This is a genomic window from Prescottella soli (genome assembly GCF_040024445.1).
Lineage (GTDB): Bacteria > Actinomycetota > Actinomycetes > Mycobacteriales > Mycobacteriaceae > Prescottella > Prescottella soli.
This window is the reverse complement of sequence record NZ_CP157276.1, coordinates 169,583-227,253: the sequence shown is the minus strand read 5'-3', so window position 1 is coordinate 227,253 and position 57,671 is coordinate 169,583. Positions and strand designations below refer to the sequence as shown.

General features: G+C 68.3%; 50 protein-coding genes and 1 tRNA gene (2 of these 51 running past the window's edge). 22 read left to right on the top strand and 29 right to left on the bottom strand.

Features of this window, described 5'->3' with window-relative positions; translation table 11 throughout:
• Positions 1–566 carry the 5' portion of an N-acetyl-gamma-glutamyl-phosphate reductase gene (argC, locus tag ABI214_RS01175; protein ID WP_348605393.1) on the bottom strand. Its footprint begins 517 nt before the window's first position, so the window shows 566 of its 1,083 coding nt (coding positions 1–566); the start codon lies at positions 564–566; its stop codon lies beyond the left edge, outside the window.
• A gap of 55 nt (positions 567–621) precedes the next feature.
• Positions 622–2,160, bottom strand: a complete 1,539-nt coding sequence (locus ABI214_RS01170) for a class I adenylate-forming enzyme family protein (protein ID WP_408587464.1) — start codon at positions 2,158–2,160, stop codon at positions 622–624.
• Positions 2,161–2,276: 116 nt separating this feature from the next.
• Here ABI214_RS01170 and ABI214_RS01165 point away from each other — a divergent pair, with 116 nt between their 5' ends.
• The 3 genes from ABI214_RS01165 to ABI214_RS01155 all read left to right on the top strand — a co-directional run bounded on the left by ABI214_RS01165 (position 2,277) and on the right by ABI214_RS01155 (position 5,436).
• Complete coding sequence (locus ABI214_RS01165) at positions 2,277–3,947, top strand: acyl-CoA dehydrogenase family protein (protein WP_348605391.1); 1,671 nt, start codon at positions 2,277–2,279, stop codon at positions 3,945–3,947.
• A 519-nt stretch (positions 3,948–4,466) separates the two neighbouring features.
• Positions 4,467–4,877: an ester cyclase gene (locus ABI214_RS01160; RefSeq protein WP_348605389.1), complete on the top strand. Its 411-nt coding sequence runs from the start codon at positions 4,467–4,469 to the stop codon at positions 4,875–4,877.
• 163 nt (positions 4,878–5,040) lie between these two features.
• Complete coding sequence (locus ABI214_RS01155) at positions 5,041–5,436, top strand: hypothetical protein (RefSeq protein WP_348605388.1); 396 nt, start codon at positions 5,041–5,043, stop codon at positions 5,434–5,436.
• Positions 5,437–5,516: 80 nt separating this feature from the next.
• Here ABI214_RS01155 and ABI214_RS01150 read toward each other — a convergent pair whose 3' ends face one another.
• The 8 genes from ABI214_RS01150 to infC all read right to left on the bottom strand — a co-directional run bounded on the left by ABI214_RS01150 (position 5,517) and on the right by infC (position 12,716).
• Positions 5,517–6,188 carry a DUF6891 domain-containing protein gene (locus ABI214_RS01150; RefSeq protein WP_348605387.1) on the bottom strand — a complete coding sequence of 224 codons (672 nt, stop codon included), beginning with the start codon at positions 6,186–6,188 and terminating at the stop codon, positions 5,517–5,519.
• A gap of 144 nt (positions 6,189–6,332) precedes the next feature.
• On the bottom strand, positions 6,333–6,785 hold the full coding sequence (locus tag ABI214_RS01145; protein ID WP_348605386.1) for a PspA/IM30 family protein: 453 nt from the start codon (positions 6,783–6,785) through the stop codon (positions 6,333–6,335).
• A 67-nt stretch (positions 6,786–6,852) separates the two neighbouring features.
• Entirely contained in the window at positions 6,853–9,342 is a 2,490-nt protein-coding gene (gene pheT / locus ABI214_RS01140; protein ID WP_348605385.1) for a phenylalanine--tRNA ligase subunit beta, read from the bottom strand.
• A gap of 31 nt (positions 9,343–9,373) precedes the next feature.
• Positions 9,374–10,444 (bottom strand): phenylalanine--tRNA ligase subunit alpha, encoded by a 1,071-nt coding sequence (pheS, locus tag ABI214_RS01135; protein WP_348605384.1) that lies wholly within the window; start codon positions 10,442–10,444, stop codon positions 9,374–9,376.
• A gap of 105 nt (positions 10,445–10,549) precedes the next feature.
• Positions 10,550–11,350: a TrmH family RNA methyltransferase gene (locus ABI214_RS01130; RefSeq protein ID WP_348605383.1), complete on the bottom strand. Its 801-nt coding sequence runs from the start codon at positions 11,348–11,350 to the stop codon at positions 10,550–10,552.
• A gap of 23 nt (positions 11,351–11,373) precedes the next feature.
• The gene (gene rplT, locus ABI214_RS01125) at positions 11,374–11,763 is read right to left on the bottom strand and encodes a 50S ribosomal protein L20 (RefSeq protein WP_031938929.1); all 390 of its coding nucleotides are present in this window, start codon (positions 11,761–11,763) and stop codon (positions 11,374–11,376) included.
• Positions 11,764–11,823: 60 nt separating this feature from the next.
• Complete coding sequence (gene rpmI / locus ABI214_RS01120) at positions 11,824–12,018, bottom strand: 50S ribosomal protein L35 (RefSeq protein ID WP_127916630.1); 195 nt, start codon at positions 12,016–12,018, stop codon at positions 11,824–11,826.
• A 53-nt stretch (positions 12,019–12,071) separates the two neighbouring features.
• Entirely contained in the window at positions 12,072–12,716 is a 645-nt protein-coding gene (infC, locus tag ABI214_RS01115; RefSeq protein ID WP_206612372.1) for a translation initiation factor IF-3, read from the bottom strand.
• Between the two features lie 360 nt (positions 12,717–13,076).
• On the opposite strand from infC, the gene ABI214_RS01110 reads away from it, so the two are divergent.
• From ABI214_RS01110 to ABI214_RS01100, 3 genes are all read left to right on the top strand, one after another.
• Positions 13,077–13,454: a DUF1844 domain-containing protein gene (locus ABI214_RS01110; protein ID WP_348605382.1), complete on the top strand. Its 378-nt coding sequence runs from the start codon at positions 13,077–13,079 to the stop codon at positions 13,452–13,454.
• 214 nt (positions 13,455–13,668) lie between these two features.
• Complete coding sequence (locus ABI214_RS01105; protein WP_348605381.1) at positions 13,669–13,794, top strand: hypothetical protein; 126 nt, start codon at positions 13,669–13,671, stop codon at positions 13,792–13,794.
• Between the two features lie 185 nt (positions 13,795–13,979).
• Positions 13,980–14,105, top strand: coding sequence for a hypothetical protein (locus tag ABI214_RS01100; protein WP_348605380.1), 126 nt, complete (start codon positions 13,980–13,982; stop codon positions 14,103–14,105).
• Positions 14,106–15,461: 1,356 nt separating this feature from the next.
• Here ABI214_RS01100 and uvrA read toward each other — a convergent pair.
• A complete protein-coding gene (gene uvrA / locus ABI214_RS01095) occupies positions 15,462–18,419 on the bottom strand; it encodes an excinuclease ABC subunit UvrA (RefSeq protein WP_348605378.1) in 2,958 nt (985 codons plus the stop codon).
• 154 nt (positions 18,420–18,573) lie between these two features.
• Between uvrA and ABI214_RS01090 the strand changes: the two genes are divergently transcribed.
• Positions 18,574–19,266, top strand: coding sequence for an MBL fold metallo-hydrolase (locus ABI214_RS01090; protein WP_348605377.1), 693 nt, complete (start codon positions 18,574–18,576; stop codon positions 19,264–19,266).
• A gap of 36 nt (positions 19,267–19,302) precedes the next feature.
• Here ABI214_RS01090 and ABI214_RS01085 read toward each other — a convergent pair whose 3' ends face one another.
• Positions 19,303–20,670, bottom strand: coding sequence for a wax ester/triacylglycerol synthase domain-containing protein (locus tag ABI214_RS01085; protein ID WP_348612079.1), 1,368 nt, complete (start codon positions 20,668–20,670; stop codon positions 19,303–19,305).
• Between the two features lie 209 nt (positions 20,671–20,879).
• On the opposite strand from ABI214_RS01085, the gene ABI214_RS01080 reads away from it, so the two are divergent.
• The 3 genes from ABI214_RS01080 (at position 20,880) to ABI214_RS01070 (ending at position 24,655) form a co-directional block, all read left to right on the top strand.
• The gene (locus ABI214_RS01080; protein ID WP_348605376.1) at positions 20,880–21,725 is read left to right on the top strand and encodes a DoxX family protein; all 846 of its coding nucleotides are present in this window, start codon (positions 20,880–20,882) and stop codon (positions 21,723–21,725) included.
• Between the two features lie 109 nt (positions 21,726–21,834).
• Positions 21,835–24,123 (top strand): HelD family protein, encoded by a 2,289-nt coding sequence (locus tag ABI214_RS01075; RefSeq protein WP_348605375.1) that lies wholly within the window; start codon positions 21,835–21,837, stop codon positions 24,121–24,123.
• A gap of 109 nt (positions 24,124–24,232) precedes the next feature.
• Positions 24,233–24,655, top strand: coding sequence for a DUF732 domain-containing protein (locus ABI214_RS01070; protein WP_348605374.1), 423 nt, complete (start codon positions 24,233–24,235; stop codon positions 24,653–24,655).
• A 9-nt stretch (positions 24,656–24,664) separates the two neighbouring features.
• Here the strand turns inward: ABI214_RS01070 and ABI214_RS01065 are convergent, their stop codons facing one another.
• The 3 genes from ABI214_RS01065 to uvrB form a co-directional block, all read right to left on the bottom strand.
• Entirely contained in the window at positions 24,665–25,117 is a 453-nt protein-coding gene (locus tag ABI214_RS01065; RefSeq protein ID WP_280759392.1) for a universal stress protein, read from the bottom strand.
• Between the two features lie 223 nt (positions 25,118–25,340).
• Positions 25,341–26,210: an SCO6745 family protein gene (locus ABI214_RS01060; RefSeq protein ID WP_348605373.1), complete on the bottom strand. Its 870-nt coding sequence runs from the start codon at positions 26,208–26,210 to the stop codon at positions 25,341–25,343.
• 22 nt (positions 26,211–26,232) lie between these two features.
• Positions 26,233–28,389 carry an excinuclease ABC subunit UvrB gene (gene uvrB, locus ABI214_RS01055; RefSeq protein WP_348605372.1) on the bottom strand — a complete coding sequence of 719 codons (2,157 nt, stop codon included), beginning with the start codon at positions 28,387–28,389 and terminating at the stop codon, positions 26,233–26,235.
• Between the two features lie 103 nt (positions 28,390–28,492).
• Between uvrB and ABI214_RS01050 the strand changes: the two genes are divergently transcribed.
• Entirely contained in the window at positions 28,493–29,077 is a 585-nt protein-coding gene (locus ABI214_RS01050; protein ID WP_348605371.1) for a DUF402 domain-containing protein, read from the top strand.
• A 10-nt stretch (positions 29,078–29,087) separates the two neighbouring features.
• Here the strand turns inward: ABI214_RS01050 and coaE are convergent, their stop codons facing one another.
• The gene (gene coaE / locus ABI214_RS01045) at positions 29,088–30,311 is read right to left on the bottom strand and encodes a dephospho-CoA kinase (RefSeq protein ID WP_348605370.1); all 1,224 of its coding nucleotides are present in this window, start codon (positions 30,309–30,311) and stop codon (positions 29,088–29,090) included.
• A 130-nt stretch (positions 30,312–30,441) separates the two neighbouring features.
• On the opposite strand from coaE, the gene ABI214_RS01040 reads away from it, so the two are divergent.
• Positions 30,442–30,654 carry a hypothetical protein gene (locus ABI214_RS01040; RefSeq protein ID WP_127916614.1) on the top strand — a complete coding sequence of 71 codons (213 nt, stop codon included), beginning with the start codon at positions 30,442–30,444 and terminating at the stop codon, positions 30,652–30,654.
• 168 nt (positions 30,655–30,822) lie between these two features.
• Here ABI214_RS01040 and rpsA read toward each other — a convergent pair whose 3' ends face one another.
• A complete protein-coding gene (rpsA, locus tag ABI214_RS01035; RefSeq protein ID WP_280759387.1) occupies positions 30,823–32,295 on the bottom strand; it encodes a 30S ribosomal protein S1 in 1,473 nt (490 codons plus the stop codon).
• 321 nt (positions 32,296–32,616) lie between these two features.
• On the opposite strand from rpsA, the gene ABI214_RS01030 reads away from it, so the two are divergent.
• The gene (locus tag ABI214_RS01030) at positions 32,617–33,465 is read left to right on the top strand and encodes a class I SAM-dependent methyltransferase (RefSeq protein WP_348605369.1); all 849 of its coding nucleotides are present in this window, start codon (positions 32,617–32,619) and stop codon (positions 33,463–33,465) included.
• 18 nt (positions 33,466–33,483) lie between these two features.
• On the opposite strand, the gene ABI214_RS01025 is transcribed toward ABI214_RS01030, so the two are convergent.
• The 4 genes from ABI214_RS01025 to ABI214_RS01010 all read right to left on the bottom strand — a co-directional run bounded on the left by ABI214_RS01025 (position 33,484) and on the right by ABI214_RS01010 (position 37,326).
• The gene (locus tag ABI214_RS01025; protein ID WP_348612076.1) at positions 33,484–34,236 is read right to left on the bottom strand and encodes an amino acid ABC transporter ATP-binding protein; all 753 of its coding nucleotides are present in this window, start codon (positions 34,234–34,236) and stop codon (positions 33,484–33,486) included.
• Between the two features lie 8 nt (positions 34,237–34,244).
• Entirely contained in the window at positions 34,245–35,183 is a 939-nt protein-coding gene (locus ABI214_RS01020) for an amino acid ABC transporter permease (RefSeq protein ID WP_348605368.1), read from the bottom strand.
• A gap of 20 nt (positions 35,184–35,203) precedes the next feature.
• Positions 35,204–36,130, bottom strand: coding sequence for an ABC transporter substrate-binding protein (locus ABI214_RS01015; protein WP_348605367.1), 927 nt, complete (start codon positions 36,128–36,130; stop codon positions 35,204–35,206).
• 98 nt (positions 36,131–36,228) lie between these two features.
• On the bottom strand, positions 36,229–37,326 hold the full coding sequence (locus ABI214_RS01010) for an isocitrate/isopropylmalate dehydrogenase family protein (RefSeq protein WP_348605366.1): 1,098 nt from the start codon (positions 37,324–37,326) through the stop codon (positions 36,229–36,231).
• A 20-nt stretch (positions 37,327–37,346) separates the two neighbouring features.
• Between ABI214_RS01010 and ABI214_RS01005 the strand changes: the two genes are divergently transcribed.
• Entirely contained in the window at positions 37,347–37,874 is a 528-nt protein-coding gene (locus ABI214_RS01005; protein WP_348605365.1) for a 2'-5' RNA ligase family protein, read from the top strand.
• Between the two features lie 113 nt (positions 37,875–37,987).
• On the top strand, positions 37,988–38,359 hold the full coding sequence (trxA, locus tag ABI214_RS01000; protein WP_348605364.1) for a thioredoxin: 372 nt from the start codon (positions 37,988–37,990) through the stop codon (positions 38,357–38,359).
• Between the two features lie 56 nt (positions 38,360–38,415).
• On the opposite strand, the gene polA is transcribed toward trxA, so the two are convergent.
• Complete coding sequence (gene polA / locus ABI214_RS00995; RefSeq protein ID WP_348605363.1) at positions 38,416–41,154, bottom strand: DNA polymerase I; 2,739 nt, start codon at positions 41,152–41,154, stop codon at positions 38,416–38,418.
• An 81-nt stretch (positions 41,155–41,235) separates the two neighbouring features.
• Positions 41,236–41,856, bottom strand: a complete 621-nt coding sequence (locus tag ABI214_RS00990; protein WP_348605362.1) for an ANTAR domain-containing response regulator — start codon at positions 41,854–41,856, stop codon at positions 41,236–41,238.
• Between the two features lie 104 nt (positions 41,857–41,960).
• Between ABI214_RS00990 and ABI214_RS00985 the strand changes: the two genes are divergently transcribed.
• From ABI214_RS00985 to ABI214_RS00975, 3 genes are all read left to right on the top strand, one after another.
• Positions 41,961–42,037: transfer RNA gene (locus ABI214_RS00985), tRNA-Leu, on the top strand.
• 595 nt (positions 42,038–42,632) lie between these two features.
• Complete coding sequence (locus ABI214_RS00980; protein WP_348605361.1) at positions 42,633–43,868, top strand: DUF2252 domain-containing protein; 1,236 nt, start codon at positions 42,633–42,635, stop codon at positions 43,866–43,868.
• Positions 43,869–43,991: 123 nt separating this feature from the next.
• Entirely contained in the window at positions 43,992–45,692 is a 1,701-nt protein-coding gene (locus ABI214_RS00975; protein ID WP_348605359.1) for an alpha/beta hydrolase, read from the top strand.
• Positions 45,693–45,819: 127 nt separating this feature from the next.
• Here ABI214_RS00975 and ABI214_RS00970 read toward each other — a convergent pair whose 3' ends face one another.
• Positions 45,820–46,635 (bottom strand): alpha/beta fold hydrolase, encoded by an 816-nt coding sequence (locus tag ABI214_RS00970; RefSeq protein WP_348605358.1) that lies wholly within the window; start codon positions 46,633–46,635, stop codon positions 45,820–45,822.
• Between the two features lie 425 nt (positions 46,636–47,060).
• Between ABI214_RS00970 and ABI214_RS00965 the strand changes: the two genes are divergently transcribed.
• The 4 genes from ABI214_RS00965 to ABI214_RS00950 all read left to right on the top strand — a co-directional run bounded on the left by ABI214_RS00965 (position 47,061) and on the right by ABI214_RS00950 (position 50,236).
• Complete coding sequence (locus ABI214_RS00965; RefSeq protein ID WP_348605357.1) at positions 47,061–47,513, top strand: Zn-ribbon domain-containing OB-fold protein; 453 nt, start codon at positions 47,061–47,063, stop codon at positions 47,511–47,513.
• Positions 47,510–48,706: a lipid-transfer protein gene (locus ABI214_RS00960; protein WP_348605356.1), complete on the top strand. Its 1,197-nt coding sequence runs from the start codon at positions 47,510–47,512 to the stop codon at positions 48,704–48,706. Before ABI214_RS00965 ends, ABI214_RS00960 begins: the two co-directional genes overlap by 4 nt.
• Before the next feature lie 99 nt (positions 48,707–48,805).
• Positions 48,806–49,462, top strand: coding sequence for a cysteine hydrolase family protein (locus tag ABI214_RS00955; RefSeq protein WP_348605355.1), 657 nt, complete (start codon positions 48,806–48,808; stop codon positions 49,460–49,462).
• A gap of 444 nt (positions 49,463–49,906) precedes the next feature.
• Positions 49,907–50,236, top strand: coding sequence for a transglycosylase family protein (locus ABI214_RS00950; RefSeq protein WP_348605354.1), 330 nt, complete (start codon positions 49,907–49,909; stop codon positions 50,234–50,236).
• 73 nt (positions 50,237–50,309) lie between these two features.
• Here ABI214_RS00950 and ABI214_RS00945 read toward each other — a convergent pair whose 3' ends face one another.
• The 5 genes from ABI214_RS00945 to gltB form a co-directional block, all read right to left on the bottom strand.
• Entirely contained in the window at positions 50,310–52,163 is a 1,854-nt protein-coding gene (locus ABI214_RS00945) for an ABC transporter ATP-binding protein/permease (RefSeq protein WP_348605353.1), read from the bottom strand.
• Positions 52,164–52,257: 94 nt separating this feature from the next.
• Entirely contained in the window at positions 52,258–53,154 is an 897-nt protein-coding gene (locus ABI214_RS00940) for an acyl-CoA thioesterase (protein ID WP_348605352.1), read from the bottom strand.
• Positions 53,155–53,167: 13 nt separating this feature from the next.
• Entirely contained in the window at positions 53,168–54,586 is a 1,419-nt protein-coding gene (gene pyk / locus ABI214_RS00935) for a pyruvate kinase (RefSeq protein WP_348605350.1), read from the bottom strand.
• A 72-nt stretch (positions 54,587–54,658) separates the two neighbouring features.
• Positions 54,659–56,164, bottom strand: a complete 1,506-nt coding sequence (locus ABI214_RS00930; RefSeq protein ID WP_348605349.1) for a glutamate synthase subunit beta — start codon at positions 56,162–56,164, stop codon at positions 54,659–54,661.
• Positions 56,157–57,671 carry the 3' portion of a glutamate synthase large subunit gene (gene gltB, locus ABI214_RS00925; RefSeq protein WP_348605348.1) on the bottom strand. Its footprint extends 3,069 nt past the window's final position, so only the last 1,515 of its 4,584 coding nucleotides appear in the window; the start codon falls outside the window, past its right edge; its stop codon occupies positions 56,157–56,159. Before gltB ends, ABI214_RS00930 begins: the two co-directional genes overlap by 8 nt.

Sequence of the window (57,671 nt, the reverse complement as noted above, 5' to 3'; positions counted from 1 at the left end):
TTCACCCGCGGCTCGACGACACCCGCGGCGACGGCCGGGGCCAGCGCGAGCGAGGACACCGTCGGGTAGCAGCCGGGCACGGCGATCCTGGTGGCACCGACGAGTTTGTCCCGGCCACCCGGAAGCTCGGGCAGACCGTACGGCCAGCTACCGGCGTGCGGGCTGCCGTAGTACTTCTCCCACGCGGCGGCGTCGGTGAGCCGGAAGTCGGCGCCACAGTCGATGATGACGGTGGACTCGGGCAGCTGTTCGGCGATCTCCGCGGACTTGCCGTGCGGCAGTCCCAGGAACACGACGTCGTGACCGGACAGGGTCTCGATGTCGGTGGGGCCGAGCACCCGGTCGGCCAGCGGCAGCAGGTGCGGATGGTGCGAGCCGAGCGTGGTCCCGGCGTTGCCGCCCGCGGTGAGCGCGCCGATCACGAGCGAACCGTCGCGGTAGGCGGGGTGCCCGAGCAGCAGGCGCAGGATCTCGCCGCCCGCGTACCCGCTGGCCCCCGCGATCGCGACCTTGATCGGCGACCGGTCACCGGCCGTCGAAGCTCCAGAGTCTCCAGAAGTACCCATACGGATGATTATGCACCATCATGCAAACTCATTCATAGCGGGTTTCCGGTCGCGCTCACTCCGAGAGCACCGCGCCCCGCAGCACGTGCTTCGTGAGCTTGCCCGACGGGTTGCGCGGCAGCGCGTCGACCAACACGAGCTCCCGCGGCACCTTGTACCGGGCGAGCTTGTCCGACAGGTACGAGCGCAGGTCGTCGAGCTCGATTGTCCTCCCCTCGGCCGGCACGACGACGGCGACCACCGTCTCGCCCCACTCCGGGTGGGGCCGGCCGATGACCGCGACGTCGACGACATCCTCGTGCGGGCGGATCGCCTCCTCCACCTCCTGCGAGTAGACGTTCTCGCCGCCGGTGATGATGACGTCCTTGAGGCGGTCGACGATGAACAGGTAGCCGTCGGCGTCGACGCGCGCGATGTCCCCGGTGCGGTACCAGCGCCCGTCGAAGACGTCGGCGGTGGCCTCGTCGTTGTCGAGGTATCCGCGCATCCGGGTGTCGGCGCTGAGCCAGATCTCGCCGGTCTCACCCGGAGCCGCGTCGACGCCGGCCGCGCGCACGACGCGCAGGTCCACGCCGGGCATGCCGCCGCGCCCGATCGAACCGGCCTTGGCGATCTGCTCGTGCGGGTAGAGCGCGGTCCCGACCGGGCCCATCTCGCTCATCCCGTACACCTGGTAGAAGTCGTCGGACCGGTAGACCCTGGCGAGCAGTTCCGCGGTCTCGGCGCCGATCGGCGCCCCGCCGTAGATCCACCGGCGCATCGAGCTCAGGTCGTATGCGGCGAGGTCGATGCCCTGCGCCTTCGCGATCTGCACCGGCGCGAGGTAGGCGATGGGAGCACCGAAGAACGCCGTGACCTTCTCCCGCTGGACCGTCTCGAGGAACTCGATGGGGTGGTACTCGCGCTGCAGGATCACCGTGCCGCCCAGGAAGAGCGTCGTCAGGGTCCAGTTGTTGAGCGGCGACGCGTGCCAGATCGGCATCGCGATGAGGAACCTGTCGTCGCGGGTCAACCCCATCGTCGCGACGATCAGGGGCGGCACCGACGCGATCGTGCGATGCGTGTGCACGCAGCCCTTGGGCGCGCTCGTGGTTCCGGAGGTGTAGAGGATCTGCGCGACGTCGTCCTCGGTGCCGTCGACGCCGTCCCATTCGGGGGCGGATGCGACGGCGGCGTCGAAGTCGTCGGCCGCCTCGACGTCGCCACCGTGGGTGGCGGCCTCGGTGAGCAGCCACCGCACCTGCGGCGCTCCACCGCGTGCTGCCGACACCAGATCGGCGGACACGACACCGACCCGGGCGCCGCTGTGGGCGATCGTGTACTCGACCTCGGGCGCGGTGAGCTTGTGGTTCACCGGCACCAACACCCCGCCCGCCCGCCAGATGCCGAACGCGGCAATCAGGAATCCGGGCGAGTTGTAGGTCATCACCGCGACGCGGTCACCCCGACGGATCCCTTCGCGGCGGAACACCTCCGCGGCCCGCCGTGACGCCGCCTCGAGCTCGCGGTAGCTCGTGCGCTGCGCCCCGTAGACCAGGGCGTCCTTCTCGGGGGACTTCCTGCATGCGCTTTCCAGCAACACGTTCAGATGCACCGGGGGTCTCCTTCACTGGGCGGCGGTGGGGGTCCGTTGCCCGTCGCGCGAATCCGTTCTACAGTCACTCGACAAGAAGTGAATCACGATTCATTGCTTTGCGGAAGGGCTCCAAGATGACGACAACCGACGACTTGACGAACGCGGCGCCGCGGGGCCACCGCACGCACGAGGTGTTCAACCAGGCACCACCGCGGGTGGACGTCAACGAGTTCACGAGCAACGCCCCGCTCGTCGAGGGCGTGGCCCGGTACGACGCCGAGTGGGCCGGCGCGCACCTCACCGAGGTGGGTGCGCTGGTCGGCACCGCCGAGTTCCAGCACGCCGCCGAACTCGCGAACACCGAGATCCCGCGCCTGCACTCGCACGACCGTTACGGAAACCGCATCGACGAGGTCGAGTACCACCCCGCCTACCACCGGGTGATCTCCGCGGCCGTCGAGCACGGCGCGCACACGGCGGCGTGGGCGGAGCCTCGCGTCGGCGCGAACGTCGCGCGAGCGGCGACGTTCATGCTGTTCGCGCAGATCGAGCCGGGGCACGCCTGCCCGATCTCGATGACGCACTCCGCGGTGCCCTCGCTCATGCTGGCCCCGGACCTGGCCGAGCGCTGGCTCCCCCGGCTCTACTCGCGCGGCTACGACGGCGCACTCGTAGCGCCCGGCGACAAGCCCGGCGTGCTGTTCGGCATGGCGATGACCGAGAAGCAGGGCGGCTCCGACGTCCGCGCGAACACCACGACGGCGCAGCCGCTTTCGGACGGCATGTACACGCTGACCGGGCACAAGTGGTTTTGCTCGGCGCCGATGTCGGACGCGTTCCTGGTGCTGGCGAACGCGCCGGAGGGCCTGTCCTGCTTCCTGGTCCCCCGCGTGCTCGAGGACGGCACCCGCAACGTCTTCCGGATCCAGCGGCTCAAGGACAAGCTCGGCAACAAGTCGAACGCGTCGTCGGAGATCGAGCTCGACGGGACGATCGGCCACATCGTCGGGGAACCGGGTCGCGGCGTGCGCACGATCATCGAGATGGTCGCGCGCACCCGCCTCGACTGCGTGTACGGCTCGACCGCCGGCATGCGGCAGTCGGTCGCCGAGGCCCTGTGGCACGTGCGGCACCGCTCCGCGTTCGGCGCGACGCTCGTCGACCAGCCGGCAATGACCGCGGTGGCCGCCGACCTGGCGCTCGAGTCGGAGGCCGCGACGGCCACCGCGCTGCGCCTGGCCCGCGCCCACGACGACGACGCATCGGAGTCCGAGAAGGCGTTCCGGCGCTTGGCCACGGCGGTCAGCAAGTACTGGATCTGCAAGCGCGGACCGCACCACGCCTACGAGTCGCTCGAGTGCCTCGGCGGCAACGGCTACACCGAGGCGTTCCCGCTGGCCCGCCGGTTCCGGGAGCAGCCGGTGATGGCGGTGTGGGAGGGATCGGGCAACGTCATCGCGCTCGACGTCCTGCGCGCCATGACCCGTGAACCCGAGTCGGTGCAGGCGTTCGACGCCGAGCTCAACCTCGCGCGCGGGGCGTCCACGCTGTTCGACGCGCACCTCGACCGGGTGCGCACGATGCTCGCCGAGCTCGCGACGCTCGATCCCGCGACCGCGCAGTTCCGGGCACGCCCGGTGGCCGCGGCGATGGCACTCGGGCTGCAGGGCTCGCTGCTGCTGCGCACCGCCCCTACCGCGGTCGCGGAGGCGTTCATCGGCGCACGGCTGGGCGCCGACCGCGACCTCGAGTACGGGTCTCTGGCCGCCGGAACCGATTTCGCGGCGATCCTCGAGCGCCACTGAGGTCGCTGTGGCCAGTTCACCGCGACCGCCCATCAGTGGCCCCCGGTGATCCTCGAGCCCAGCGCCGCACCGTCGCGCGCCCCAGTCACACCCCGCCGCTCCAGCCCGGGATCACCGCGGCTGGGGCGGCGGCGCGGCGCTGTGCCGGCGAAGGTAGAGGCGTGCATCGAGAGTGACTACATCGTCGGGTCCCGTTGTCGGTCGCCCTGCCGCAGGGTGCGCTCGAACCTTCCGATCCAGCCCGCAAGTGATCGGGCACGTTCCGCTCGAACTGTCGTCATGCTGGGTGGCACGGGTTCTGCGAGTCGGAAGTGGTGGTTGCCCAGTGTTGGAGCAGGAGTTCCGCACAGCACGGATCATGTCCGCCGGTGACTGGAAACGGCGGCTCGAGCTCTTGTGACTCGTCGGCCGGTTCGCTCCTAGGTACCTAGACTGATCTGCAGGGCGGTTGGAACCAGAGCTACTTGTGATACTGCAGTGTCCTGAGCGGTGAATCGAGTCGAGGATGTGAGAGATCCGGTGGCTACCACGCGCGACGAAAACCAATCTCTCTATCAGGCTTACCTCGAGGCCTGCAATGCACACGATGTTGATCGAATGGCGTCGTTCTATGCGCCGACGATCAAGGTCAATGATGTCCCGATGGATCCTGTGTCCACGGCGGCGCAATTCCCGGTCCTTTTCGCCGCCTTCCCCGACTGGCACTGGGAGATGAGGAATCTTCTGATCGACGGCGACTACGTCGCGGTGCACTTCACGGTCACCGGTACTCACAGGGGTGCCTTCAATGCGATCGAGGCGACCGGTCGCCGGGTCTCGAGCGCGGAAATCACTCTGTATCACGTAGAGGGCGGGAAGTTCTCCGAAGTCTGGGATTTCGGCGGCATGGAGGCAGTTGAGAGCCAAATTCGTGAAGCAGAAGCACCGTGATGTTGCAGCCGCGGACCAGGCGGCGACTCGGGCTGCAGATCCAGGCGATGGCCTGTCCAGCATTCGGTCTGACTCCGCCAGCCCTGCGATCCCGCCGACGTTTCGACGAGGGACCTTGTCGCCGGCACCGGCAAGAACGGCACGACCGGTATCATCTCCGCGCGTGAGCTACGACATCGTCGCCTTCGACCCCGGCGCCACGACGGACAGCGGTTTCCTCGACTGGTACAACACGCAGACCGAATGGGCCGAGGACCACGACTACTGCGACGTCACCGTGACCACGCCCGAGCTTCGCGCGTTCTACACCGCGATTACCGAGGTCTTCCCACCTCTCAACGGCCCCGACGCTCCCGACGACGAGCAACTCGCCGCAGACTCGAGCCTCGACGGACGTCTCACCGACTACAGCATCGGAACGACGATCATCTACGCCAGCTTCGGCTGGTCGCAGGCAGAGCGCGCCACGGAGACGTTCCGCGAACTCGCCGCCGAGCACAAGGTCGCGGTCGCGCTGGTCAGCCACGACTCACCGGTCCCGATCATCCGCCCGCAGTAGCAGATTCACGCCGCGACCGCCGGCTGGCAAGCCGGGCCCGCCGGCCCGGCTCGGTCGGTCGAGACGACCGGCAGATCGTGCTACGCCTCGATCGGGGCGTACCAGTCGGCGTTCTTGAGCAGCACCCGCGTGCCCAGGTCCCGATTCCATTCCGGCTCGATGCCGTGCCGCCGCAGGACGGGAAACACCACGTCGTCGAGCAGGGACGTCACGTCCGCGGTGTAGAGGTCTTCCTTCGCCTCTTCGCTGAGCGCGTCGTATGCGGCCTGGTCGAATGCTTCGGGCGGAAACGCGCCGTAGCCGATGTAGGTGGACCCGTCCTCGACGAGACGGTCGGTGTCCTGCTGGTGGAAGTACACGTAACCCTTCCAGTGGCGGCTGTCGTCGCGCTCTTCCCAGATCTCGCCGGACGCGCAGGTGCCGCAGCAGGAGAAGTCCGCGCGGGCCACCACTCCGCTCGCATTGAGCTCCTCGAACGCGGCGATCGTGCGGGAGGTGTAGGCACCGATCTCCGCCTGCTGGCGCAGCCGGGCGGCGCGGAGCGCGCCGAACGCCACCCCGAGCTGCTCGTCCGTGAGGTCGTATTCCTCGCCGTAGATGTCGATGAAATCGTCGACGTCGTCCCGGCCGGTGATCAGCTGGTCCCAGATCTGCCGGGTCAGCTCGCCGCGGCCGTCCTCGTCGAGGGGCAGGTCGGGCAGGACGGCGTAGGCCGGGATCGCGTTCGGGTTCGGGTTCGACAACGCGCTCACGGCGCCACCTCCAGATTACGAGCGGAACCAGGCAATTCACCCGGCAGCGACGATGCTAGCTTCACCGACCGACAGATCGGTATGGCGCCACCTATGGGCGACGATTCGACGAAAGGGACCGACACCCGGGCGACCCCGCCTGCGCTACTCGTTCTTCATGGACCGGCGGATCTCGTCGAGCCTGTCGTGGGCGGCCTTCTCCCGCGCCTGCCACTGCTCTTCGAGGTCCTGCCCGGCCTGGCTGCCGCGCTCGAGTTCCTCCGAGCCGAGCGCGGTCCCGAAGCGTTCCTCGATCTTGTCGCGGACGCGGCCGAACGTCGGGACTCCGGCATCGGTGTAATCGGGGCCGGGCACCGCTCCGCCGGCCATCGTCAACGGCGGTGGAACCTCCGCCGGCGCCGTTGGCCGGGACGGGTCCGGCGGGATGTCCGAGGTGTGGCCGTCGCCCGCGGTCAGCATGGACGCGGCCGCGTGCACCGGGGCGAGCGCCGGGCGTCCGGCCGTCGCAGCGAGCACGACCGCCAGCAATTCGGCGTCGTCGAGACCGTGCAGTCGCGCGAGCACGACATCCAATCCGCCACTGTCCGTATCAACCATGAGGGGCTCCTCTCGCCAGCGCCTTCCAGGCTAGCGAGAGGAGCCCCTCATCGGTCGAACTCGGGTGTCAGCCGCGCAGAACGGCCCCGACGGCGTCCGCCGCGGCCGCGACAGCAGCATCGCGTGCAGCGCTGGCCTCGTCCTCGGTCAGCGTGCGGTCGGTCCCGCGGAATCGCAGCGCGAACGCCAACGACTTGCGGCCCTCGCCCACCTGCGCGCCCTCGAAGACATCGAACAGGCGGATGTCCTCGAGCAGTTCACCGCCGCCCGTGCGCAGCGCCGACTCGACCGCAGCCGCCGGAACCGAGGCGTCGACGACAACCGCGACGTCCTGCAGGACGGCCGGGAACGGCGAGATCCGAGGAGCCGGAAGAACTTCGGCGACGGGCAGCGCGGCCAGGTCGACCTCGACCGCGCACGTGCGCGCCGGCAGCCCGGCCCGCTCGAGCACCGCCGGGTGCAGCTCACCGGCGTGTCCGACGACCGTGCCGTCGAACACCACCTCCGCGCAGCGGCCCGGGTGCCACGGCAGGTACTGCGCGGCCCGCAGTTCGACCGTGACGCCGGCAGCGTTCGCGATCGTCTGCACCGCGGCGAACGCGTCCGCCGCCTCGGCCGGACGGCCGGCACCCCACGGCCCGGACGGCTCACGCAGACCCGACAGCACGGCCGCGACGTGCACCGGCTGCGCGGGCAACGACTTCAGTAGCTCGTCGATCTGCTCGTCGGTGGGACGGCGGTCCACCGGCAGCGCACCGACCGGCTTGGTGTCCGGGCCCGGCCGCACCACCTGCGCGATGCCGTACAGCGACAGGTCGCGCTGACCACGAGAAACGTTGCGTGCCAGCACCTCCAGCATGCCCGGCAGCAGCGTGGTGCCGAGTTCGGGGCGATCCGACTCCAGCGGATTGAGCACCTTCGTGGTGTTGCGGCGCGGGTCGTCGGCGTCCAGACCCCACGTGTCGAACACGGCGTGCGGCAGGAACACCGGCGGCAGGATCTCCACGAAACCCGACGCCGCCAGCATCTTGCCGACGGTGCGGCGGCGACGCTGCTCCGGGGTCAGGCCCCGTCCGGCGGGAGCATGCGGGAGCACCGACGGGATCTGCTCGAGACCCTCGAGGCGCAGCACCTCCTCGACCAGGTCGGCCGGCTGCACCAGGTCCGGACGCCACGACGGCGGCGTCACGACGAGCTGACCGTGCCCGGTCTCGCTCACGCCGACCTCGACGGCGCAGCCGATCTGCGTCAGGCGGCGGGCGGCCGTCCCGTTCGGGTAGGCGACACCGGCGACACGATCGGGCAGGTCGATGTCCATGCGGATCTGGCCGGCGGCCGCGACGCCGCCGACGTCGGTCAGCACGGGTTCGACGGTGCCGCCCGCGATCTCGACGAGCAGCGCCGCGGCGCGGTCGAGTGCCGGGAGCGCGACCTCGGGGTCGACGACGCGCTCGTACCGCTTACTGGCCTCGCTGATCAGCTTGTGCCGGCGCGACGTCTTGAACACCGCGAGTGGATCCCACGTGGCCGACTCGAGCAGGATGTCGGTGGTGCCGTCGTGGACCTCGGTGGTGGCGCCGCCCATGACGCCGGCGAGCGAGACCGCACCGGAATCGTCCGCGATCACGACGTCCTCGGGATCGAGGGTCCGCTCCACACCGTCGAGGGTGGTCAGCTTCTCCCCCGCCTCGGCGCGCCGCACCACGAGGCCGCCCTGGACCTTCGCCGCGTCGAACGCGTGCAGCGGCTGGCCCAGCTCGAGCAGCACGTAGTTGGTGACGTCGACCGCCGGCGAGATCGGGCGCACACCCGACATCAGCAGCCGGCGCTGCAGCCACCACGGGCTGACGGCCTTGGGGTCGATACCGGCGATCCGGCGGGCCGTGAAGCGGGTGGCCTTCGACTCCGGCTCGAGCTGGATCGACCACGCCTCGCCGCCGTCGGACGGCAGTGCCGGCACCGCGGCCGGGTCCGCGAAGTCGAGATCGAAACCGCAGGCGAGCTCGCGGGTGAGGCCGCGGACCGAGAAGCAGTAGCCGCGGTCGGGCGTGATGTTCAGCTCGATGATCGTGTCGTCGAGACCCAACAGCTCGTTGGCGTCGGTTCCCGGCTCGGCGGTCCCCGGCTCGAGGACGAGGATGCCCGAGTGGTCCTTGCCGATGCCCAGCTCGGAGGCCGAGCACATCATGCCGTTGGACACCTTGCCGTACGTCTTGCGGGACGCGATCGCGAAACCGCCCGGCAGCACCGCGCCCGGCAGTGCGGCGACGACGAGGTCACCCTCGGCGAAGTTGCGGGCGCCGCACACGATCTCCTGCGGTTCGGCGGCTCCGACGTCGACCTTGCAGAAGCGGATCGGCTTCTTGAACTCGGTGAGCTCTTCGATCTCCAGGACCCGGCCCACGACCAGCGGACCGGTCACCGGCTCGAGCGGATCGACCTCCTCGACCTCGAGGCCGACGCGGACGAACCCGGCGTCCAGCTCGTCGGCGGTCACCTGCCAGTCCGGCGTCGCCCGCTGCAGGATCTCGGTCAGCCACGATTGCGCTACTCGCACGTCTACTCAGCTCTCTCGCTCGTGAGGGGTCTCAGGCCTGGACACCGAAGGGCAGCGTGAATCGCGCGTCGCCCTCGACGATGTCGCGCATGTCGGGGATGCCGTTGCGGAACTGCAGCGTCCGCTCCAGACCCATGCCGAATGCGAAGCCGGAGTATTCCTCGGGGTCGATTCCGCACGCGCGCAGCACGTTCGGGTTCACCATGCCGCAGCCGCCCCACTCGACCCAGCCGGCGCCGCCCTTCTTGTTCGGGAACCACACGTCCACCTCGGCCGACGGCTCGGTGAACGGGAAGTAGTTGGGGCGCATGCGGGTTCGCGTCTCCGGCCCGAACAGTGCGCGCGCGAAGGCGTCGAGCGTGCCACGCAGGTGCGCCATGGTCAGGCCCTTGTCCACCGCCAGACCCTCGATCTGGGAGAAGACCGGCGTGTGGGTCGCGTCGAGTTCGTCGGTGCGGAACGTCCGCCCGGGGCACACGACGTAGATCGGGATCTCGCGGGAGAGCATGGTGCGCACCTGCACCGGCGAGGTGTGGGTGCGCAGCACCTGACGCGAGCCCTCGGGCGCGATGTGGAAGGTGTCCTGCATCGTGCGCGCCGGGTGGTCGGGCAGGAAGTTGAGCGCGTCGAAATTGAAGTGCTCGGTCTCGACCTCGGGGCCCTCGGCGATCTCCCAGCCCATGCCGACGAACACGTCGGCGATCTGCTCGGAGATGATCGTGATCGGGTGCCGCGCACCGGCGGGCCGACGATCGGACGGCAGCGTCACGTCGATCGACTCGGCGACCAGCACGGCCGCGTCACGCTCGGCGAGCAGCACCTCGCGGCGCGCGTCGAACGCGGTGGTGACCCGGGTGCGGGCCACGTTCACCCGCTTGCCGGCCTCGGACCGTTCCTCCTTGGGCAGCGCGCCCAGACCGCGCTTCGCGAGCGCGATCGGTGCCTTGTCACCCAGGTGATCGATCTTGGTATTGGCGAGTTCGTCGAGATCCGCGGCTGCCGCGAACGCCTCCTCGGCGGCGATTGCCGCGGCACCGAGCGCTTCCTCGGTCAGCGCGTTCGCATCGACAGTCGGCGGGGCACCGCCCTCATTCTTAGCCACGACCGGTGCAACTCCTTGTCTATCGATGGATATCAGCGCGCGCGGGCACAACACTCGAATCCTAGGCGATCGGCCCAGGACGGTTCGAACGAGTTCGGCGGACCGTCACGTGCCCCGATGCTGGACGCGCGCGCTCGCGTACAGGCAGATGGACGCCGCGGTCGCCAGGTTGAGACTCTCGGCACGGCCCCGGATCGGGATCCGCAGCCGATGGTCGGCGCGGGCCGCGACCGCGGGATCGAGTCCGTGGGCCTCGTTGCCGAACAGCCACGCGGTGGGACGGGCCAGCAGGTCGTCGGCCTCGTCGAGGTTCACCTCGCCGTCCGCGGCCGTCGCGAGGATCTGGATACCCGCGGCCGTGAGCGCGTCGAGGACGGCGTCGGTGTCGCGTTCCCGCACGATCGGGAGGTGGAACAGGCTTCCGGCGGAGGACCGCACGCACTTGCCGTTGTGCGGGTCGACGCTGTCGCCGGCGAGGATCGCGGCGTCGGCCCCGACCGCGTCGGCCACCCGGATCACCGTGCCGGCGTTGCCCGGCTCGGCGATCGCGACGGGCACGGCCAGCAGGCGGGTGTCGGCCGTCACCGCGCTGGCGAGCGGAACGTCCAGCAGATCGCAGACCGCAATCACGCCGGGCGGCGTGACGGTGTCGCTCATCGCCCGGATCGCCCGATCGGTGACGAGTGATGTCCGGATCCCGGCGCCGTGCGCGGTCTCGATCAGGTCGGGGTACCGCTCACCGGCGTGTTCGGTGAAGAACAGCTCGTGCACGGTGGTGCAGGCCAGCGCCTCGGTGACGGAGTTCTCGCCCTCCGCGAGGAACCGCCCCGTCTTCCTGCGCTCTGCGCCGCGCAGGAGCTTGACAGCAGAAACGACCCGTGGAGTCCGTTCGGTGAACGGGTCCACGGGTCGATTCCGGAACTGCTGACTCAGGCCGCTTCTCCGGCCGGAGCGTTGACGTCGGCCGGCAGGGCGGCCTTCGCGACGGCCACCAGGCCGGCGAACGCAGCGGCGTCGGAGACGGCCAGCTCGGCGAGGATCTTGCGGTCGACCTCGACACCCGCAGCCTTCAGGCCCTGGATGAAGCGGTTGTAGGTGATGTCGTTGGCGCGAGCCGCAGCGTTGATACGAGCGATCCACAGCTTCCGGAAGTCGCCCTTGCGCGCGCGACGGTCACGGTAGGCGTAGGTCATCGAGTGGAGCTGCTGCTCCTTGGCCTTGCGGTACAGGCGCGAACGCTGTCCGCGGTAGCCGCTCGAGGCCTCGAGAATCGAACGACGCTTCTTCTGGGCGTTGACTGCCCTCTTTACGCGTGCCACTGCAAAATCCTGTCAATCTTCGGGGCGCTGCCGCCCCGGGTGGTCAAGTAGGGGAAGTGCTCAGATGCCGAGCAGACGCTTGATGCGGGGCGCATCCTGGTCGGCGACGACGGCAACGCCGTCGAGGCGACGGGTCACGCGCGAGCTCTTGTGCTCGAGCAGGTGGCGACGTCCGGCCTTCTGGCGCAGGATCTTTCCGCTACCGGACACCTTGAATCGCTTCGCGGTGCCACTGTGGGTCTTCGACTTGGGCATGGAGTCCTCAGTTCTTGTGTTTCTGTACTTCGGTCTTGCGTGACGGGGTCTGGCTAGGCGCTCGGCGCCGGCGCAGCGCCACCGTCACCCGCGGCCGGCTTCGGCTGCGCAGGCTGCGCGGCCTGTGCACCCTCCTGAGCCTTCGCGCGCGTCTTCGCGCCCTTGTGCGGGGCGAGCACCATCGTCATGTTGCGGCCGTCCTGCTTCGCGGAGGTCTCCACGAATCCGAGGTCCGCCACATCGGCGCCGAGACGCTGCAGCAAACGGAACCCGAGCTCGGGCCGGGACTGCTCGCGACCACGGAACATGATCGTGACCTTGACCTTCGAACCGGCCTCGAGGAAGCGGATGACGTTCCGCTTCTTGGTCTCGTAGTCGTGATCGTCGATCTTGGGACGGAGCTTCTGCTCCTTGATGACGGTCTGCTGCTGGTTCTTCCGCGACTCGCGCGCCTTCTGCGCCGTCTCGTACTTGAACTTGCCGTAGTCCATGATCTTGCAGACCGGTGGACGGGCATCGGGAGCCACCTCTACCAGATCGAGGTCGGCCTCGAGTGCTACGCGAAGCGCATCCTCGACACGCACGATCCCAACCTGCTCACCACCGGGTCCGATGAGGCGAACCTCGGGAACTCGGATGCGCTCGTTGATGCGGGTCTCAGTGCTGATGGGGCCTCCTAGGTAGTGCGGTGCAGTCAAGTGACCGCGCCGCAGCCCGTGCGCCCGCTACCCCAACAAGAAAGCCCCGCGTCGGCGAGTTGCTCGCCGTGCGGGGCCCGATGTCGACCGGTGCGACACCAGTTCCGAGACGTCGGACCTGATATCCCTTCGTATGACCGAAGGAGCCGCCAGGGGAAGTACCCTGGCGGCGACCGGACCACTGAACTGCACCGATCGGTGCCGCGCAGAGGTGGGAGTCGGACTCCACTTTGCTGCCCTGGCCGGAGCCGAGGGCGGTCGTGACGCACAGCCTAACATCAAACGAGCCGCGCATCGAATCGCGGCGGCCGCCGCGACCCGGACGAATCCGCGACCGTCCACGATGGAATCCTGACAAGCATGACGCAGAACCCCGACCCTGCCGAAGCCGTCCAGCACGCCGAGGACGACCTCGACGACGTGCGCGAGCTCGCCGACGTTCCCGCCATCGAGGTGATCAGCCGCGCCGCCGTCATGCTCATGAGCTCGGCCGCCGAGAAGCTGGGGCTGTCGGACCCCGACCCGGAGAACAGCCCGCACCTCGACCTCGACGAGGCCCGACGGGTGATCACGGCCCTCGCCGGCCTCGTCACCGCGTCCGTCGAGTACCTCGGCCCTCACGCCGGCCCGATCCGCGAGGGACTGCAGGCGCTGCAGCGCGCGTTCCGCGAGACGTCCGCGCATCCGGACGAGCCCGGCAAGGGCCCCGGCGAGAAGTACACCGGCCCGGTCTACTGAGCCGCCCCTTCCCCGCCACGTCATACGAAGCCCGCCCCCGGACATGCCGGGTGCGGGCTTCGTGCGCTGAGGCGGTCGAATGCGGCGGAACTGCGGATTGCGTCAAACCGCACCGCGCGTTCCCATCGGTTGATACCGTCCCCGACGGCATGACGGAGATCACTTCTCCCCCAACAGGCCCGGCTCGAGCCGGGCAGAGACCTAGGAGACACGAATGGGATCGCTCCTCTCGATCGCCAAACTTCTCGGCTTCGACCCCAAGGAAGCCCTCCCGGGGATTCTCGACCAGTTGCTCGCGGCGTCCGTCGCCGCGAATCAGCCGCCTACCACCGCTGCGTAGGTCTCCGGCCCGGGCGGACAGGTCCGCTCTGTGGGCTGACCGGCAAAAACACCCGAAACGGACATGGAACAGTCGGTCCGCAAAACCGCCTCCGCTACGGCTTCGTGTTGACTACCGTGCTCCTCGCGTGACACCGGTCGCGCTCCACCACACAGGGGTTCAAACCCGTACCGAAGGAGCTTTGGATGGGATCGCTCTACGCCATTCTCGACGCCCTGCAGCCCCAGATCCACGTACTTCTCGGCTCGCTCGACCCCCTGCCCAGCATCCTCCTGAGCAGCGTCGACCTCAGTAGCCTGGGCGACCTGTGATCGGGGCCTTGCAATAGGTCCCAGTCCAGCAATCCAGGCCCACGATCCACCGAAGCGGTGGGGGATGCTTGAACCCCCACCGCTTTCGTGTGTCTACCCCCGCTTGACGGCCGTCCCTCCCATGCGCCCCGGTCCGCGCAACACCGTGCATCGAATCGACTTCGACCAGCCGACGACAGCTGCACTCCTAGCCGCCATACGCGCGTATACCTACCTCGGCAATCCGCCTCGCGGGCAAGGACGCGGAGCGCGTGCGACACATCAAACGTTAGACACATGCCCACTTTCGCGCTGACCGGCGGAAACAACCGGAACGGGCACGGAGACATCGGCACGGCGAAACCGCCTCCGTTACGACCTCGCATTGATACCGTGCCCTTCGCGTGACACCGGTCACGCACGACAACCACACAGGGTTCCCCCGTCAGGAGAACCCACACCGAAGGAGTCACACATCATGCTTGGTGAACTCGAGCTGCCCGGCGGGGAAGTTTCCCCCCTTGATTGGTTCCTACATCTCGGCTCGACGGCACTGAGCTTCGGCTCGGCAGCACTGGGCTTCGGCTCCTAGGAGGTCCCGGCCCAGCAAGTCGGGACTACCGATCCACCGCAGCGGTGGGGGACGCTCGACCCCCACCGCTTTCGCGTGCCATCCTCGCCGCCGCCCGCCCCATGCGCCCGGGTCGGCGCCGCATCGCACAACGAATCGACTGCGCCTAAGCCGACCGCGGCCGGCTTCCGGACCCGCTTGCGCGGCGTCGAGGTGGCCTTCCGCTCGATCCCTATGACGGTGTTGCCGTTGTCGACGAGTCGGTTCACGACCCTCGGGCGCTTGCGGATGTCCTCGACACCGTCCGACCGCCGAGACCGCCTCGGCGACAGCGATCCACACGCTGCCGTCGGGCCAGGATCTGCGCGGACAACCCGACACCCGGCCTCGCCGACCACGGGGCGACGCGCATGCAACAACACATCAAACGTTAGACACATGTCCATTTTCGCGCTGACCGGCGGAAACACCCGAAATGAGCGCGGAGAGACCGACTCGGCGAAACCGGCACCGTTACGGCCGCGAGTTGATAGCGTGCCCTGCGCGTGACACCGGTCACGCACCACCACCGCACAGGCGTCCCCCGCCAGGAGAACCCACACCGAAGGAGTCACACATCATGCTTGCTTCACCCGAGATGCCCGAACATTCCGCCTTTGAATGGTTCCTGACTTACGGCTCGATGACACTGCAGTTCGGCTCGGCGGCACTGGGCTTCGGCTCCTAGGAGGTCCCGGTCCAGCCAGTCAGGACCACCGATCCACCGCAGCGGTGGGGGACGCTCGGTCCCCCACCGCTTTCGCGTGTTAACCGACCGCGGCCGGCTTCCGGACCCGCTTGCGCGGCGTCGACGCGGCCTTCCGGGTCGTCGCCTTGCCGGTGGCGGCCCCGTCGCCGGCCACCGCGGGTGCCGCGAGGACCTCCTTCAGGAACCGACCGGTGTAGCTCTCCGGAACCGCCGCGACAGCCTCGGGGGTTCCCTCGACGACGACGGTGCCGCCGCCGGATCCGCCCTCGGGACCCATGTCGACGATCCAGTCCGACGTCTTGATGACGTCGAGGTTGTGCTCGATCACGATGACGGTGTTGCCCTTGTCGACGAGCCCGTTCACGACCTTGAGCAGCTTGCGGATGTCCTCGAAGTGCAGGCCCGTCGTGGGCTCGTCGAGCACGTAGACGGTCCGGCCCGTCGAGCGCTTCTGCAGTTCGGCGGCGAGCTTGACGCGCTGCGCCTCACCACCCGACAGCGTCGGAGCCGGCTGACCGAGTCGGACGTAGCCGAGCCCGACCTCGACGAGGGTCTTGAGGTACCGGTGGATCGACGTGACCGGTTCGAAGAATTCCGCGGCCTCGTCGATCGGCATGTCGAGGACCTCGGCGATGGTCTTGGCCTTGTAGTGCACCTCGAGCGTCTCGCGGTTGTACCGCGCCCCGTGGCACACCTCGCACGGCACGTAGACGTCCGGCAGGAAGTTCATCTCGATCTTCAGGGTGCCGTCGCCCGAGCACGCCTCGCAGCGGCCGCCCTTGACATTGAACGAGAAACGCCCCGGCTGGTACCCGCGCACCTTGGCCTCGGTGGTCGCGGCGAACAGGGTGCGGATCTTGTCGAACACGCCCGTGTAGGTCGCGGGGTTCGAGCGCGGTGTCCGACCGATCGGCGACTGGTCCACCTGGACCAGCTTGTCGAGTTGGTCGAGGCCGTTGATCCGCGTGTGCCGACCGGGCACCTGGCGGGCGCCGTTGAGCTTGTTCGCCATCACCGTCGCGAGGATGTCGTTCACGAGCGTCGACTTGCCCGACCCGGACACCCCGGTGACCGACGTCAACACACCCAGCGGGAAGCTCACGTCGATGCCCTTGAGATTGTTCTCGCGGGCGCCGACGACGGTGACCTGCCGCTTCCGGTCGATGGCGCGACGCTCGGCCGGGACGTCGATGGTGCTGCGCCCGGACAGGTACGCACCGGTGAGCGACTCGGCGTTCGTCAGGAGCTCCTCGTACGACCCGCTGTGGACCACGCGGCCGCCGTGCTCGCCGGCGAGCGGGCCGATGTCGACCACCCAGTCCGAGGTCCGGATGGTGTCCTCGTCGTGCTCGACGACGATCAGGGTGTTCCCGAGGTCCCTTAGGCGCGTGAGGGTTTCGATGAGACGGCGATTGTCGCGCTGATGCAGGCCGATGGACGGCTCGTCGAGCACGTACAGCACGCCGACCAGACCCGAGCCGATCTGCGTCGCCAGTCGGATGCGCTGCGCCTCGCCACCCGACAGGGTGCCGGCAGCGCGGGCCAGCGACAGGTAGTCGAGGCCGACGTCCAGCAGGAACCCGAGCCGCGCCTGGACCTCCTTCAGGACCTGTCCCGCGATCGCCTCCTCACGGGCGCCGAGGGTGAGGCTGTTCAGGAACGCCGAGCAGTCGGCGATCGACAGCTCACACACCTGGGCAATCGACTTCTGGCCGTACGTCTCCGACGTGATCGACACCGACAGGATCTCGGGGCGCAGGCGCGCGCCGTTGCACGCGGGACACGGAATGTCGCGCATGTACCCGTCGTAGCGTTCCTTCATCTGCTCCGACTCGGTCTGCTCGAGCCGCCGGTGCAGGAACGGCATGACGCCCTCGAACTCGGCGTAGTACGACCGGGTCCGCCCGTAGCGGTTCTTGTACTTGACGTGGACCTGCTCGGTGCTGCCCTCGAGGATCGCCTTGCGGGCCTTGGCCGGCAGCTTGTTCCACGGCGTCTGCATGTCGAAGCCCAGGATGTCGCCGAGGCCGGACAGCAGGCGGCCGAAGTACTCGGCGCTCTGCCCCATCGACCACGGCGCGATCGCTCCGTCGTCGAGCGACAGTTCGGGATCCGGGACGACGAGGTCGGGGTCGACTTCCTTGCGGATGCCGAGGCCCGTGCACTCGGGGCAGGCGCCGTACGGCGAGTTGAACGAGAACGAGCGCGGCTCGAGGTCGTCGATCGACAGCGGGTGGGCGTTGGGGCACGCGAGCTTCTCGGAGAACCGGCGTTCGCGGTCGGGGGCATCCTCGTCGCGGTCGACGAAATCGAGCACCACGATGCCCTCGGCCAGACGCAGGGCAGTTTCGACAGAGTCGGTGAGGCGCTGCTTCGCGCTCGCCTTCACGGTGAGGCGGTCGACGACCACCTCGATGTCGTGCTTCTCCTGCTTCTTCAGCTTCGGCGGATCGGTGAGCGGATGCACCACACCGTCGACGCGGACACGGGAGTAGCCCTGGGTGTTGAGCTGCTCGAACAGGTCGACGAACTCGCCCTTGCGGGTGCGGACCACGGGGGCGAGGACCTGGAACTTGGTCCCTTCCTCCATCTCGAGCACTTGGTCGACGATCTGCTGCGGCGTCTGCCGCGCGATCGGCTCACCGCACACCGGACAGTGCGCGCTGCCGGCGCGGGCGTACAGCAGACGCAGGTAGTCGTACACCTCGGTGATCGTGCCGACGGTCGACCGCGGGTTGCGGTTGGTCGACTTCTGGTCGATCGACACCGCGGGCGAGAGCCCCTCGATGAAGTCGACGTCGGGCTTGTCCATCTGTCCGAGGAACTGCCGCGCGTAGGCCGACAGCGACTCGACGTAACGGCGCTGTCCCTCCGCGAAGATCGTGTCGAACGCGAGACTGGACTTTCCGGAGCCCGACAGTCCGGTGAAGACGATCAGGCTGTCCCGGGGCAGATCGAGATTGATCCCTCGCAGATTGTGCTCACGTGCGCCTTGCACGATCAGGCGATCCGCCACACGAATTCCCTTCTCGGTTCGACCGTCGCACGGACACTCGTCCGGGCGCAGCCCATGGTAGGCGCGGGCACCGACAAACTCGCCGACCAGCGGGTTTCGCGATGATCGGCGGCTGTGGGCGGCAACACCGCGATTCGACGGTAACCTCCCGATCATGGAGCAGCAGCGCATCACCATCGACGACGACTACACCGGCGATCTGTCCGGCAGCTCGGCCGCGCAGCGCCGGACCGTCCCGGGCGCCACGATCATCAAGATGTCCGTCGGCCCCATGGACAACAACACCTACCTGGTGACGTGTTCCGCAACCGGGAAGTCGCTGCTCATCGACGCCGCGAACGACGCCGAACGGATCCTGCAGCTGATCGACGAGCAGGCCCCGCAGCTCGAACTGATCGTCACGACGCACCAGCACCACGACCACTGGTTCGCGCTGTCCGAGGTCGCCGCCGAGACCGGCCTGCCCACCGCCGCGCACCCCCTGGACTCGGAGATCCTGTCGGTCACACCGTCGCGCAGCCTCGAGGACGGTGACACGGTGTGCGCGGGCGATCTCACGCTCGAGGTGATCCACCTGAGCGGGCACACGCCGGGTGGCATCACGCTCGCGCTGACGGAGAAGGGCGAGGGTGGTCGCGTCCACCTTTTCACCGGTGACTCGCTCTTCCCCGGGGGCGTCGGCAAGACCCCCGACGCCGAGCGGTTCACCTCGCTCATCAACGACGTCGAGACCAAGCTGTTCGCCCGGTTCCCCGACGACGCCGTCTTCTACCCGGGCCACGGCAAGGATTCCACGCTCGGCGCTGAACGCCCGCACCTCGGCGAATGGCGCACGCGGGGCTGGTGACGGTCTCCCCTAGGCACCCGTCCCGGGCGTTCGGCCCTAGGACGGCGTCAGGTCCGGCGCGGCGGAGGCGAGAACCGCGCGGAAGCCGTCCTCGAGGCACTCGGTCATGACCGGCAGATCCGGCACCGAGGCCGAGTCGGCGGTGATGCCCACGCAGCAGGTTCCGGCGTGTGACATCAGGGTGGCATCGAGGGCGGTGCCGAGCGTCGGACCGAAGACGTAGTACCGCTCGATCTCGGCGCCGGCAAGGAACATCGGGATCGGTGAGCCCGGGACGTTCGATGCCAGGACGTCGACGTGCTCGAAAACCGACGCCAGGTAGCCGGTCGGGAGCAGGTTCAGCGCGCCGGCGATGGCATTCGACAGCGGAACCGCTGGATCGCGGCGCGATGTCTCGACGATGCCGCCGATCCGACGCATCAGTTCCACCGGATCATCGGCCGGGTTCACGGGCAACGCGAGCCTGACCAGCGTGATGCGATTGCCGCCCAAGCGGTCCGACTCGGTGCGCAGGCTGACGGGCACGGTCACGCGGAGTCGTTCGACGCTCGCGCGGTGCCGTTCGTGGTACTTCCGCATCCCCAGCATCAGCGCGGCGAGAAATGCGGCGTTGACAGAAACGCCGGCGTGTCTCGATGCCGTGTGGAGGTCCTCCAACGGCACGTCGATCGCGGCTAGGCGCCGGCGGAGACCGCGTGCGGTCATGATCGGCGACAGCGTGTTCGGAACCGGACGGGCGAAGCGAACCACGGCGGCACAGGTTGTCCCAGCATCCAGCACGGTCCGGAGGGGACTTCCGAACGCGCGACGCAAGGCCGATGCGAGCGTGCGTGTCCCCTTCCGGGCCAGGTCGGCGGCCGTCTCCGCGACCCATTCCGCGGTGTCCGAGAGGGCGCTGACCTCCGTCGGCCGGGGCGCATCGGGCAGGGGCCCCCGATCTGTTCCACCGCGGGCGAAATCGACGATCTCGCCCGCGATCTCGACGCCACCGAGGCCATCCGTCAGCGAGTGGTGAACCTTGAGTACCAGGGCGGCCCGGCCGTCCCCGAGACCGCTCAGCAGCGTGAAATGCCACAACGGATGTTTCGTGTCGAAGGCTTCCATTGCGCTCCGTCGCGCCACGTCGAGAACTGCGTCGAGGTCGGCCGGCGCGGGAAGCGCCAGACGCCGCACATGCCACGACAGGTCGAAGTCCGGGTCGACCACCCAGTGCGGCGGAGCGATCCCCCACCGCGCCCGGACGGGCCTGTGCCGGAAATTCGGTACCACGTGCGTCGCGCGATCCATCATCGTGACGAACCGTTCCCAGTCCGGTGTGGTGTCGAGAACGACGACGGCGACGATGGTCGATCGAAGAATCGGATCCTGTTCCATATTCCAGGCAAAGAACTCCGACTGGGTCATGTGCGTGTCACGCGTGCCCGTCACGATGGATCACCCTCGCGTGCTCCGTGATTGCCGTTCAACCTCGAAACTACTGGTCCCCAAGTGTCGCGGATAGAGCCGTTCGTCGGGGTGCACGCACTCAGCTGGTCTTCCCATTCCGCTCGTTCCCTGCCGGATGCCCCCGGCGTCGATACGGTGGTACGGGAACCAAGGTTGGGAGGCCACCCATGATCGTTCGCCGCATCGCACGCCCATTGCTCTCTACCGTGTTCATCGCCGGGGGCATCGATTCGCTGCGCAGCCCAGCACTCAAGGCTCGAGCCGCCGCGCCCTACCTGGAGAAGAGTGTCGCGTCACTGCCGGGGAGTGTCGCCGACAAGCTTCCCTCGGACCCTGAATCTCTCGTGAAGATCAACGCTGCGATCCAGGTAGGTGCCGGCGCCCTCCTGGCGCTCGGCAAGGCGCCCCGGGCGGCGTCGCTGGTGCTCGCCGGAACGCTTGTGCCGACGACGATCGCCGGCCATGACTTCTGGAACGTCGACGACCCACGACAGCGTGCGATGCAGCGTATGCAGTTCTGCAAGAACATGACGATGCTCGGCGGACTGCTGATCGCGGCAGTGGACACCGAGGGCAAGCCCTCCCTCGGGTGGCGCGGTCGCCGCGCCGCACGGAAGGCCCAGGAGTCGATAGCAGAAGCGCTGTCGAACGGCGGCGCGGGCGATTCCGACCGGCTACAGCAGGTGTCCGAGCGTGCCCGGACGGCGGCCGAGCACGCCGGCGAACGCGGCACCGAACTGCTCGACGTCGCACGCCAGCGCGGACTGGCAATCGCTCAGCTCGCCAAGGAGCGCGGCGTCGACCTCGGTGAGGTGGCTCGCGAGCGGGGGCCGGTTCTCGCCGAACGTGCCCGCGAGCGCGGTACGGAGTTCGCCCATCTCGCCCGCGAGCGCGGCAGCGAATGGGCCGCGACAGCGGGCGAGCAGGGTGAGGTTCTGAGTCGGCAGGCCCGCAGGCGTGCCGAGCGCGCGCTGGCGACAGCACGTGCGAAGGCGGCCGAACTGCAGGATTGATCAGGACGCCAGGCCGCGGATCGCGTCCGTCACCAGGCACTCTGCATTGGAAGGCTCGGCGCACTAGACTGCTTGGGCGCTTTTCTGCCGTTCCAACCTAGGAGACCTCTTGCCCGACGAGGCCCGTGTGCACCCCGATATCGAACACGAGCAGGGTTACGTGTCGACGCTGTACGAGCGTCTCGACGAACTACGCGCCTACGCGCAGAAGCGGCTGAGCCAGGTCCTCCTGCAGACCGGTGGCACGCCGCAGGCACGCAGCGAGCGCGAGTCGTTCACGCAGATGTACACCGAGGACCTCGCGCGGTACGACGCCGCCGAGAACGGCCTGTGCTTCGGCCGGATCGACGTCGACGACGACGGCGAGCCGCGCTACATCGGACGCATCGGCATCCTCGACGAGGCGAACGACTACGAGACCCTGCTCCTCGACTGGCGCGCGCCGCTCGCCCGACCGTTCTACCTGGCGACGCCGGCTGCGCCCGACGGTGTGACTCGGCGCCGGCACATCCGCACGCGCAGCCGCGCGGTGACCGCCGTCAACGACGAGTACCTGGACCTGGCTGCGGCCGAGGAGAGCGGTGGCGGCGGCGGCGCCGGTGGCGTGGCAGGTGAGAGCGCGCTGCTCGCGGCTCTGAACGCCGCCCGCACCGGGCAGATGCACGACATCGTCGAGACGATCCAAGGCGAGCAGGACACGATCATCCGCTCGAACCACAAGAGCGTGCTCGTCGTGCAGGGCGGGCCCGGCACCGGAAAGACCGCGGTCGCGTTGCACCGCGCCGCCTACCTGCTCTACACGTACCGCCAGCAGCTGGAGAAGTCCGGCGTCCTCATCATCGGCCCCAACGAGACGTTCCTCGACTACATCAGCCAGGTCCTGCCGTCGCTCGGCGAGACCGGCGTGCTGCTGTCGACCATCGGCGACCTGTACCCAGGGGTCCGGGCGACCCGTGAGGACACGCTCGCGGCGGGCGAAGTGAAGGGTTCGCTCGCGATGATCGACGTCCTCAAGAAGGCGGTGCGCGACCGGCAGGAGGTGCCGAAGCAGCCGATCGAACTGCGATTCGACACCTACCCGATCACTCTCGACCGCAAGGTCGTCACGCGGGCACGCGGCCGGGCACGGTCGTCGAGGCGGCCGCACAACCTGGCGCGCCCGATCTTCGTGTCCGCGGCGATCGAGGCCCTCGCCGATCAGCTGGCGGCGACGCTTGGCGCGAACCTCGTCGACGGCGGCAACCTGCTCAGCCGCGACGACATCGCCGACATGCGCGACGAGATGCGCGAGGACCCGTCGATCATGGCGGCCCTCGACTCGCTGTGGCCGGACCTGACGCCGCAGCAGGTGCTGACCGACCTGCTGCGCTCCCCCGAGCGGCTCGCGTCGGCGGCCCCCGACCTCGGCGACGAGGAGCTCGCGACACTGTTGCGCACCTCCGGGGTCGGCTTCAGTGCCGCCGACGCCCCCCTGCTCGACGAGCTGGCCGAGCTGCTCGGCGTCGACGACGCCGCGGAACGCGAACGCGCGCAGCGCCGCTGGCGATCGCAGATCGCCGACGCCCAGGGTGCGCTCGACATCCTCACCGGGTCGGCGCCGCAGGATCTCGAGGACGACCTCGACCCCGAGATCCTCATGGCCTACGACCTGATCGACGCCAGCCAGTTGGCGGAACGCCAGGAGATGGGCCGCCACGGCACGACGGCCGAACGTGCGGCGGCCGACCGCACGTGGACCTACGGGCACGTCATCGTCGACGAGGCGCAGGAGCTGTCGGAGATGGCGTGGCGAATGCTCATGCGGCGCATCCCGAATCGGTGGATGACGCTGGTCGGCGACACGGCCCAGACCGGCGACCCGGCAGGCAGCTCGTCGTGGCAGGACGTGCTGGGGCCGTACGTGGCGCAGCGCTGGAAGCTGACCGAACTGACCGTGAACTACCGGACACCGGCCGAGATCATGGAGTTCGCGCATCGGGTGCTCGAGGAGATCGACCCGGATCAGACTGTCCCCCGGTCGGTTCGGGAATCGGGCTTCGCGCCGTGGGCACAGCACGTGGACGAGTCGGAAATCCTCGACGAGGTGCGGCGCCGGGTCGCCGACGAGGCCGGACCCGGTCTCACCGCCGTCCTTGCGGGACACGACCACGTCGAGCAGCTGTCCGACCTGCGTTCGGAGTCGGTGAGCGTGCTGACCGTCAAGGACGCCAAGGGGCTCGAATTCGACTCGGTGATCATCGTCGAGCCGCAGGACGTTCTGGACGACTCGCCGCGCGGGATCAACGACCTGTACGTGGCGTTGACTCGTGCCACCCAACGTCTCGGGATCGTGCATGCCCGCCCCCTGCCGACCGCACTCCGATCGCTCGACGCGTCGGTCGTGCCGTCGGGACGCTGATCGGCGAACCGACATCGTGGCTCCGGCCGAAGCGGTACCGTGCCAGGGGTCCTCGGGCCGATCCGCCCTCACCCCACACCATCACACACCGAGACGGGACGAGAAGACCATGCCGACGACATCGACCGCTTCCCGCCTGGCGCTGCGCTCGGCGACGATGGGTGTCGTCGGCGTGGTTGCGTCGATAGTGGTGGCCGGCTGCACGTCGGCGACCGCTACCGACGACGCTCCGCAGGCCGCCACACCCGTCGCCACCGACCCCGTGTCCGCGACAACAACCACCGATGCCCGCGTCACGCGCTACGCGGACGCCCTCGCGGCAGACGGGTTCCCCGAAGTGGTTCCGCACTCGACGCTGTTCGCGCTGGCCGACGGGGTGTGCCGGCAATCGGCCGCCGGCACACCCGACTCGACGATCCTCGACAACCTGCGGTCCGTCGGCGCCTACGGCGCGAGCCTGTCGGGCGGCACCCTCACCCCCGACGCGGCCACTCAGTTGCTGCTGGATCGAGCCCGCGCAGACTTCTGCTGACCGCCGAACTCAGCGGACGGTGTGCACGATCAGCACGTCCGACGTGGACTTGCGCGCCGCGTCCGACGGGACCGATCCGAGAAGACGCCCCGTCAGCGTGCTGAGCCCGCGGTTGCCGACCACCAGCAGGTCGGCCTCGACCTCGTCGACGAGGGCGAGCAGCGAGTCGACGGGGGCACCGACGATCGCGCGCTCGACGATGTTCTTGGCACCGGCCGCGGTGGCCCGCTCGCGCGCCGTCCGCAGGATCTCGAAGGTGGGCGCCGATCCGGTGACCTGGTATGCGTCCTCACCGAGGGTGTCCTGCGCCACTTCGGTGTCCTTGGGGTCGGCCGGGTAGTACGCGCACGCGATCACGAGCTTGGCCTCGGCGTCGCCGGCCAGTGCGGCGGCCTTGTCCACCGCGCGATACGACGAGTCCGATCCATCGGTTCCGACGACGACGGTCCGGTAGGCGCTCATTCATTCCTCCATGTGTGCGTTGATCGAGGACGGTGGCCGTGGTGCCCTGGTCGACCGAGATCCCCAACTGCTGCGCTGACATTAGCGTCATCGGCGCACAGCCTGGTGGAATTGCGGCACAACATGCTTCATCCCCCGGTGGATTGCTCCACCCCAGTGTCGCGGTGGATGGCTCCACCCCTGCCGCACCATTTCACCACGGCGACGGAGCGGAGCCGAGTCGTCAGCGCGATTCGCCGTACCGCGGGCCGAACAGCGACGCCGGGAACAGTCCCGACTCGCGGACCGACTTCCGCCACGGCTCGACGAGTTCCGTGAGTCGCGCGGCCCCGTCCTCGCCCAGTCCGGTCCACGGCGCCGCGGCCAGTTCGTCGGTGAGATCCTCGACCACGTCACGCAATTCGCGGCCGTCGGCGGTCAACTCACCGCGTTCGTCGAGAAGTTCGCGATCACGCAGCCCGGCGACGGCCGCGTCCCATGTGGCCGGTGACCACCCTCGCCGGCTCTGCGCGAACTTCTTCTGGAATCCGATTCCGGCGGCGGTGTGGGTGATCAACGCCTCGAGGCCGCTGAGCCCGGCGGTCTGCAGTGCCGCGACATGACCGTCTCCGCGGTACTCCCGCAGCAGGGTCAGCGCATGCCACAGCACGAGGTGCGGTTCTTCGGGCCAGTCGAGGGCGGCGTAGCCCGCGTACAGCGGTCGACCGTCGACGCCGGGAATCGCCTGGGCGGCAATTGCCGCCAACTGTGCCGCCTCCGCCATGTCGGCCGAGGCGACCGCATCGCCGAACAGCGCGCGATACGCGGCATCGACACCGCGATACCGCGCCGCGATGATCTGGTCGGGATCAGCGAGCGTCCAGGCGCGCGGGATCGCGTCGGCAATCAGTGCGGGATCGAAGTTGTAGAACGTCGCGGTCACGACGCCCGCGCCCACAGCACCCATCGGCGCCGCACGTCCGGCGAAGTAGGTCATCCTGCCCGGCTCCAAACCGACCCCGACCAGTTCGGCCTCCACCTCCGGCGCGAAGTAGGAGAGCGAGTGGAGCAGTTCCAGAGAGCGGGCGGTGCGGCCGGCGAGATGAGCGTCCATGACCGAAGACGTTAGCGCGCCGCTACTTCAGTCCCGCCGCGTCCATCCCGCGCAACTCCTTCTTCAGGTCCGCGATCTCGTCGCGCAGGCGCCCGGCGAGCTCGAACTGCAGATCCCGCGCCGCGTTCATCATCTGGTCGGTGAGTTCCTTGACGAGGTCGGCCAGCTCGGCGCGCGGCATCGACTTCACGTCGCGGCCCTCGTACACGCCGGCGCTGATGGCCCGTCCCGCCTCGCCCTGAGCGCGGCGACCGCGGCTGGCGTTACGACCGGATCCACCCACCTCGACCTCGGTGTCGTCCGCCTCCTCGTACACCTGGTCGAGGATGTCGGCGATCTTCTTCCGCAGCGGCTGGGGGTCGACGCCCTTCTCGAGGTTGTACGCGATCTGCTTCTCGCGGCGACGCTCGGTCTCCTCGATGGCGCGCTGCATCGAGTCGGTGATCTTGTCCGCGTACATGTGGACCTGGCCGGAGACGTTGCGGGCCGCGCGGCCGATGGTCTGGATGAGGCTGGTGGTGCTGCGCAGGAAGCCTTCCTTGTCGGCGTCGAGGATCGCGACCAGCGACACCTCGGGCAGGTCGAGGCCCTCACGCAGGAGGTTGATGCCGACCAGGACGTCGTACTCACCCAACCGGAGCTGTCGCAGCAACTCGACCCGCCGGAGCGTGTCGATGTCCGAGTGCAGGTACCGCACCCGGATGCCGAGCTCGAGGAGATAGTCCGTCAGGTCCTCGGACATCTTCTTGGTGAGCGTCGTGACGAGGACACGCTCGTCCCGTTCCGTCCGCTGGCGGATCTCGTGGACGAGGTCGTCGATCTGGCCCTTGGTCGGCTTGACCACGACCTCGGGATCGACCAGGCCGGTGGGGCGGATCACCTGCTCGACGAACTCGCCGCCCGCCTGCCCGAGCTCGTACGGCCCGGGCGTCGCGGACAGGTAGATCGTCTGACCGATCCGGCCCGCGAACTCCTCCCACGTGAGCGGGCGGTTGTCGGTCGCCGAGGGGAGGCGGAACCCGAACTCGACGAGGTTGCGCTTGCGGGACATGTCGCCCTCGTACATCGCGCCGATCTGCGGGACCGTCACGTGGGACTCGTCGATCACCAGGAGGAAGTCCTCCGGGAAGTAGTCGATGAGCGTCGCCGGCGCCGAGCCCGCGGGGCGACCGTCGATGTGCCGCGAATAGTTCTCGATACCCGAGCAGAAGCCGACCTGCTTGATCATCTCCAGGTCGTACTGGGTGCGCATGCGCAGTCGCTGCGCCTCGAGCAACTTGCCGCGGTTCTCCAGGTCTGCGAGCCGCTCCTCGAGTTCGGCCTCGATGTCGTGCACGGCGCGTTCCATCCGCTCCGGGCCCGCGACGTAGTGCGTGGCCGGGAAGATGCGCACCGTGTCGACCTGTCGCACCACATCACCCGTGAGGGGGTGCAGGTAGTAGAGCGCCTCGACCTCGTCGCCGAAGAACTCGATCCGCACCGCCAGCTCCTCGTACGACGGGATGATCTCGACCGTGTCCCCGCGAACCCGGAACGAGCCGCGGGTGAACGCCATGTCGTTGCGGTTGTATTGCACGTCGACGAGAAGCCGCAGCAGCGCGTCCCGGTCGACCTCGACCCCGACCTCGAGCTCGATGGAGCGATCGAGATACGACTGCGGCGTGCCGAGGCCGTAGATGCACGACACCGAGGCGACCACCACGACGTCGCGCCGGGACAGCAGACTCGATGTGGCCGAGTGCCGCAACCGCTCGACGTCGTCGTTGATCGACGAGTCCTTCTCGATGTAGGTGTCCGTCTGCGCGATGTACGCCTCGGGCTGGTAGTAGTCGTAGTACGAGACGAAGTACTCGACGGCGTTGTTCGGCAGCATCTCCCGCAGTTCGTTCGCGAGCTGCGCGGCCAGGGTCTTGTTCGGCGCCATCACGAGCGTCGGACGCTGTACACGTTCGATGAGCCACGCTGTCGTCGCCGACTTGCCGGTACCGGTCGCGCCGAGCAGGACGACGTCCTTCTCCCCCGCCTTCAGTCGCCGCTCGAGCTCGTCGATGGCCTCCGGCTGGTCACCGGCCGGCTCGTATTCGCTGACGACCTGGAAGCTGCTGTCGGACCGTTCGATCTCGCTGACCGGCCGGAACTCGGAATGCGCCACTACGGGGTGCTCGGATGCGAACGCCATGAGACCAGGGTATGCGCCCCTTCCGACAAGTTCTGATAACGCTGCGTTCCGCGCGTGCGGTCACCGATGCCCTGCGCCGCGATTGCCGGTACGTTCTTGCTGTATGGAGAACGTCGAACCAGCCACCGCCGCGGCCACGCCGACCGCACCCCCCGCTTCGGTCTACGTGCCGACGATCGATTTGGTTCCGGCGCACCGACCGAAGGTCGAGTACTTCAACATCACCGAACGCACCAACACCGATCCCAAGGGCTTCGTGCGACCGGTCGACCACTACCGGCTGGAGTCGTGGGGGCTGTACATGGCCCGCTCGGCCGACCACCCCTCGTTCCACTATCTCGAGTCGTGGCTGATCCCGGATCTCGGCATCCGCGCGACGATCTTCCACTTCCACCCGTTCCACAAGCGCGACCAGAACCACTACATCGACATCGGAGATTTCACGCGGGGCCCCGACGTCTGGAAGTCGGAGGACCACTATCTCGATCTGGTGGTCCGGACCGGACGCGAGACCGAACTCCTCGACGTCGACGAGCTGATCTCGGCGACGGCGCACGGCTACATCTCGCCGCGCACGGCGGACCGCGCGATCCAGCGTGCGGTGGCCGCCGTGGACGGGATCGCCGCCCACGGCCACGACATGGACGCATGGCTGGCGTCGAAGGGAATGCCCGTCACGTGGCGCTGACGCCGCCCGGTCAGCCCTGCGCCGACCAGCCGCTTCGTTCGGCCCACTCCCAGGCCCGCTGGTAGCCGAGATCGAACCACGGCGCGAGCGCCGCGGCATAGGTCACGGTGGCCTCGCCCGTGTGCGCGTCGGCGGCGGCCCAGCGGACCGCAACCCTCTTGACCTCGAGGAACTCGGCCCGAGCAGCGGCGTCGGCGCGCAGCCAGTCGCGCAGCAGGAGCGCGAACCGCTGACCCGGCCAGCCGTCGACACGCAGGCTGATCTCCACGGGCCGGCCGGGATCGGCACCACCGTGAGTGCGCTTATCCCACAAGGCCGGATCCGCCTCGCCGCCGACACCGTACGCCGGCCTCGGCTCGTCGCGGGTGGCGTCGACGATCGGCGGGAAGCCGGCCGCCGCCAGCGGCTCGGCCAGGGCATCCGCCGTCGCGAGATCGGGGACCGTGATCTGCACGTCGATCAGATCGCGGGCGTCGAGACCCGGGACCGACGTGGAGCCGACGTGGTCGACGCGCACTGCTCGCTCTCCGCACACCAGACGCAGCCGCTCGACCAGACGCTCGCCCTGGGCCGCCCACTGCGGGTCGGCCGGCCGCACGATCGGCGGCACCGACACCACCGCGCGACTGCGGAGATTCCGCTCGAACGGCAGCAGGCGGTCGGTGTACAGCGCGCGAACCTGCCCGGCGATCAGCTCCGGGGCGCCGCTGTTGTCGAGCCACACGTCCGCGGCCGCCCGCCGTTGGTCATCGGTCGCCTGGGCTGCGATGCGGGCGCGCGCGTCCGCCTCCGGCATACCCCGCAACTCGACGAGCCGGCGCACCCGCTCGTCCTCGTCGACGTAGACGACGACCACCAGGTTGAACACCGGCCCCATCCGCCCCTCGACGAGCAGCGGGATGTCCTGCACGACGATCCCGTCGGCGGGTGCGCCGTCGACGAGTTCCGCGGTGCGCTGACCGATGCGGGGATGCAAGATCGAGTTCAACAGCAGCCGTGACTCGTCGCTGCCGAAGGCCCTCTCGGCCAAGGCCGGTCGATTCAGCGTGCCGTCGGGATGCAGGATGCCGTCGCTGAACGCCTCCACGAGTGCTGCGAGACCCGGGGTTCCCGGCTCGACGACCTCCCGTGCGATGAGGTCGGCGTCGACGACGACCGCACCCAACTCCGCGAGGACTTTCGACACGGTCGACTTGCCGGCTCCGATGCCTCCCGTGAGGCCCACTCTCAACACGCCGACCAGTGTCGCACCAAACACGCCGAAGATCATCAACGGACCAATATGATGCGTTGGACCACCTGGTCCGATACCCTTGCTTCGACCGTCCGACCAGCCGATTCGACATGCGAGTAGGAGGCGCTCAATGCGCAGCAATCCCACCCGTCCCGGTCGGCACCGTCTCGGCATGGAGAACGGCATTCACGCGATCCTCATCCCGGAGGTTGCGACCGCGCTGGCGGAGCACCGACGCAATTGGTTCACCAGCGTGCTGACCCCTGCCCGCCACAGCTTCACGGCGATCCGGAAGCGAACGGCAACCATGCCCACCAGATGGGTGCCCGCCGCGGCGAACTAGCCCGCACACGACGCACACAGTGGCCCGATCCCAACAGGGATCGGGCCACTGTCGTTCGTCCCGCCCTCCGAAGGAAGGGAAGGCAGATACAGAAAGACCCCGGCCCTGTGGTCCCAGGGCCGGGGTCTTCCGGTAGATCATGCCTGAGGCGTGCTCAGGCTGCTGTCATCAGGCGTTGCCCGACAGCTTCTCGCGCAGAGCCGCGAGCTGTGCATCGCTCGCCAGCGAGCCACCGGCGGACTCGGAGGACGCAGCCGCGCCCTCGTCCGAGCCCGACTCCGAGGAGTAGTTGGTGCCGGAAGCGCCGGCAGCAGCCTCGGCAGCCTCGTCGGCAGCCATCTTCTCCATCTGAGCGGTGTGCATCTTGTGGCGACGCTCGGCCTCCGCGTAGCGGGACTCCCACTCCTCACGCTGCTTGTCGAAGCCCTCGAGCCATTCGTTGGTCTCGGGATCGAAGCCCTCGGGGAAGATGTAGTTGCCCTGCTCGTCGTACGAGTCGGCCATGCCGTACTTCGACGGATCGAACTCGGCGTTGTAGTCCTCGTTCGCCTGCTTCAGCGACAGCGAGATGCGGCGACGCTCCAGGTCGATGTCGATGACCTTGACGAGCGCATCGTCGCCGACGCCCACAACCTGGTCCGGAACCTCCACGTGGCGCTCGGCCAGCTCGGAGATGTGCACCAGGCCCTCGATGCCCTCCTCGACGCGAACGAACGCGCCGAACGGAACCAGCTTGGTGACCTTGCCCGGCACGATCTGGCCGATGGCGTGGGTGCGGGCGAACTGACGCCACGGGTCCTCCTGCGTCGCCTTCAGCGACAGGGAGACACGCTCGCGGTCCAGGTCGACGTCGAGAACCTCGACGGTGACCTCGTTGCCGACCTCGACGACCTCGGACGGGTGGTCGATGTGCTTCCAGGACAGCTCGGAGACGTGAACCAGACCGTCGACGCCGCCGAGATCGACGAACGCACCGAAGTTGACGATCGAGGACACGACGCCCTTGCGGACCTGGCCCTTCTGCAGCTGGTGCAGGAACTCGCTGCGGACCTCGGACTGGGTCTGCTCGAGCCATGCGCGACGCGACAGGACCACGTTGTTGCGGTTCTTGTCGAGCTCGATGATCTTGGCCTCGATCTCCTTGCCGACGTACGGCTGGAGGTCGCGGACACGACGCATCTCGACGAGCGAAGCGGGGAGGAAGCCACGCAGACCGATGTCGAGGATGAGGCCACCCTTGACGACCTCGATGACGGTGCCCTTGACGGCCTCGTCCTTCTCCTTGAGCTCCTCGATGGTGCCCCAGGCACGCTCGTACTGAGCGCGCTTCTTCGACAGGATCAGACGGCCTTCCTTGTCCTCCTTGGTGAGGACCAGGGCTTCGACCTCATCGCCCACGGAGACGACCTCGTTGGGGTCGACGTCGTGCTTGATGGAGAGCTCACGGGAAGGGATGACGCCTTCGGTCTTGTAACCGATGTCGAGAAGGACCTCGTCACGATCGACCTTGACGATCGTGCCTTCGACGATGTCGCCATCGTTGAAGTACTTGATCGTGGCGTCGATGGCGGCGAGGAAGTCCTCGGCGGAGCCGATGTCGTTGACGGCTACCTGCGGCGAGGTCACGGTGTTGGAGGGCATGTGTTGAGTTGCTCCGGACGGGTTGTTAGTCGGTTGATGGCGTTCTGTCAGACAGGCGGGCCGGAATGCGTTAGATTCCGACTCGACGCCGGAATCGCCCGGTCTCCCAGACCGCCACGAGGCTCCAGCGCCGCCCTGTCGATCGAAACTCCGACCGGCGAGGAACTGCACCGAAGACACTCGCGAGCAACAGGGTACGCGACCTTCGGCTAGCTGGGCAAACCCTACCGACAGGCGGTCGGTTCACCTGGCGGTTCGACCACCGATGAATCTCGAGGGTCTCGCGGTTCCGCCCGCGCAGGCGGGCTCTACGCTGACACCATGTCCGACGATCGTCACGCCGCCGCCATTTCCGTCCTCGGGACCAGCGGGGTGACCCGCACTCGGATCGGAACGGAGGCGAGCGCGCGCGCCAGCCGCGCGTGGTGGGACGCCGACGCCGACGACTATCACCGCACGCACGGCGAGTTCCTCGGCGTCGATTCGACCGACGGCGAGTTCGTGTGGTGCCCGGAGGGCCTCCACGAGGGCGACGTCCAACTGCTCGGCGACGTCGCCGGCAAGCGGATCCTCGAGGTCGGCTGCGGCTCGGCCCCGTGTGCGCGCTGGCTGGCCGGCCAGGGCGCCGATGTGGTCGGGCTCGACATCTCCATGGGCATGCTCGCGAGGGGACGCGAGGCGATGGAACGGAGCGGACCGAGGGTCCCCCTCGTCCAGGCCGGCGCGGAAGCGCTGCCGTTCGCGAGTGAGAGCTTCGACCTCGCATGTTCGGCTTTCGGTGCAGTTCCGTTCGTCGCGGATTCCGCACTGGTGATGCAGGAGGTGGCACGAGTGCTGCGACCGGGCGGCCTGTGGGTGTTCGCCGTCAACCACCCGATCCGGTGGATCTTCCCGGACGACCCGGGTCCGCGCGGGCTGACCGCGACGCTCCCCTACTTCGACCGCACTCCGTACGTCGAGGTCGACGACGACGGCATCCCGACGTACGTCGAGCACCACCGGACGATCGGTGACCGCGTCCGCGAGGCCGTCGCAGCGGGGCTCGCGGTGCGCGACATCGTCGAGCCGGAGTGGCCCGAGTGGCTCGACCGGGAGTGGGGCCAGTGGAGCCCGCTGCGCGGCCAGCTCTTCCCGGGCACGGCAATCTTCGTCACCCGCAAGCCCGCCTGAAATCTCCAGCGGGACGCGTCACAGCAGCTTCGACAGGAACGCCTTCGTCCGCTCCTGCTGTGGGTTCGCCAGCAGTTCCCGGGGCACACCGGACTCCACGACGACGCCCCCGTCCATGAAGACCAACTGGTCGGCGACCTCGCGCGCGAACCCCATCTCGTGGGTGACGACCACCATCGTCATGCCGTCCTTCGCGAGCTGCTTCATCACGCCGAGTACCTCGCCGACCAGTTCCGGGTCGAGCGCCGAGGTGGGCTCGTCGAACAGCATCAGCTTGGGATCCATCGCCAGCGCCCGGGCTATGGCCACCCGCTGCTGCTGCCCGCCCGACAGTTGCGCCGGGTATGCGTCGGCCTTCTCCGAGAGACCCACCCGGTCGAGCAGGTCCCGGGCGCGCTCGATCGCCTTGGCACGCGACACCTTCTTCACCTGCATGGGCGCTTCGATGATGTTCTCCAGTGCGGTGCGATGCGGGAACAGGTTGAAGTGTTGGAACACCATCCCGATGTCGCGCCGTTGTCGGGCCGCCGCACGGGGGCTCAGTTCGTACAGCTTGCCGCCGCGCTCCGCGTAGCCCACCAGTTCGCCGTCGACGTACAGTCGCCCGGCGTTGACCTGCTCGAGGTGGTTGATGCAGCGCAGGAACGTCGACTTGCCCGAACCGGACGGTCCGATGAGGCACAGCACCTGTCCGCGTTCGATCTCGAGGGAGATCCCTCGCAGCACCTGCAGGGCGCCGTAGTTCTTGCAGACCCGCTCGGCGCGGACCATCGGCGTCGTCACTGCGCACCGCCTTCGTCGCTGCGCTGCGCCTCCGCAAGTGCCTGTAACTGTCCCGCAGTGAGGGTCCGCGAGAGGCCCTTCGAGTAGTGCCGCTCGATGTAGTACTGACCGACCATCAGGATGCTGGTGATCGCCAGGTACCACGTGGACGCGACCAGCAGGAGCGGCACCGGGTAGAAGTTGGCGCCGGAGATGTCGCGGGCCCGGCCGTACAGTTCGCCGCTGTACGGCACGGCCACGACCAGCGACGTGGTCTTGAGCATGCTGATCAGTTCGTTGCCCGTCGGCGGGATGATCACCCGCATCGCCTGCGGCAGCACGGTACGACGCATGGTCTGCGACCACGACATCCCGAGCGCGGTCGATGCTTCGATCTGGCCCTCGTTCACCGAGCCGACGCCGGCCCGGACGATCTCGGCCATGTATGCGGCCTCGTTGAGGGCCAGTCCGATCACCGCGAACAGGAAGGCCGCCTCGAGGGTCTTGATGTCGAGGTGCACGAACTGGGGCCCGAACGGGATGCCGAGGGCGATCGTCTGGTAGATGACCGGGAACAACCCCCACAGCACCAACTGGACGTAGACCGGCGTACCGCGGAACACCCACAGGTAGACCCAGGCCGCGGATCGGAGCACGGGATTGGGCGACAGTCGCATGACGGCGAGCAGTACGCCGAGCACGATCGCGATCGTCATCGCCATCACCGTGAGCTGGATCGTCTTCCAGGCGGCCTCGGTGATCCGCGCGTCGAACAGGTACTGGCGGTACACGTCCCAGTGGAAGGCTTCGTTGGTGGCGGCCCCGTAGATGAACAGCCCCAACAGCCCGACCACGATCACCGCCGCGATCCACCGCCCGGGGTGCCGCAGCGGGACCGCCTTGATCGGCTCCGGCTCGGCCGCCATGTCCGGTGGCCGACTCTCGTTGGCTGGCATGACCGTTCCCTCTCCCGTACTCACTGTGTGGCGCCGTTGACGACCGACGTTTCGATGATTCCCGCTTCGACGCCCCACGCCTCGGCAATCGCGCGATACTGGCCTCCGTCGATGAGGTACTGCAGGGCCTGCTGCAGGACCGGGCCGAGGGGCGAGCCCTTCGCGAGCACCCACCCGTAGGGGCTTGCGTCGTACACTCCGCCGGCCGGCACGAGGCGCCCGTTGCTGCGCTTGATCGCGTACGCGGTGACCGGCGAATCGGCCGACAGCGCGTCGACGCGGCCCAGGATCAGCGCGTTCGCGGCATCGTCCTGGCTGTCGTACTTGATCTTCCGGATCGGCGGTTTGCCGGCGGCTTCGCAGGCCGCGCTCTTGGCCGGAACCTCGTCGATGTCCTCGATGGTGGTCGTCTGCACGCCGACCCGCAGCCCACAGGCGTTGTCGGGGTCGACGTCGTCCCCCGCCCGTTGCGCCCACTGCACGCCGGAGTTGAAGTAGGTGACGAAGTCCACGGACTTCTCGCGTTCGAGCGTGTCGGTGAACGACGACATGCCGACGTCCAGGGTCCCCGCCTGCACAGCGGGAATGATCTTGTCGAAGTCGGTTTCCTTGACGTCGAGGGTCAGGCCGAGGACCGCCGCCACGGCGGTCAGGAGGTCGACGTCGAATCCGACGATCGTCCCGTCCTCGTCCTTGAACTCGTTGGGCGCGTACGGCGGGTTGGTACCGACTCGTAGGCGACCGGCCGTGGCGATCTCGGGAGGCAGTTGATCGGTGATCGCGTCGACGCGGTGGACGTCGATCGGCGGCAGCACCGGAACGAGGCCCTCGTTGTTCCTGACGCACCCGGTCGCCGTCAACGCGATCAGCGCCAGCAATGCACCAACGACCGTTCGGACCGACCGTGTTCGCCGACCGCCGGTGGCGGCGGCCACTCGTCCGAACATCGGTAACTCCTCCCATCCCCGGCCTTTGGACCCCGAAACCCTACTGGCTCGACCCGCCGGTGAGGAAGTTGATCATGGTCCGCGAGGATCGATCTTGATCATCGCCGGAACACCCGCGCGATCACCGATTCGGTGAACTCGGTCGTCGACGCCAGACCGCCGAGGTCCGCGGTGGCGACACCCGCCTCGACCGTCCGCTCGACGGCGCTGCGAATCCGCGCGGCCGCGGCGGACAAGCCCGCCTCGTGCCGGGTTGATCCGAGCCACTCCAGAAGCATCGCCGCCGACAGGATGAGCGCGGTCGGGTTGGCGCGGTTGCGACCGGAGATGTCGGGGGCCGCCCCGTGTGCAGCCTGGGCCATCGCCTTGACCTCGGACGCGTTGATCGACGCGGCGGTTCCCAGCGAGCCCGACAGCTCCCCCGCGAGATCGGACAGGATGTCACCGAACATGTTCTCGGTGACGACGACGTCGTACTCCTCGCCCCGTCGAACGAGGTAGGCGGCCATCGCGTCGACGTGCTCGTCGTCGACCACGACGTCGGGGTAGTGCTGCCCGACCTCCCGGCAGACGTCTCGGAACAGCCCGGTCGTGGTCGAGAGCACATTGGCCTTGTGCACCACCGTGACCCGCTTGCGTCGGCGGCGGGCCAGTTCGAAGGCGGTGTGGGCGATGCGTTCGCAGGCCTGCCGGGTGACGACGCCGACGGCCATGGCGACGTCCGGGGTGGGCATGAATTCGCCGCTGCCGGCGAACATGTTCCGGTCGGCGTAGAAGCCCTCGGTGTTCTCCCGGACGATCACCAGGTCCATCCGCGGCGACACCGCGCGCACCCCCGGCAGGGCGCGCGCGGGCCGGATGTTCGCGTAGAGGTCGAACCGCTTGCGGATCGCTCCGCCCGGGGTCAGCTGCATCTGGAACGGCTCGGGGTAGGACGCGCTGTCGTGGGGGCCGAGGATCCACGAATCGAGCCCCGCGAGCTCGACGAGCGTGTGCTCCGGAGTCGGGGTGCCGTAGGTGGGGATCGCGTCGAACCCGATCGGCAGCGGAACCCAGTCGACCTCCGGCAGTCCCACCGCGGCCATCGCCGCGTCGACGACGTCTCTGGTCGCGGGCACGATCTCCCGCCCGATGCCGTCGCCCTGCAACAAACCGATCCGTGGATTCCGCAAGTCGTCTGTACTAGGGCTCCCCATCGGTCCATTATTTACTCACGATGGTCCAGTCCGTGGAGTTGCTTCTCGACAGCGATGTCGACGCGACCGTGCGAGCCGAGTGGCGCCGCCTCTCCGCCGCGCGCCTGCCCAGCCAGGACCGCATCACCGCCGAGTCGAATCGGCCGCACGTCACGCTGGGGGTGGCGAGTCGGATACCGCCCGACGTGGACGCCGCCCTCGTGCGGGAACTGCCGTCGGCGCCCCTGCCGCTGCGCCTGGGCGGGGTGGTGGTGTTCGGCGGCCGCCGTCTCACCCTCGCCAGACTGGTCGTGCCGACCACCGAACTCCTGACGCTGCAGCGCATCGTCTACGAGCTGATGATGGACTGCGAGGGTGTCCCGCCGCACATCGTGCCCGGCGAATGGACGCCGCACGTGACGCTGTCCCGACGAATCCCCGCGACCGACCTGGGCACCGCCGTCGTCGTCACGCGCGCCGGCAATCGCGATGTCGTCGGCACCTCCGACGGCGTCCGGCGCTGGGATTCGGTCGCCAAACGGGAGTGGCGGATCACCCGCCGGCCGTGACGGGAAGCGGCGCGGTCCTCCCGGATCCGGGCATGCGGAAGAATTCTCCGGGCGGGAGCGTTGCACTGGCCAACGGACCAGACATCCGACCAACTCCCCGGAAAGGACCCTTCGTGGCTACCCAGACCCTGACCCAGCAGAACTTCAAGCAGACCATCGAGGACAACGACATCGTCCTCGTCGACTTCTGGGCGTCGTGGTGCGGCCCGTGCCGCTCCTTCGCTCCCACCTTCGAGGCCTCGTCGGACAAGCACGCCGACATCGTCCACGGCAAGATGGACACCGAGGCCGAGCAGGAGTTCGCTGCTGGCGCCGGGATCCGATCGATCCCGACCATCATGGCCTTCCGTGACGGCATCCTCGTGTTCAACCAGGCCGGTGCGCTGCCGCCCGCCGCACTCGAGGATCTGATCACGCAGGTCAAGGCCCTCGACATGGACGAAGTCCGCCAGGAGATCGCCGCTCAGTCACCTTCCGGCAACTGAGCAGCGCCTGACTGCCTGACCGCAGCATCCACTGGGACGCCGTCCCGCGCACGGAGTCAGTGCGCGGCGGCGTCCCAGCTGCGTCCGGCGCCGACCGACACCTCGAGCGGCACCGACAGCTCGATCGCGGACGCCATCTTCTCCCGCACCAGCGTCTCCACCGCATCGCGTTCACCGGTCGCGACCTCGAGCACGAGTTCGTCGTGGACCTGCAGCAGCATCCGCGACTTCAGCCCCGCCTCCTGCAGCGCCCGCTGCACGTCGATCATCGCGACCTTGATGATGTCCGCGGCCGTGCCCTGGATGGGCGCGTTGAGCGCGGCCCGCTCGGCGACCTCGCGGCGCTGCCGGTTGTCGCTGTTGAGGTCGGGCAGGTACCGGCGCCGACCGAACAGCGTCTCGGTGTAGCCGACCTTGCGGGCCTGCTCGACGACCTCGTGCAGGTAGTCGCGGACGCCACCGAAGCGGGCGAAGTAGGCCTCCATCTGCTGCCGGGCTTCCTCGGTGGAGATCTTGAGCTGCGCGGCGAGCCCGAACGCGCTCAGTCCGTAGGCCAGGCCGTAGGACATCGCCTTCACCCTGCGACGCAGCTCCGGCGTGACCTCCTCCATCGGCACACCGAACGCCCGCGAGCCCACGAAGCTGTGCAGGTCCTCGCCGGTGTTGAACGCCTCGATCAGCCCCTCGTCGCGGGAGAGGTGCGCCATGATGCGCATCTCGATCTGGCTGTAGTCCGCGGTGAGGAGGGTCTCGAAGCCCTCGCCGACGACGAAGCCGTCGCGGATCTGCCGGCCGGCGTCGGTGCGGACCGGGATGTTCTGCAGGTTCGGCTCGGTCGACGACAGCCGCCCGGTGGCGGCGACGGTCTGGTTGAACGTGGTGTGGATCCGGCCGTCCTCGGCAACGGTCTTGAGCAGCCCGTCGACCGTGACCTTCAATCGCGTGGCGTCGCGGTGCGCCAGCAGGTGCTCGAGGAACGGGTGCTGGGTCTTCTCGAACAGCGACTGCAGCGCGTCGGCGTCGGTGGTGTACCCGGTCTTCGTCTTCTTGGTCTTGGGCATGTCGAGCTCGTCGAACAGCACCACCTGCAGCTGCTTCGGCGAACCGAGGTTGATCTGCTTGCCGATCACCTCGTACGCGGACTCCGCGGCGTCGGCGACCCGCGCCGCGAACGTCGACTGCAGATCGTTCAGGTGGTCGGTGTCGACCGCGATACCGGTCGCCTCCAGTTCGGCGAGCACCTCGAGCAGCGGCAGCTCCATGTCGGCCAGCAGCCCGGTCGCCTCGATGTCGGCCAGCTCGGTGTCGAGCGCGGCGGCGAGGTCGACGACGGCACGTGCGCGCAGGATCTCGCCCTCGGCCACTTCGGCGTCCGCCGCCTCTTCGTCGTCCAACAGCGAAAGCTGTTGCTGCCCCGACTCTTCCACACGCAGCTCACGCTTGAGGTAGCGCAGCGACAGGTCGTCGAGGTTGAAGCTGCGCTGCCCGGGCCGCACCAGATACGCCGCGAGCGCGGTGTCGCTGGTCAACCCGGCGAGGGTCCAGCCGCGCCCCCACAGCGCATGCATCGCGCGCTTGGCCTCGTGGAGCGCCTTCGGCTGCTCCGCGTCGGCGAGCCAGGCCACCAGTGCGGCCTCGTCCTCGGGCGTCACCGTGGTGGTCGGGATGTAGGCGCCCTCCCCGTCGGAGGCGGCGATCGCGACAGCCGTGACGTCGCCGCCGTACGGCGTGCCGGCGCCGACGACGGACAGTCCGTGCCGCTCCCCCGTCGACGCGTGCTCGGCGACCCACGCCGTGACCTCGCCCGGCGCCAACGCGCGGCCGCGCACCTCGAAGCCCTCCTCGGCCTCCGGCTCGGCGGAGCTGAGTGTCGCGAACAGTCGGTCCCGCAGCACCTTGAACTCGAGGTCGTCGAACAGCGCGTGGATGCGTTCGCGGTCCCACGGCGCCAGCGCCAACTGGTCCGCGGTGTACGGCAGCGCGACGTCGCGCACCATCTCGGTGAGCTGACGGTTGAGGACCACGGCGGGCAGGTTGGCCCGCAGCGACTCGCCCACCTTGCCCTTCACCTTGTCGACCTCGTTCACCAGGTTCTCGAACGATCCGTATTCACGAATCCACTTGGCCGCGGTCTTCTCGCCGACACCGGGGATGCCGGGGAGGTTGTCGCTCGGGTCGCCGCGCAGCGCCGCGTAGTCCGGGTACTGCTGCGGTGTGAGTCCGTACTTCTCCTCGACCGCCTCGGGCGTGAACCGGGTGAGGTCGGAGACGCCCTTGCGCGGGTAGAGCACGGTGACGTCGTCGGTCACCAGCTGCAACGAGTCCCGATCGCCGGTCACGACGAGCACGCGGTAGCCGAGTGCGGTGGCCTGCGTGGTGAGCGTGGCGATGATGTCGTCGGCCTCGTACCCCTCGATGGCCATCACCGGGATGCCCATGGCGCCGAGGACGTCCTTGGTGATCTCGACCTGCCCCTTGAACTCGTCCGGGGTCTTGCTGCGGTTCGCCTTGTACTCGGGGAACGCCTCGGCGCGAAACGTCTGCCGTGAGACGTCGAACGCGGCCGCGACGTGCGTCGGCTGTTCGTCGCGCAGCAGGTTGATCAGCATCGACGTGAACCCGTACACCGCGTTCGTCGACTGCCCACTGTGCGTCTTGAAGTTCTCGGCCGGCAGCGCGAAGAACGCGCGGTAGGCGAGCGAGTGCCCGTCGAGGAGCAGCAGCGTCGGCCGGTCGGAGCCGGATGCGTCAGCGGTCGCGGAGGCGGTGGACGAAGAAGTGGTTGCGGGGCTCACGGTTGACCAGTCTAGGGAGCCGCGCCGACAGGCACGTCCTTCCTCCCCGCGCGTCGGGTGTCGTGGGCACGCCGTACGGGCTCACTCGCCCGCGCCGCCACCCCCGAGCGTGTCGAGGACCACCTCGGCGACCGCCTTCATCGTCGTCCGACGATCCATCGCAGCGCGCTGGATCCACTTGAACGCCTCCGGCTCGCTCAACCCCTGCGACTGCATCAGCATGCCCTTGGCCCGCTCGATGACCTTGCGGGTCTCGAGCCGATCGGTCAGCGTCGAGACCTCGCGCTCGAGCAGCGCGATCTCGGTGAACCGGCTCGCCGCCAGTTCCACCGCCGGGACCAGGTCGGCCTTGGAGAACGGCTTCACGAGGTAGGCCATCGCCCCGGCGTCACGCGCACGTTCGACGAGCTCACGCTGACTGAACGCGGTCAGGATCACCACGGGCGCAATCCTTTTCGCAGCGATCTCCGACGCGGCATCGATCCCGTCGCGGCGCGGCATCTTCACATCCATGATCACCAGATCCGGACGCAGCTCTTCCGCCAACTCGACGGCACGCTGCCCGTCCCCGGCCTCACCGACGACGTCGTAGCCCTCTTCGCGGAGCATCTCGACGAGGTCGAGCCTGATGAGCGCTTCGTCTTCCGCCACCACCACGCGCCGCGACTGTCGTTCCGTGCCCTGCGGAGCGGTAGCGTTCATGGTGAATTCTCCTCTGATCGGCGCCCGCCGATCAGGGCGCGAACGTTTCGAGGGTACCGGTGGTTTGACTGTGGGCCGTGATCTTCTAGAGTGGGAACCCGCACGCCCTCGTATCCCAATTGGCAGAGGAAACGGATTCAAAACCCGTGCAGTGTGAGTTCGAGTCTCACCGAGGGCACCATGATCGGACCGGCCGCGAGCTGGTCGATACGTCACCACCGCGCCGCCGGCCCGGATCCCCGACTCTCATGTCGATCAGGAGATCGAACGGTCCTGGGGCCGAGCGCGCCTCATGAGGTGTTTCACCAATGGCGGGTTGTCCGGTCCGTCCGCCGGATTGGGTGGGTTGACCGATCGGTAGTCGATCAGGCGCCATTCGATCGGTCGTGGCCTCGACGAATGTAGACCGCAGTTCACCCCCGCAACTCTTGGACGGACTTCGTGGCACCAAGGAGTTCGAAAAATGATGTGGTGGTGAAGGTTCCAAGAAGACCATTTCTCGTCCACCACCCGGCATCGGACGTTGCCGGTCCACCGCCCCCCAAATCCGCTGCCTCTGAGAGGCTCTCTCACCAGCTCCCCCGGCCGTTAGAATGTCGACACGCCTCATCACGGCCGATGCCTACCGCACGACGAGCGGAACGGGGGGATCGAGCATGCAACGCAATCCGGGGAACGACGCAGCCATTGCGGGCGGCCGAGGCGCCCGCAAGGTGGTGGCTCGCGCCCGGCTCGCGGACTGGGATCCCGCCGGCCGGACTCGCTCGGCGCTCGAGGTGCTCTTCTCCCAGCACGCCGAACGCGACGCGAGCCTGCTGCCGATCCGCTACGGCCGGATGAGCAGCTCACCGTGGACCTACTTGCGGGGTGCGGCTGCGGTGATGGCTGACGATCTCGCCCTGTACCCCAACACCGGTCTGAACGTGCAGCTGTGCGGGGACGCGCACGTGCTGAACTACGGGCTGTGGGCCTCACCTGAGCGCAACCTGACCTTCGACCTGCGCGACTTCGACGAGACGCTGCCCGGCCCATTCGAGTGGGACGTCAAGCGGCTGGCGACGAGCCTGGCGGTCTGCGCCGATGAGAACGGGTTGCCCGCCCACGTCGGGGACGCGGCCGTTGGCGCCGCTGTCGACGCCTACCAGGCCCACATGCGCGCCTACGCCGCGATGTCCGAACTCGATGTCTGGTACGACCGTATCGATGCCGCCGTGCCCCTAGCGTCCCTGGACCCCCGCGCGCGGCGAGAGGTGACCGCCGATATCGAGAAGCAGGCCACCCGGCGCACCAGCGCGGGGGCCTTCCGGAAGATGACCGACGTACGCGACGGTCGCCGCCGCATCACCGAGAACCCGCCGTTTCGCGTGCACCTGGACCGCCCGGAAGACGCGCACGAGGCCGAGATCGCCCGGCAGGTCATCGACGCCTATTCCGCCACGGTGCCCGAACAGCTCAATCGGCTGCTCGGGCGGTTCACACTCACAGACGTGGTCCGCCAGGTAGTCGGCGTCGGCAGCGTCGGAATGCGCGTGTTCCTGGTGCTGTGCGAAGGACGCAGCGGGGAGGCCCCGCTGTTCCTGCAGATCAAACAGGCCGGCGCCTCAGTCTACGAACCGCACCTCGCGCCGAGCACACACCCCAATCACGGCCAGCGCGTCGTCGTCGGCCAGCATCTGATGCAGTCGGCCCCCGACCTCTTCGCCGGATGGACTCGCCTCGAGGGAGTCGACTTCTACGTGCGCCAGTTCCGCGACATGAAGATCATCCCGGACGGCAAGCAGATCGCGCCCTACCTGTCCCAATTCGCCGACTCTTGCGGCCATGCCCTCGCCAAGGCCCACGCCCGCAGCGGCGACCCCGTCGCGATCGCGGCCTACATAGGCAAGGGCACGGCCTTCGGCGCCGCTGTCAACAAGTTCGCCCGTGCCTACGCCGACCAAACCCGTCACGACCACGCCGACCTCGTCGCCGCCATCAACCGTGGCGAGGTCGACACCGCCCCAGGCTGGTAACCACCCGCGCGCCGCGCCGAGTCGGGCAGCGGCTGATGCCGGGCAACGGCGACTCCTGCCGGGGTGCCTGTCACGGTCGCGGCCCACCTCGGGCCGCAGACGTGAGCGAAAGACGTACACGAGATGAGCGAATCGGACACGACCCCGTCGTCGGCTCCCGAGCTGGACGAGGCCGTGACGCCGGGGGCGCGGCTGGACTGGTGGAAGCGCCATTACACGTTCACCGGAACGGCTGTCGGACTGGTGTTCTTGTGGTTGTCGATGACCCCGTCGCTCCTTCCGCGTGGGCCGCTGTTCCAAGGATTGGTCAGTGGGTCCGCGGGCGCCATCGGCTACGCGATCGGGGTGTTCGCGGTGTGGCTGGTGCGCTTCATGGCCTCGAAGGATGCCGGCCCGCCCGCTCCGCGGATGGCGTGGCTCGTGCTGATCGTGGCGGGTGTGTTGGGCACGATCACGATGATCGTCTGGTTCCACGTGTGGCAGGACCACGTACGCGACCTGATGGGTGTGCCGCGGCTCAAGTGGTACGACTACCCGCTGACCGCGGCGCTGGCCATTGTGGTGTTGTTCGTTCTGGTCGAGATGGGCCAGCTCATCGGCAGACTGATCCGGCACCTGATCCGGCAACTCGACCGCGTTGCCCCGCCGCGGGTTTCGGCAGTCGTGGCGGTGCTGCTCGTGGTGGGGCTGGGTATCGCGATACTCAACGGCGTGGTGGTGCGGTTCGCGATGCACACGCTCAACAACACCTTCGAGACGGTCAACAACGAACAGAGCCCGAACAACCCGGCGCCGGCATCACCACTGCGCTCGGGCGGCCCCGGCTCGTTGGTGTCGTGGGCTTCGCTGGGGCATCAGGGCCGCATCTTCGTCGACGGCGGGCCGACCACAGCGCAACTGTCGGATTTCAACGGCGCGCCCGCGGTCGAGCCGATCCGGGCCTACGCCGGCATGAACTCGGCCGACGGGATCGGGGCCACCGCCGAGCTGGCCGCGCGCGAACTCGAGCGCACCGGAGGGCTGCAGCGCAAAGTGGTCGCGGTCGCCACCACGACCGGCACGGGCTGGATCAACGAGGCAGAGGCCGACACGGTCGAATACATGTTCAACGGTGACACCGCGATCGTCAGCATGCAGTACTCGTTCCTGCCCAGCTGGCTGTCGTTCTTGGTGGACAAGCAAAACGCGCGTCAGGCCGGGCAGGCGCTGTTCGAGGCGGTCGACCGCCGGGTGCGGGCGCTGCCGGAGGGCCAGCGCCCCAAGCTCGTCGCATTCGGCGAAAGCCTCGGATCGTTCGGCGGCGAGGCGCCGTTCCTGTCGCCGAACAACATCGAAGCCCGCACCGACGGCGCCCTGTTCAGTGGCCCGACGTTCAACAACGCCATGTGGGCGGACATCACCGCCAACCGCGACGACGGCTCACCGCAATGGCTGCCGATCTATCAGCAGGGCGACAACATCCGGTTCGTCGCGCGTCCAAACGACCTGGGACAGCCCGCCGACCCGTGGGCGGATCCGCGTGTGGTGTACCTACAGCACGCCTCCGACCCGATCGCCTGGTGGAACCCCGACCTGCTCTTCACCAAGCCGGATTGGCTACGCGAACGCCGCGGCTACGACGTCCCCGACGACATGGAATGGATTCCCGTCGTCACATTCCTGCAGGTCTCGGCCGACATGGCCGTGGCGATCGACGTCCCCGACGGGCACGGCCACCGCTACGTAAAAGACATCGCCAACGCCTGGGCCGCTGTCCTCCAACCACCCGGGTGGACACCGGAGCAGACCGAACGGCTGCGGCCCATGTTGCGCGCCGACGAATGAGACGGTTCGCGTTGTCGCGGTGACCAATCGACGGCCGAAAGATCGCGTCCCGCCCAACATCAGCACGACGCCGATCAGGTTGCGCGTCGGCGGTGGTGTCGAACCGGGGCCGATGTAGCGACGAACCTCACACCGCTTCCGCGAGCGAGTCCAGAATCTCGCGGTAGTGCAGCTGGGCGAAGAAGTGCCCACCCATTCCGATGTTCAAGGTGGACTTGGGGATTCGGCTCGCCAGCTCTGTGACCCATTCCCTGGGAACGTTTCGGTCCGCGGCGCCCCACCAGACGTCGACGGGCACCTCGAGATCCTCCGGCGCGAAGCCCCAGGGCCGCGACCACGCGCGGTAGTCCTCGACCACACCGGACGGGTTTCGCAGTCCCTCGCCGGTCATCTCGACCAACTCGTCGAGGACGTTCTCCAACACCTCCGCGTCGGCCGATCCGACCGACCGCGCCACCATGCGCGTGAACTGCCTCGGCATCGAGCGAGAGAGGAGCGACATGCCCCGAAACCACCCGGTGGCCAGGCCGGGACATCGCCTCGACATCCGGGTGCACCACCGGTCCATCGAGCCCAACCGGGCGATCGCGCCGTCCTCACTCAGCGGCAACGCGCCCGCGACGATGGCGACGCGACTGATCCTCTCCGAAAGCGCATAGCCAAGGCCGGCGGCGTACTGGCCACCCATCGACCACCCGAGGACACCCGCGCGCTCGACCCCGAGTCGGTCGAGCAATTGTTCGACGTCGGCAGCCCAGTCCAGCACAGTGCGCCCCGGGCTGGGATCGGAGAGCCCGATCCCGGGACGATCCGGAGAGATCAGGCGGACACCGGCGGCCTCCGCGAGGGGAGTCGCGGCCCGGACGTCCAGTCGGCACGACATTTCACCGTGGGCGTTGACCACGACGAATCCGTCTGCGGGTCCGTAGTCGGCGAATCCCATCGACCGACCGTCTCGCAGACTGATCACCCGATCCTCCGGCCTGACAGTCAATCTGGGCACTACGCACCTCCGACGAGTCGCACTCACCCTAACGGTCGGTCGCCCGACAGTGACGCACTTCCGGCACTCGATCAGGGCGTGTGTCGCCGCAGGACAGAGCGTTGTGCGACCGAGCCACGGCACCGATGTCGCATATGGTCGTTTGTTCGGATTCGGGGGGCGTCCCACCCGCTCCCCGGACGAGTCCCACTGGGCGGACGTACACGGGCGTCGGGATCTACCACGACGTGCTCCGACCGGCGGGCCGCCCGGTGGATGGGATCGCACATCGGGAATCAGTTAACTCATGCAATACTGCAACCCGTTCCATTGCCGGTCACCTCTGACGACCGGCCGATCAGGCTCGACAAGCAGATGAGGTTTGCATGAGCGACACCGCCACACCGGCCGTCGAAGGCTGGTTCACCACCGGGCCGGAGCCGGCCCTGATCGGCACCAAGTGCCGGTCCTGCGGCACGATCTCGTTCCCGCGGGAGACCACCTTCTGCAAGAACCCGGCGTGCTCCGGCGAGGAGTTCGACGACGTCGAACTGTCCCGCTTCGGCAAGGTGTGGTCGTACACCGACGCGCAGTACAAGCCGCCGGCGCCGTACATCGCCACGACGGATCCGTACGTGCCGTTCGCGCTCGCCGCGGTCGAACTGCCCGAGGGCCTCGTCGTGCTCGGCCAGGTCGCCGACGGCTACGGTGTCGCGGACCTCAAGGTTGGCAATCCCGTCGAGCTGGTCATCGAGACCCTCTACACCGACGAGACCGGCGACCGCAGCATCTGGCGCTGGAAGCCCGTCACTGCAGCAGAGAACGGGGCACAGGCATGAGCACCAACAATGATGTGGCAGTCCTCGGCGTCGGCATGCACCCGTGGGGCAAGTGGGGCCACTCGTTCGTGAAGTACGGCGTCGCCGCGGCCCGTGCCGCCCTCGCCGACTCGGGCGTGGACTGGACGGATGTCGACCTCATCGTCGGCGGCGAGACGGTCCGCAACGGCTACGGCGGCTACGTCGCCGGTGCGACGTTCGCGCAGGCCCTCGGCTGGAACGGCGCCCGCGTCGCGACGTCGTACGCGGCATGCGCCACTGGCGCGCAGGCGCTCGACACCGCCCGGGCCCGCATCCTGGCCGGCCTGTCCGACGTCGCCCTCGTGGTCGGCGCCGACACCACCCCGAAGGGCTTCCTCGCGCCGAACGCCGGTGAGCGCTGGGACGATCCGGACTGGCTGCGGTTCCGCCTGATGGGTATGACCAACCCCGGCTACTTCGCGCTCAACGCCCGCCGCCGCATCGATCTCTACGGCGCTACCGTCGAGGACTTCGCCGCGGTCAAGGTCAAGAACGCCAAGCACGGGCTGAACAACCCGAATGCGCGCTACCGCAAGGAGGTTGCCGCTGCGGACGTGCTCGCGTCGCCGATGGTCGCCGACCCGCTGCACCTGCTCGACATCTGCGCCACCTCGGACGGCGGCGCCGCCATCATCCTGACCTCGATGGAGTACGCCCGCAAGAAGGGCATCGTGGATCCGGTTCGGATCAAGGCGATTTCGACGGTCACGCCCACGTTCCCGCAGACGATCATGGACATGCCGAACTTCTCCACCGAGTCGGCGTCCGCAGTGCCCGCACCCGAGCGCACGTTCAAGGAGTCGATCGGCGACGCGGCGTACGAGGAAGCCGGCATCTCCCCCGAGGACGTCGACGTCGCCGAGGTCTACGACCTCGCCACGTCCGTCGAGCTGGACTGGATCGAGGACCTGGGGCTGTGCAAGCGCGGCGAGGCCGAGCACCTGCTGCGCGCCGGTGACACCACCATCGGTGGTCGCATCCCGGTGAACCCGTCCGGCGGCCTGGCCTGCTTCGGCGAGGCCGTCCCCGCCCAGGCACTGGCCCAGGTGTGCGAGCTCACCTGGCAGCTGCGCGGCCAGGCCGAGGGCCGTCAGGTCGAGGGCGCCCGCGTCGGCATCACCGCGAACCAGGGTCTGTTCGGCCACGGCTCGTCGGTGATCGTCTCGGTCTAGGCCGAACCGCACGGATTCGCATCTCCGGAACGCTCCCCACTCCTCGGAGTGGGGAGCGTTCCGTGTCTCCGGCCTCCCGCTGCCGCTAGGTTCGGACGCATGACGGATACGACGGCCGGTCTCGACGACAACGTTCGCCCACATCTGAATTCGTCTGCACTGCTGGTGATCGACATGCAGAACGACTTCGCGGACGACGGCGCCTACCCGGTCGCGGGCACCGCGGCGATCGTGCCCGGACTTCGAACGCTCATCGACGCGTACCGCGGTACCGGCCGCCCGATCGTGCACGTCGTGCGTCTCTACGACGACGACGTCGATCGGGTGCGCAGGACCGCGATCACGCGGGACAACGCACCCATAGTGCGCCCCGGCACGCCGGGATCCCAGATCCTCGGCGGCCTGCTGCCGCCCGGCGCACCCCCGCTCGAACCGAACCTGCTGACAGCAGGCAACTTCCAGACGGTCGGACCGCACGAGGCCGTGATGTGGAAGCCGCGCTGGAGCGCGTTCCACCGCACCGACCTGGACGCTCACCTGCAGCGAGCCGCGATCGACACCGTCGTCGTGGCGGGCTGCAACTTCCCGAACTGCCCGCGCGCGACCATGTTCGACGCGTCGTCCCTCGACTATCGCGTGGTGCTGGCCACCGATGCCACCTCGCGCGCCACACCGGATCGCGTGGCCGATGCCCGATCCATCGGAGTTGCACCGCTCACGGTCGCCGAGATCGTCGTCGCGGCCGGATCCGAATGACGAATCATTTTGTGCCACTCGAATACTGATGCACGATTGGCGACAGTTGGGCGCAACCGGGACAGGTGCGTCGTTCGACCGAATCAAAGAGTGTCGCGCGTCACACTCCAAACGTGACCCTCACCACAGAATGTACCGAAGTTCAATCTCCGCGGCGACTCAAGATCAACCGCCGACCTGCGGACATGTCGGCGATTGATCCCGAATTTTGGACCGACGTGCCAGAAAATCGACTGGTGACGCGTCGGCCGATCCGTCCTAGCGTCGTGGCCAGCTCGAGTCGACCGAGCGCCCGGCCCGCTTCACAACTGTTCTGCCCCAGCGGGTCCGGAATCGAAGACCTTTCAGGGGCACGGCGAAGGAAGCAGCTCCGGCCGACCCGGCAACCGTCCGCGGTCACCGTCACCGGAGTCCTCGCCATCTACCACGGAGAGGACATCATCTATGTCGAAGTTCACCGTCACACGCACCATCGGCTCCATCGCGGCCTCCGCCGCACTCGTCACTGCACCGCTCGCGCTGTCCGCATCGCCGGCCAACGCCGCCGGCGGCGACTGGGATGCGGTCGCGCAATGCGAGAGCGGCGGCGACTGGGGCGCCGACACCGGCAACGGCTACTACGGCGGCCTGCAGATCAGCCCCGGCACATGGAACGCGCACGGCGGAGCAGGGCTGCCTCACAACAACTCCCGTGAGGCACAGATCCAGGTGGCCGAGTCGATCCTCGCAAACGAGGGTGCCGGTGCATGGCCGGCGTGCGGCCAGTACCTCTGACGTCGCCCGCAGGGCCCTTCGCGCAGGTCTTCGCGCGAAGGGCCCTGCGGCCGTGCATCTTCGGGTGTCCACATCAGTTGACCGCGACCTCGGACATCCGCCACGGCCCGTCGCCGAGTAGCTCCAGTCGGCGGGTGTGGTGTTGGTCGACGGTGCTGCGGTGGCTGACGCTGAACAGCATGCACTCGGGCACCTCGTCGCGGATGAGCCGATACAACTGGTACTCGAGTCCCTCGTCGACCGCGGAGGTGGCCTCGTCGAGGAAGGCCACCTTCGGCCGGGTCAACAGGATCCGCGCGAAGGCCACCCGCTGCTGCTCACCGGGCGAGAGAATGGCCGCCCAGTCCTCCTGCTCGTCGAGGCGATGGACCAAGTGGCCCAGTGCGACCTTCTGCAGCGCCTCCCGGAGGGCGTCGTCGCCCAGATCGGCCGCGCGCGCCGGGTACGCCACCACGTCGCGCAGGTCACCGAGTGGGAGGTAGGGGAACTGCGACAGGAAGATCGCCTCGGTGCCCGTCGGCCGGCGCACCGTTCCGGTCGCGTAAGGCCACATCTGCGCGAGCGTCCGGAGCAGCGTCGTCTTCCCGCTTCCCGACGGACCGCACACCAGCAGGGCCTCGCCGGGACTGAGCCGCAGATCGAGTCCGTCGACGAGGGGACGCCCGTCGGGCAGGTTGACGCTCACCGCAGACAGCTCCATCGCACCGTCGAGATGTTCGGTATGCACCTCCGGCAGGGCCCGCGCCCGCGCGTCGCCGCTGATCAGCCCGCTCAGTCGGATCAGGCTCGCCCGGTAGCCGGCGAACGTGTCGTACGACTCCCGGAAGAACGACAGCGAATCCGAGACCTGCCCGAAGGCTTGCGCGCTCTGCGTGATGTCGCCGAGCGTGATCGTCCCGGCGAAGAAGCGCGGCGCCTGGATGACGATCGGGAACACCACCGACACCTGACTGACGCCGAGATTGAATCCGTTGAACTTCACGGTGCGGAAGACGATCTGCCACGCGTTGGCGATGACGGAGGTGAACCGTCCGAGCAGTCCCCCGCGTTCCACCGACTCACCGTTGTAGAACGCGACACTCTCGGCCCGGTCCCGCAGCCGCACCAGCGCATATCGGAAGTTGGCAGTGAATCGCTCCTTGAGGAAGTTCAGCCGGATCAGGGGATGTCCGATCCAGAAGGCGACCGCGGTCGCGGTCAGGATGTAGACGTAGACCAGCACCACCATCGCCCGCGGAACCTCCACGCCGAACAGCGTCATCGGGCCGGACAGATCCCACAGGATCTTCGTGAACGCGACAACCGACGTCACCGCCGTCACCAACCCCATCGACAACGACTGCGACACCGTGGCCATGTTCGTGATGTCCGCCTCGATGCGCTGGTCGGGATTGTCGACGCCCTCACCGATGAACCGCCCGCGGTAGTACGCCCGACCACCCAGCCAGTCCGTCGTCACCCGGTCGGTCAGCCAGATCCGCCAGCGGATCACGAATGCCTGCCCCACGTAGTAGTCGAGGAGCGACCGGAGCACGTGGATCGTCGCGAGCACCGAGAACACGACGATCGACCGCCAGAACGTCGACTTGGCGTCGCTCAACGCGGCATCGTCGCCGCCCGAGAACGCCTGCGCGGCGTACTGGAGGGCGGTGTACATCTCGTTGCCCTGATACGAGAGGAGGATCGTCAGCCGCACGCCCATCACCGTGAGGAACAGCATCGCGGCCACCGGCAGCCAGACACGCCAACTGTCGCGTCCCGTGAAGTAGCTGCCGGATATCGACCAGAACTGCCGGCCCCACCGGGTGTAGCGCACAAGGAGGATCCCGACCAGGATCAGGCAGACGAACGCGATCGCGAACGCTCGTGCCGTCCAGAGCAGACTCGCGACTGCCTCGTGATTCCAGTCGATCGGTTCGTTCCGCATGAGGCTCCCCCATCGACGATGGCGTGCCGTATCTGGAGAACCAAAATTCTAGCCACCGGGCACATCGGGGCGGAGCGTCATCGCGGAATCGCGGTCACCGGCGGGCGGGAAAGTGCCGGATCACGCCCTCCTGCACGACGGTCGCGATCAACTCGCCGTCGCGGGTGAAGAACCGTCCGGTCGCCAATCCACGCGAACCGGATGCAACCGGCGATTCCGTTGCGTACAAGGCCCATTCGTCGAAACGGAACGGTCGGTGGAACCAGATGGAGTGGTTGACAGTCGCGGCCACGATCCGGTCGAGACCCCACGACAGGCCGTGGGTGGTGAGGATCGAGTCCAGGACCGTCGTGTCCGACGAGTACGCCAGTGCGGCGCTGTGGGCCCACGCGTCGTCCGGCAGGGTCCCGTCCGTCCGGATCCACACGCGGTTGTGGTTGAGGCGTTCACCGGTACCCTTGAGCACCCACGTCGGATCGTTCGCGTACCGCATCTCCATCGGTTTGAGCGCGTCGACGAACATCCGGAGGCGATCCTCGTACCCGACGATGTGGTCGTCGAAGGACGGGAGATCGTCCGGCCCTTCGACGTCGGGAATCTCGGCACCGTGCTCGAGCCCGGTGCCCCAGTCCTGGAAGGCCGCGAACATGGAGAACACGACGTTTCCGTCCTGGTAGGCCGTGACCTGGCGGTTGGCGAACGCGCGCCCGTCCCGGTACCGCTCGACGCGGTACTCGATCGGCGCCTTGACGTCGCCGCCGCGAATGAAGTGCGCGTTGATCGCGTGGACCGGACGGTCACCGTCGACCGTCCGACCCGCCGCGACCAACGCCTGCGACACCAGCTGGCCGCCGAACGTCCGGCTGCCGACCTGCTCCGGGTGTCGACCGAGGTACGTGTCCTCGCCGATCTGCTCGAGATCCAGGAGCGCGAGAAGCGTCTCCAAGTCGGCCGATCGCGCCGGACGGACGCCCGCCTCCAGGTCGCTCACCCGGTACCCCCTTCTAGTGGTCTTCCTCCCCGATCCGGTGGACGTGGATCAGGTTGGTCGAGCCTACTGTGCCGGGCGGCGAACCCGCGACGATCACGACCAGATCGCCGCGGTTGTACCGGCCGAGGGACAGCAACGCGTGGTCGACCTGGAAGAACATCTGGTCGGTCGACTTCACCGGGTCGACGATGAAGGTCTCGGTACCCCAGGACAGCGCCAGCTGGCTCCGCACCGCCTCCAGCGGCGTGAACGCCAGCAGCGGCAGCGGCGAGTGCAGCCGCGCGAGCCGGCGGACCGTGTCCCCGGACTGCGTGAACGCGACCAGCGCCTTGGCGTCGAGACGCTCACCGATGTCGCGGGCACCGTAGGAGATGACACCCCGCTTGGTGCGCGGGACGTGTGTCAGCGGCGGCACGCGTGCGGGATCCGTCTCGACGGCCTCGAGGATCCGGGCCATGGTCTGCACGGTCTCCATGACGTACTTGCCGACCGACGTCTCGCCGGACAGCATCACCGCGTCCGCGCCGTCGAGCACCGCGTTCGCGACGTCGGACGCCTCGGCGCGCGTCGGACGCGAGTTCTCGATCATCGATTCGAGCATCTGCGTGGCGACGATCACCGGCTTCGCGTTCTCGCGGGCGATCTGGATGGCGCGCTTCTGCACCAGCGGAACCTGCTCGAGCGGCAGCTCGACGCCCAGATCGCCGCGGGCGACCATCACCGCGTCGAACGCCAGCACCACAGCCTCGAGGTTCTCGATGGCCTCGGGCTTCTCCAGCTTCGCGATCACCGGGACGCGCCGGCCGACCCGGTCCATCACGTCGTGCACCAGTTCGACGTCGGCGGGCGAGCGCACGAACGACAGGGCGATGAAGTCGACACCGAGGCGCAGCGCGAACTCGAGGTCCTCGATGTCCTTCTCGGAGAGAGCCGGCACCGAGACGTTCATGCCCGGCAGCGAGACGCCCTTGTTGTTGCTGACCGGGCCGCCCTCGGTGACCCGGCAGACCACGTCGTCGCCGTCGACGGACTCGACGACCAGGCCGACCTTTCCGTCGTCGACGAGTAGCCGGTCACCGGGCTTGGCGTCCTCGGCAAGCTGCTTGTAGGTGGTCGAGACCCGGTCGTGGGTGCCGTCACAGTCGGCGACGGTGATGCGGATCTGCTCACCGGTCTCCCACACCGTCTTGCCCTCGACGAACCGGCCGAGGCGGATCTTCGGACCCTGCAGGTCGGCCAGGACGCCCACCGCGCGGCCGGTCACCTCGGAGGCTTCCCGTACCCGTCGGTAGTTGTCCTCGTGATCAGAGTGTTCACCGTGGCTGAAGTTCAGTCTCGCTACGTCCATGCCGCTCTCGACGAGCTCGCGGACACGGTCGCCGGTGGCGGTTGCAGGGCCAAGAGTGCAGACAATCTTCGTGCGTCGGGTCACGGGGAAAGCCTAGTCAACTTCAGGAACGAACTCTATTCGGCCGGCGAACGACGGGTGACGGACGTGTGAGCATCAGACGACGGTCAACGGCAGCGCCGTCGGATGGACCGGCGCCGGCAGGTCGGAACTTCCGGTGAGGAACGCGTCGACGCCGTGCGCGGCCGACCTCCCCTCCGCGATCGCCCACACCACCAGCGACGCTCCCCGGTGTGCGTCACCACACACGAACACACCGGGAGCTGCGGTCTGCCAGTCGGATCCGCACGACAGCGATCCGCGGCGATTTGTCGCGATTCCGAGGTCGTCGAGCAGGGGCCCAGTCTCCGTCCCCTCGAATCCGATCGCGAAAAGCGCTAGATCGCAGGGCAATTCGATCTCCTCACCGACCGGGAAGATCGTCCGCCGACCGTCGGCGTCGCGTCCCAGTCGCACCTCCGCGAGGATCATCGACCGGACGCGGCCCTCCGCGTCACCCAGAAACCGTTGGACCGCAACCTCGTAGCGCCGGACGCCACCCTCGGCGTGCGCCGGTGAGGTGCGCAGCACCATCGGCCACGCCGGCCACGGGGTCGCCGATTCGTCCCGCTCCGTCGGCAGCGCCGGATGGTAGTCGAGCTGCGTGACGGACAGCGCACCCTGACGGTGGGCCGTCCCGAGGCAGTCGGCTCCGGTGTCGCCACCGCCGATGATCACGACGTGCTTGCCCCGCGCCGTGATGGGCGACGGGCCGTCGCCCTCGCACTCGTGGTTCGACGCGACGAGGTGCTCCATCGCGAGGTGGACGCCATCCAGTTCACGGCCGACCAGATCGCGGTTGTCCCGCGCCTTGAGCGCACCCGTCGCCAGCACCACCGCGTCGAATCGGGCTTTCAGCGACGACACCGGGAGTTCCACCCCAACCTCGACATCGGTGACGAAATGCGTTCCCTCCACGCGCATCTGGGTCAGGCGCTGGTCCAGAACGGACTTCTCGAGCTTGAACGCCGGGATTCCGTACCGCAGCAGACCCCCCAACCGGTCGTCGCGCTCGTACACGGTGACCTCGTGCCCCGCGCGGGTAAGTTGTTGCGCGGCCGCCAGTCCCGCCGGCCCCGAGCCCACGACCGCGACATGCTTGCCGGTGTGCACCTCGGGCAGAGCGGGGCCCACGTCACCCTTCTCCCACGCAGCGTCGGCGATGGCCTGCTCGATACGCTTGATCGTCACGCTCCCGGTGGTGTGGGTGTCGGCCAGGGCCAACACGCACGCCGCCTCGCACGGCGCCGGGCAGACCCGCCCGGTGAACTCGGGGAAGTTGTTGGTCGCGTGCAGCCGTTCGGCAGCGGCATCCCATCGGCCGCGGCGCACCAGGTCGTTCCACTCCGGGATCAGATTCCCGAGCGGGCACCCGGCGCTGTCGGAATGACAGAACGGGATGCCGCAGTCCATGCAGCGGCTCGCCTGCTCGGACACCTCACGGGCGCGCTCGCTCGCGGACTGCGGCTCGTACACCTCGCGCCAGTCGTGGACGCGTTCAGAGACCGGGCGCTTGCGCGCCTCCTTCTTCACGACGTGCAGAAAACCCTGCGGATCAGCCACGAGCTGCCTCCATGATCGCCGTGTCGACGTCGAGGCCCTCGGCCCGGGCCATCCGCGTCGCCTCGAGCACGCGCTGGTAGTCGACGGGCATGATCTTCGTGAACAGCGCCGAGCGCCGCGGCCAGTCGGCCAGGACCGAGGCCGCGACGGCGGATCCGGTCCAGCGCAGGTGATGCTCGACCACCACCCGCAGCCACCGCAGGTCGTCACCGTCGGGCGCCTGCAGCGTCACCATGGCCTGATTGATCTTCGTGGGATCGGCGTCGAGCACGAACGCGATCCCACCCGACATGCCTGCTGCCATGTTCCGGCCGATCGGTCCGAGCACGACGACCCGCCCGCCTGTCATGTATTCGCACGCGTGGTCACCGACGCCCTCGGTCACCGCGACCGCACCCGAGTTCCGCACGCAGAACCGCTCGCCCACCAGCCCGCGGAGGTATGCCTCCCCGGACGTCGCGCCGTAGAGGAGGGTGTTCCCGGCGATCACCTGGGTCTCGGGCAGGAACAGCACGTCGTCGGCCGGCCGGACGACGATGCGTCCGCCCGAGAGACCTTTGCCCACATAGTCGTTCGCATCGCCGACCAGGTCGAGCGTGATCCCCGGGGGCAGGAACGCGCCCAGCGACTGCCCCGCCGAACCCTCGAGCTGGACGCGGATCGTGTCGTCGGGCAGCCCGGCCGCGCCGTAGCGCCGGGTGACCTCCGATCCCAGCAGCGTCCCGACGGTCCGGTTGACGTTGCGGACCGGCAGCTCGAGGCGTACCGGTAGCGCGTCCTCGAGGGCGCCCTCGGCCAGTTGGATGAGGGTGCGGTCGAGTGCGAGGTCGAGGCCGTGGTCCTGAGCGCGCACCCGCCGACGTTGCGGGACCCCGCCGCCCGTCTGGGGCACCTCGGTCGCGAAGATCGGGCTCAGGTCCAGTCCCAGGCTCTTCCAGTGCGCCACGCCGACCGCGGTCTCGAGCATCTCCGGATGTCCCACCGCCTCGTCGACGGTACGGAAGCCGAGTTCCGCGAGGTACTGCCGGACGCCCTCGGCGATGAAGCGGAAGAACGCCTCGACGAACTCGGGCTTGCCGGTGAACCGCTTGCGCAGTTCCGGGTTCTGCGTCGCAACCCCCACCGGGCAGGTATCGAGGTGGCACACCCGCATCATGATGCAGCCGGCCACGATCAGCGGCGCGGTGGAGAACCCGTATTCCTCGGCGCCGAGCAGCATCGCGACCACCACGTCGCGCACCGTGCGCAGACCGCCGTCGCACTGCATCGTGATCCGATCGCGCAACCCGTTGAGCACCAAGGTCTGTTGCGCGTCGGCGACGCCGACCTCCCACGGCAGCCCCGCATGCTCGAGCGAGGTGAGCGGCGACGCGCCGGTCCCGCCGTCGTGGCCGGAGATCAGCACGACGTCGGCATGCGCCTTGCTCACCCCGGCGGCGACGGTGCCGACGCCCACCGAGCTGACCAGCTTGACGTGCACACGCGCGTTCTCGTTCGCGTTCTTCAG

What these genes read in the sequence shown, in the direction of transcription:
- ABI214_RS01165 (WP_348605391.1), top strand. Translation starts at nt 2,277, where the DNA reads ATGACGACAACCGACGACTTGACGAACGCGGCGCCGCGGGGCCACCGC.
- ABI214_RS01145 (WP_348605386.1), bottom strand. Translation starts at nt 6,785, where the DNA reads ATGGTTGATACGGACAGTGGCGGATTGGATGTCGTGCTCGCGCGACTG.
- rpmI (WP_127916630.1), bottom strand. Translation starts at nt 12,018, where the DNA reads ATGCCCAAGTCGAAGACCCACAGTGGCACCGCGAAGCGATTCAAGGTG.
- ABI214_RS01110 (WP_348605382.1), top strand. Translation starts at nt 13,077, where the DNA reads ATGACGCAGAACCCCGACCCTGCCGAAGCCGTCCAGCACGCCGAGGAC.
- ABI214_RS01105 (WP_348605381.1), top strand. Translation starts at nt 13,669, where the DNA reads ATGGGATCGCTCCTCTCGATCGCCAAACTTCTCGGCTTCGACCCCAAG.
- ABI214_RS01100 (WP_348605380.1), top strand. Translation starts at nt 13,980, where the DNA reads ATGGGATCGCTCTACGCCATTCTCGACGCCCTGCAGCCCCAGATCCAC.
- ABI214_RS01090 (WP_348605377.1), top strand. Translation starts at nt 18,574, where the DNA reads ATGGAGCAGCAGCGCATCACCATCGACGACGACTACACCGGCGATCTG.
- ABI214_RS01085 (WP_348612079.1), bottom strand. Translation starts at nt 20,670, where the DNA reads ATGACCCAGTCGGAGTTCTTTGCCTGGAATATGGAACAGGATCCGATT.
- ABI214_RS01080 (WP_348605376.1), top strand. Translation starts at nt 20,880, where the DNA reads ATGATCGTTCGCCGCATCGCACGCCCATTGCTCTCTACCGTGTTCATC.
- ABI214_RS01070 (WP_348605374.1), top strand. Translation starts at nt 24,233, where the DNA reads ATGCCGACGACATCGACCGCTTCCCGCCTGGCGCTGCGCTCGGCGACG.
- ABI214_RS01065 (WP_280759392.1), bottom strand. Translation starts at nt 25,117, where the DNA reads ATGAGCGCCTACCGGACCGTCGTCGTCGGAACCGATGGATCGGACTCG.
- ABI214_RS01060 (WP_348605373.1), bottom strand. Translation starts at nt 26,210, where the DNA reads ATGGACGCTCATCTCGCCGGCCGCACCGCCCGCTCTCTGGAACTGCTC.
- uvrB (WP_348605372.1), bottom strand. Translation starts at nt 28,389, where the DNA reads ATGGCGTTCGCATCCGAGCACCCCGTAGTGGCGCATTCCGAGTTCCGG.
- ABI214_RS01050 (WP_348605371.1), top strand. Translation starts at nt 28,493, where the DNA reads ATGGAGAACGTCGAACCAGCCACCGCCGCGGCCACGCCGACCGCACCC.
- ABI214_RS01040 (WP_127916614.1), top strand. Translation starts at nt 30,442, where the DNA reads ATGCGCAGCAATCCCACCCGTCCCGGTCGGCACCGTCTCGGCATGGAG.
- rpsA (WP_280759387.1), bottom strand. Translation starts at nt 32,295, where the DNA reads ATGCCCTCCAACACCGTGACCTCGCCGCAGGTAGCCGTCAACGACATC.
- ABI214_RS01030 (WP_348605369.1), top strand. Translation starts at nt 32,617, where the DNA reads ATGTCCGACGATCGTCACGCCGCCGCCATTTCCGTCCTCGGGACCAGC.
- ABI214_RS01025 (WP_348612076.1), bottom strand. Translation starts at nt 34,236, where the DNA reads ATGGTCCGCGCCGAGCGGGTCTGCAAGAACTACGGCGCCCTGCAGGTG.
- ABI214_RS01020 (WP_348605368.1), bottom strand. Translation starts at nt 35,183, where the DNA reads ATGCCAGCCAACGAGAGTCGGCCACCGGACATGGCGGCCGAGCCGGAG.
- ABI214_RS01015 (WP_348605367.1), bottom strand. Translation starts at nt 36,130, where the DNA reads ATGTTCGGACGAGTGGCCGCCGCCACCGGCGGTCGGCGAACACGGTCG.
- ABI214_RS01010 (WP_348605366.1), bottom strand. Translation starts at nt 37,326, where the DNA reads ATGGGGAGCCCTAGTACAGACGACTTGCGGAATCCACGGATCGGTTTG.
- ABI214_RS01005 (WP_348605365.1), top strand. Translation starts at nt 37,347, where the DNA reads ATGGTCCAGTCCGTGGAGTTGCTTCTCGACAGCGATGTCGACGCGACC.
- ABI214_RS00990 (WP_348605362.1), bottom strand. Translation starts at nt 41,856, where the DNA reads ATGAACGCTACCGCTCCGCAGGGCACGGAACGACAGTCGCGGCGCGTG.
- ABI214_RS00975 (WP_348605359.1), top strand. Translation starts at nt 43,992, where the DNA reads ATGAGCGAATCGGACACGACCCCGTCGTCGGCTCCCGAGCTGGACGAG.
- ABI214_RS00970 (WP_348605358.1), bottom strand. Translation starts at nt 46,635, where the DNA reads ATGGGATTCGCCGACTACGGACCCGCAGACGGATTCGTCGTGGTCAAC.
- ABI214_RS00965 (WP_348605357.1), top strand. Translation starts at nt 47,061, where the DNA reads ATGAGCGACACCGCCACACCGGCCGTCGAAGGCTGGTTCACCACCGGG.
- ABI214_RS00960 (WP_348605356.1), top strand. Translation starts at nt 47,510, where the DNA reads ATGAGCACCAACAATGATGTGGCAGTCCTCGGCGTCGGCATGCACCCG.
- ABI214_RS00955 (WP_348605355.1), top strand. Translation starts at nt 48,806, where the DNA reads ATGACGGATACGACGGCCGGTCTCGACGACAACGTTCGCCCACATCTG.
- ABI214_RS00950 (WP_348605354.1), top strand. Translation starts at nt 49,907, where the DNA reads ATGTCGAAGTTCACCGTCACACGCACCATCGGCTCCATCGCGGCCTCC.
- ABI214_RS00945 (WP_348605353.1), bottom strand. Translation starts at nt 52,163, where the DNA reads ATGCGGAACGAACCGATCGACTGGAATCACGAGGCAGTCGCGAGTCTG.